General features: G+C 59.2%; 49 protein-coding genes and 2 pseudogenes (2 of these 51 running past the window's edge). 17 read left to right on the top strand and 34 right to left on the bottom strand.

The features are described 5' to 3' along the window. Positions 1-329, bottom strand: partial view of an LLM class flavin-dependent oxidoreductase gene (locus tag AO068_RS25980; protein WP_004660365.1) — the start only. It extends 673 nt beyond the left edge of the window; only the first 329 of its 1,002 coding nucleotides appear in the window; the start codon lies at positions 327-329; its stop codon lies beyond the left edge, outside the window. A gap of 212 nt (positions 330-541) precedes the next feature. On the opposite strand from AO068_RS25980, the gene AO068_RS25975 reads away from it, so the two are divergent. Further along, positions 542-973, top strand: coding sequence for an OsmC family protein (locus AO068_RS25975; RefSeq protein WP_058402459.1), 432 nt, complete (start codon positions 542-544; stop codon positions 971-973). 118 nt (positions 974-1,091) lie between these two features. Further along, on the top strand, positions 1,092-1,325 hold the full coding sequence (locus AO068_RS25970) for a DUF1161 domain-containing protein (protein ID WP_011167298.1): 234 nt from the start codon (positions 1,092-1,094) through the stop codon (positions 1,323-1,325). Here the strand turns inward: AO068_RS25970 and AO068_RS25965 are convergent, their stop codons facing one another. From AO068_RS25965 to AO068_RS25960, 3 genes and pseudogenes are all read right to left on the bottom strand, one after another. Then, complete coding sequence (locus AO068_RS25965) at positions 1,326-1,760, bottom strand: PA0061/PA0062 family lipoprotein (protein ID WP_080394973.1); 435 nt, start codon at positions 1,758-1,760, stop codon at positions 1,326-1,328. A 17-nt stretch (positions 1,761-1,777) separates the two neighbouring features. After that, positions 1,778-2,446, bottom strand: a pseudogene (locus AO068_RS29545) (hypothetical protein). 330 nt (positions 2,447-2,776) lie between these two features. Then, positions 2,777-4,513: pseudogene (locus AO068_RS25960) on the bottom strand (OPT family oligopeptide transporter). Between the two features lie 515 nt (positions 4,514-5,028). On the opposite strand from AO068_RS25960, the gene AO068_RS28710 reads away from it, so the two are divergent. Then, positions 5,029-5,709, top strand: a complete 681-nt coding sequence (locus AO068_RS28710) for a hypothetical protein (RefSeq protein WP_058428129.1) — start codon at positions 5,029-5,031, stop codon at positions 5,707-5,709. Between the two features lie 801 nt (positions 5,710-6,510). On the opposite strand, the gene AO068_RS25955 is transcribed toward AO068_RS28710, so the two are convergent. Beyond that, positions 6,511-6,948, bottom strand: coding sequence for a DUF3592 domain-containing protein (locus tag AO068_RS25955; protein WP_058409848.1), 438 nt, complete (start codon positions 6,946-6,948; stop codon positions 6,511-6,513). A 178-nt stretch (positions 6,949-7,126) separates the two neighbouring features. On the opposite strand from AO068_RS25955, the gene AO068_RS25950 reads away from it, so the two are divergent. Then, a complete protein-coding gene (locus tag AO068_RS25950) occupies positions 7,127-8,182 on the top strand; it encodes an aminopeptidase (protein ID WP_058409847.1) in 1,056 nt (351 codons plus the stop codon). Positions 8,183-8,320: 138 nt separating this feature from the next. Here AO068_RS25950 and AO068_RS25945 read toward each other — a convergent pair whose 3' ends face one another. After that, on the bottom strand, positions 8,321-8,866 hold the full coding sequence (locus AO068_RS25945; protein WP_058402455.1) for a gamma carbonic anhydrase family protein: 546 nt from the start codon (positions 8,864-8,866) through the stop codon (positions 8,321-8,323). 112 nt (positions 8,867-8,978) lie between these two features. Between AO068_RS25945 and prlC the strand changes: the two genes are divergently transcribed. After that, the gene (gene prlC, locus AO068_RS25940; protein ID WP_058409846.1) at positions 8,979-11,030 is read left to right on the top strand and encodes an oligopeptidase A; all 2,052 of its coding nucleotides are present in this window, start codon (positions 8,979-8,981) and stop codon (positions 11,028-11,030) included. Further along, positions 11,027-11,314 (top strand): YheV family putative zinc ribbon protein, encoded by a 288-nt coding sequence (locus AO068_RS25935; protein WP_005743922.1) that lies wholly within the window; start codon positions 11,027-11,029, stop codon positions 11,312-11,314. The genes prlC and AO068_RS25935 overlap by 4 nt, the downstream gene beginning before the upstream one ends. A gap of 78 nt (positions 11,315-11,392) precedes the next feature. Here the strand turns inward: AO068_RS25935 and AO068_RS25930 are convergent, their stop codons facing one another. The 6 genes from AO068_RS25930 to abc-f form a co-directional block, all read right to left on the bottom strand. Further along, positions 11,393-11,707, bottom strand: a complete 315-nt coding sequence (locus AO068_RS25930; protein ID WP_054994648.1) for a hypothetical protein — start codon at positions 11,705-11,707, stop codon at positions 11,393-11,395. 95 nt (positions 11,708-11,802) lie between these two features. Next, positions 11,803-12,033, bottom strand: a complete 231-nt coding sequence (locus AO068_RS25925) for a hypothetical protein (RefSeq protein WP_005743920.1) — start codon at positions 12,031-12,033, stop codon at positions 11,803-11,805. A gap of 213 nt (positions 12,034-12,246) precedes the next feature. Next, entirely contained in the window at positions 12,247-14,145 is a 1,899-nt protein-coding gene (locus AO068_RS25920; RefSeq protein WP_058409845.1) for a cytochrome c/FTR1 family iron permease, read from the bottom strand. A gap of 161 nt (positions 14,146-14,306) precedes the next feature. Then, positions 14,307-14,939, bottom strand: a complete 633-nt coding sequence (locus AO068_RS25915; protein WP_058409844.1) for a LysE family transporter — start codon at positions 14,937-14,939, stop codon at positions 14,307-14,309. A gap of 67 nt (positions 14,940-15,006) precedes the next feature. Beyond that, entirely contained in the window at positions 15,007-15,600 is a 594-nt protein-coding gene (locus AO068_RS25910) for a mechanosensitive ion channel family protein (RefSeq protein ID WP_058409843.1), read from the bottom strand. Positions 15,601-15,616: 16 nt separating this feature from the next. Beyond that, the gene (gene abc-f / locus AO068_RS25905; protein ID WP_058409856.1) at positions 15,617-17,527 is read right to left on the bottom strand and encodes a ribosomal protection-like ABC-F family protein; all 1,911 of its coding nucleotides are present in this window, start codon (positions 17,525-17,527) and stop codon (positions 15,617-15,619) included. Positions 17,528-17,573: 46 nt separating this feature from the next. On the opposite strand from abc-f, the gene AO068_RS25900 reads away from it, so the two are divergent. Further along, positions 17,574-18,050: a TIGR02444 family protein gene (locus AO068_RS25900; protein WP_058409842.1), complete on the top strand. Its 477-nt coding sequence runs from the start codon at positions 17,574-17,576 to the stop codon at positions 18,048-18,050. On the opposite strand, the gene AO068_RS25895 is transcribed toward AO068_RS25900, so the two are convergent. Continuing rightward, complete coding sequence (locus AO068_RS25895; protein ID WP_058409841.1) at positions 18,047-19,072, bottom strand: AlgP family protein; 1,026 nt, start codon at positions 19,070-19,072, stop codon at positions 18,047-18,049. The two genes, AO068_RS25900 and AO068_RS25895, sit on opposite strands and share 4 nt — an antisense overlap. 216 nt (positions 19,073-19,288) lie before the next feature. Here AO068_RS25895 and AO068_RS25890 point away from each other — a divergent pair, with 216 nt between their 5' ends. After that, positions 19,289-19,969, top strand: coding sequence for an FKBP-type peptidyl-prolyl cis-trans isomerase (locus tag AO068_RS25890; protein WP_002551367.1), 681 nt, complete (start codon positions 19,289-19,291; stop codon positions 19,967-19,969). A gap of 81 nt (positions 19,970-20,050) precedes the next feature. Here AO068_RS25890 and AO068_RS25885 read toward each other — a convergent pair whose 3' ends face one another. From AO068_RS25885 to AO068_RS25850, 8 genes are all read right to left on the bottom strand, one after another. Next, positions 20,051-20,524 (bottom strand): Rsd/AlgQ family anti-sigma factor, encoded by a 474-nt coding sequence (locus AO068_RS25885; protein WP_057405717.1) that lies wholly within the window; start codon positions 20,522-20,524, stop codon positions 20,051-20,053. 174 nt (positions 20,525-20,698) lie between these two features. Further along, positions 20,699-21,226 carry a disulfide bond formation protein B gene (locus AO068_RS25880; protein WP_005732781.1) on the bottom strand — a complete coding sequence of 176 codons (528 nt, stop codon included), beginning with the start codon at positions 21,224-21,226 and terminating at the stop codon, positions 20,699-20,701. A gap of 215 nt (positions 21,227-21,441) precedes the next feature. Continuing rightward, complete coding sequence (locus AO068_RS25875; protein WP_058409840.1) at positions 21,442-22,686, bottom strand: heme biosynthesis protein HemY; 1,245 nt, start codon at positions 22,684-22,686, stop codon at positions 21,442-21,444. After that, entirely contained in the window at positions 22,683-23,804 is a 1,122-nt protein-coding gene (locus AO068_RS25870) for a uroporphyrinogen-III C-methyltransferase (protein WP_058409839.1), read from the bottom strand. Before AO068_RS25870 ends, AO068_RS25875 begins: the two co-directional genes overlap by 4 nt. A 53-nt stretch (positions 23,805-23,857) precedes the next feature. Beyond that, on the bottom strand, positions 23,858-24,631 hold the full coding sequence (locus tag AO068_RS25865) for a uroporphyrinogen-III synthase (RefSeq protein ID WP_058402446.1): 774 nt from the start codon (positions 24,629-24,631) through the stop codon (positions 23,858-23,860). Beyond that, the gene (hemC, locus tag AO068_RS25860; protein WP_058402445.1) at positions 24,628-25,569 is read right to left on the bottom strand and encodes a hydroxymethylbilane synthase; all 942 of its coding nucleotides are present in this window, start codon (positions 25,567-25,569) and stop codon (positions 24,628-24,630) included. Before hemC ends, AO068_RS25865 begins: the two co-directional genes overlap by 4 nt. Positions 25,570-25,794: 225 nt before the next feature. After that, entirely contained in the window at positions 25,795-26,541 is a 747-nt protein-coding gene (locus AO068_RS25855; protein WP_002551374.1) for a LytR/AlgR family response regulator transcription factor, read from the bottom strand. Beyond that, a complete protein-coding gene (locus tag AO068_RS25850) occupies positions 26,538-27,620 on the bottom strand; it encodes a sensor histidine kinase (protein WP_044321083.1) in 1,083 nt (360 codons plus the stop codon). Before AO068_RS25850 ends, AO068_RS25855 begins: the two co-directional genes overlap by 4 nt. A gap of 133 nt (positions 27,621-27,753) precedes the next feature. On the opposite strand from AO068_RS25850, the gene argH reads away from it, so the two are divergent. Together argH and AO068_RS25840 are read left to right on the top strand one after the other, a co-directional pair. Continuing rightward, positions 27,754-29,148, top strand: a complete 1,395-nt coding sequence (gene argH / locus AO068_RS25845) for an argininosuccinate lyase (RefSeq protein WP_058409838.1) — start codon at positions 27,754-27,756, stop codon at positions 29,146-29,148. A 389-nt stretch (positions 29,149-29,537) separates the two neighbouring features. Then, a complete protein-coding gene (locus AO068_RS25840) occupies positions 29,538-30,779 on the top strand; it encodes a nucleoside recognition domain-containing protein (RefSeq protein WP_058409837.1) in 1,242 nt (413 codons plus the stop codon). Between the two features lie 4 nt (positions 30,780-30,783). On the opposite strand, the gene AO068_RS25835 is transcribed toward AO068_RS25840, so the two are convergent. From AO068_RS25835 to AO068_RS25815, 5 genes are all read right to left on the bottom strand, one after another. Next, positions 30,784-31,977, bottom strand: coding sequence for a DUF5924 family protein (locus AO068_RS25835; protein ID WP_058409836.1), 1,194 nt, complete (start codon positions 31,975-31,977; stop codon positions 30,784-30,786). A gap of 96 nt (positions 31,978-32,073) precedes the next feature. Beyond that, positions 32,074-33,450, bottom strand: a complete 1,377-nt coding sequence (locus tag AO068_RS25830) for a M16 family metallopeptidase (protein ID WP_058409835.1) — start codon at positions 33,448-33,450, stop codon at positions 32,074-32,076. A gap of 69 nt (positions 33,451-33,519) precedes the next feature. Then, positions 33,520-35,160: a Na/Pi cotransporter family protein gene (locus AO068_RS25825; protein WP_058409834.1), complete on the bottom strand. Its 1,641-nt coding sequence runs from the start codon at positions 35,158-35,160 to the stop codon at positions 33,520-33,522. 736 nt (positions 35,161-35,896) lie between these two features. Next, entirely contained in the window at positions 35,897-37,873 is a 1,977-nt protein-coding gene (locus AO068_RS25820) for a methyl-accepting chemotaxis protein (protein WP_058409833.1), read from the bottom strand. 184 nt (positions 37,874-38,057) lie between these two features. Then, positions 38,058-38,978: a LysR substrate-binding domain-containing protein gene (locus AO068_RS25815; protein WP_002551384.1), complete on the bottom strand. Its 921-nt coding sequence runs from the start codon at positions 38,976-38,978 to the stop codon at positions 38,058-38,060. 155 nt (positions 38,979-39,133) lie between these two features. Between AO068_RS25815 and AO068_RS25810 the strand changes: the two genes are divergently transcribed. Beyond that, positions 39,134-40,513: a NorM family multidrug efflux MATE transporter gene (locus tag AO068_RS25810; RefSeq protein WP_058409832.1), complete on the top strand. Its 1,380-nt coding sequence runs from the start codon at positions 39,134-39,136 to the stop codon at positions 40,511-40,513. Between the two features lie 12 nt (positions 40,514-40,525). On the opposite strand, the gene AO068_RS25805 is transcribed toward AO068_RS25810, so the two are convergent. Beyond that, on the bottom strand, positions 40,526-42,190 hold the full coding sequence (locus AO068_RS25805; RefSeq protein WP_058409831.1) for a putative bifunctional diguanylate cyclase/phosphodiesterase: 1,665 nt from the start codon (positions 42,188-42,190) through the stop codon (positions 40,526-40,528). 205 nt (positions 42,191-42,395) lie between these two features. On the opposite strand from AO068_RS25805, the gene rep reads away from it, so the two are divergent. Next, entirely contained in the window at positions 42,396-44,405 is a 2,010-nt protein-coding gene (rep, locus tag AO068_RS25800) for a DNA helicase Rep (RefSeq protein WP_004660029.1), read from the top strand. A 53-nt stretch (positions 44,406-44,458) separates the two neighbouring features. Beyond that, positions 44,459-45,028, top strand: coding sequence for a xanthine phosphoribosyltransferase (locus AO068_RS25795; RefSeq protein WP_058409830.1), 570 nt, complete (start codon positions 44,459-44,461; stop codon positions 45,026-45,028). 360 nt (positions 45,029-45,388) lie between these two features. Here the strand turns inward: AO068_RS25795 and AO068_RS25790 are convergent, their stop codons facing one another. Next, positions 45,389-46,711, bottom strand: coding sequence for a sigma-54 interaction domain-containing protein (locus AO068_RS25790; protein WP_058409829.1), 1,323 nt, complete (start codon positions 46,709-46,711; stop codon positions 45,389-45,391). Between the two features lie 265 nt (positions 46,712-46,976). On the opposite strand from AO068_RS25790, the gene AO068_RS25785 reads away from it, so the two are divergent. The 3 genes from AO068_RS25785 to AO068_RS25775 are packed head-to-tail and all read left to right on the top strand — an operon-like array spanning position 46,977 to position 49,947. Beyond that, entirely contained in the window at positions 46,977-47,861 is an 885-nt protein-coding gene (locus tag AO068_RS25785; RefSeq protein WP_058409828.1) for an MBL fold metallo-hydrolase, read from the top strand. Between the two features lie 27 nt (positions 47,862-47,888). Continuing rightward, positions 47,889-49,142: an NAD(P)/FAD-dependent oxidoreductase gene (locus AO068_RS25780; protein ID WP_058409827.1), complete on the top strand. Its 1,254-nt coding sequence runs from the start codon at positions 47,889-47,891 to the stop codon at positions 49,140-49,142. Continuing rightward, complete coding sequence (locus AO068_RS25775; protein ID WP_005732796.1) at positions 49,135-49,947, top strand: sulfite exporter TauE/SafE family protein; 813 nt, start codon at positions 49,135-49,137, stop codon at positions 49,945-49,947. Before AO068_RS25780 ends, AO068_RS25775 begins: the two co-directional genes overlap by 8 nt. A gap of 415 nt (positions 49,948-50,362) precedes the next feature. On the opposite strand, the gene AO068_RS25770 is transcribed toward AO068_RS25775, so the two are convergent. From AO068_RS25770 to dibA, 6 genes are all read right to left on the bottom strand, one after another. After that, on the bottom strand, positions 50,363-51,343 hold the full coding sequence (locus AO068_RS25770; RefSeq protein WP_002551393.1) for a sulfate/molybdate ABC transporter ATP-binding protein: 981 nt from the start codon (positions 51,341-51,343) through the stop codon (positions 50,363-50,365). A gap of 2 nt (positions 51,344-51,345) precedes the next feature. Beyond that, entirely contained in the window at positions 51,346-52,218 is an 873-nt protein-coding gene (cysW, locus tag AO068_RS25765) for a sulfate ABC transporter permease subunit CysW (RefSeq protein ID WP_057403402.1), read from the bottom strand. Between the two features lie 13 nt (positions 52,219-52,231). Next, entirely contained in the window at positions 52,232-53,053 is an 822-nt protein-coding gene (gene cysT, locus AO068_RS25760; RefSeq protein WP_002551395.1) for a sulfate ABC transporter permease subunit CysT, read from the bottom strand. Positions 53,054-53,147: 94 nt separating this feature from the next. Next, positions 53,148-54,158, bottom strand: coding sequence for a sulfate ABC transporter substrate-binding protein (locus AO068_RS25755; RefSeq protein ID WP_002551396.1), 1,011 nt, complete (start codon positions 54,156-54,158; stop codon positions 53,148-53,150). 150 nt (positions 54,159-54,308) lie between these two features. Then, a complete protein-coding gene (gene oscA / locus AO068_RS25750) occupies positions 54,309-54,491 on the bottom strand; it encodes a sulfur starvation response protein OscA (RefSeq protein ID WP_002551397.1) in 183 nt (60 codons plus the stop codon). A gap of 196 nt (positions 54,492-54,687) precedes the next feature. After that, on the bottom strand, positions 54,688-56,616 hold the full coding sequence (gene dibA, locus AO068_RS25745) for a phosphodiesterase DibA (protein ID WP_058409826.1): 1,929 nt from the start codon (positions 56,614-56,616) through the stop codon (positions 54,688-54,690). A 155-nt stretch (positions 56,617-56,771) separates the two neighbouring features. Here dibA and desA point away from each other — a divergent pair, with 155 nt between their 5' ends. Beyond that, positions 56,772-57,461, top strand: partial view of a delta-9 fatty acid desaturase DesA gene (gene desA / locus AO068_RS25740; protein WP_058409825.1) — the 5' portion only. It continues 495 nt past the right edge of the window; the window shows 690 of its 1,185 coding nt (coding positions 1-690); the start codon lies at positions 56,772-56,774; its stop codon lies beyond the right edge, outside the window.

Genomic DNA, 57,461 nt, shown 5'->3' with positions numbered 1-57,461 from the left:
CCCAGATCAATCCGACCGGGATACAGGCTGGCCAGCGTGCCGAACTGCTCGGCAACCACCAGTGGTGCATGGTTGGGCAGCATGATTCCGCCAGCCCCGACACGAATGGTCGACGTGCCGCCTGCCAGGTAGGCGAGCAGCACCGAGGTCGCTGAACTGGCGATGCCGTCCATGTTGTGGTGCTCGGCCACCCAGAAGCGGTTGTAACCCAGCTTTTCAACATGCTGGGCAAGGTTGAGCGAGTTGCGCAGGGAATCGGCGGGCCCTTTGTCGTGGCGCACCGGCACCAGATCAAGGGTGGAAATTTTTACATCTGCCAGACGTTTCATAGGCCGGGGTAGCTCCTCAAATTGTGATGGGCTGGCTGCTAGAGCTGCCCACGATGAAACAGCAGTGCGGGCGCAAGTCTGGCTTTTCAATGGCAGGTGGATAAAAACCTACTTAAACGCTTGGTCTTTCCGACGGTTGAACTTTCCAGAGTCGTCCATCCTCAGAACCTTGTAACAGCATCGATCCAAATTCATTCCAAGAAGGAGCCACCATGAGCATCGTCAAGAAAGCATCCGCCCACTGGGAAGGTGATCTGAAAAGCGGTATCGGCAGCATTTCCACGGAAACCGGCGTGTTGCGTGAAGCGCCTTACGGCTTCAACGCTCGTTTTGAAGGCGGTAAAGGCACCAACCCCGAAGAATTGATCGGCGCGGCCCACGCAGGCTGCTTCTCGATGGCATTGTCCATGATTCTCGGAGAAGCGGGCCTTAAGGCTGAAAGCATTGATACCGACGCCAAGGTTTCTCTGGATCAGGTCGATGGCGGCTTCTCGATTACTGCCGTGCACCTGACCCTCAAGGCCAAGGTACCAGGCGCTACACAGCAGCAGTTCGACGAACTGACTAACAAGGCCAAAGAAGGCTGCCCGGTTTCCAAGGTATTGAACGCCAAGATCACTCTGGACGCTACGTTGTTGAGCTGATTCACAGCGAGCTTTGCGGGAGCGCCTTGTGCGCTCCTTCATCTCCTGTATAAAGCTGGCTTGCTTCATCGGTCATGCGTTCATTGGCGCATGGTTTGATTTTGATCAGGAGTCGAGCATGAAACGTTTTATTCTGGCAGTGACCTGTACCTTGCTGGCGACCAGCGCCTTGGCGGCACCGAAATCCTGTGAAGAACTCAAGGATGAAATCGAAGCCAAGATCCAGGCCAACAACGTCACGTCCTACACGCTGGAAATTGTTAGCAACGAAGAGGCTTCCGATCCCAGCATGATCGTCGGCAGCTGCGACAACGGTACGAAAAAAATCATCTACCAGCTCAACGGTCGCTGATCAGATGCAGTGCACCCCGCCCTCTTCTTCCTCCTCGGCCACCACCTTGCGCTCTGCATCGTAAAGCCAGGCATCGACACTGTTCGCCAGTGAGCGTACCTCCAGCACATAACGCTGCCCGGCAGCGAAGTGGTCGTAACGAACACTGACGTAACACGTGATCTCGGTGTACTCGTCGCCGATCATCCCCATGCCGCCCGACCGGTACTCATAGTCATAACGCACTTGTAACTCATGGCTGCCCGGCGTCACCTGAAAATAGCGCCCGTCGTAGGTGTTCTTACCATCCAGCTTGTCCGCCATGATCAGTTGGCCGGTGGTAGTGCGCATGTCGACCCACGCCATGTCCGGGTTGACCGCAGGCAAGGGACCTGCGCATCCGGCGAGGATGGATAGAGTAAATGCGATTGGCGGTATCAGAAGACGGAATGGCACGGAGGTTGTACCTCTGTTTAAAAAGGTTTAGTGGCAACCGTTGACATGACCTGCTGTTGGCCATTCATCCAGTCTGCAGAAACTGCGCAGCGTGTTTCGGTCAAGCGTTGGATAACGGCAAAATCGCTTCTCAGGTTTCGTGAAAAGATTGGTTCATGATGAGCAATTCGATTTCGAAGCAATCGGATTTGTTCGAGATCAGCCGCGATCTTTGCTCGGTGGGCAGATACAGTGAAGCACTTTTCGAGGTTTGGAAAAAAGCGGTATAGATAAGGAGTCCAGATACGGCCTTCAAACCGTTTTGTGAACATTTTTTCCCAAAAGACGAATTTCAACTCTGCGATAACGGCGCCGGTTGTGCCACATTTCTGTCCGGCTCTTGCAAGCTCTTGTTTTGGCTAGAAAACCGGGCCTGTAACATTCGGCAAGCTCTGTTCGAAACCAGGGCTCCAAGGCCATCGGGGGCCGTAGACCGAAGCGATTGCGTCTGCAACACCGTTACGAACAATTACCTCGCACAGATGTAAAGGCGTAAGGAACGCTGCAGAGACGAGGGCGTTCCAGGCATATAAAGTAATGGCCTCATCAAGACCTCGGCCCACAGCAAGCGCTGCATTTTCATAGGTTGAAATCCGGGCAGAAGAAATGGACAGTCTGATTGCTTTTGCAACTTCTAGAGTCGACATTGACGACAACTGCGAATTTCCTTATTTCCTTATAGTCAGCTCACTTGCCGAGGGCCTAGCTGGCTTATGCCTCCTCCCACGGACAGATGATACAGCAATACCCAAAGCCCACCCATATGGTGGGCTTTTTGTTGTGTGCGGTAATGAGCGCAGCCCTCACTGAGGAGTGGGATATGCGGTGTCTGAACGAAGCTCTTGCCCGCAGAGCCCCAGTCAATGGCTTGGCCCCATGGTGTGCTCCGAAGTACCTCATAAACTGGAGTTCAGCTTTCGCGAGCTTCTGACGGATCGCGATTGGCGATCAGCCTTGGCTCACCAAAGCGCCACCACTCACCCATTACCAAACATCTGCCACAACGACGCCCCCACTCCAGTAATGCTTTCCCCGGCGATCAGCCCCGCTGCCGCAGTAATCGCGAAGCGCTCGGTAAGGCTCGCCCAGCGACAGCTCACTAGCCACGTGAGCACCGCGCCAAGGGCCATCATCAACGACACCGAAGCCGGCAAGACAAACGCCAGGCCCAGCGCAGCAGCGCTCGGCAAGTAACGGGCGCGACTCGCGGGCAACGTGCTGTCGAGAACCCCCAGCAGCAGGCCCGCCAGGCCTGCGATAAAGATGGCCCAACGGATGCTCGTCGATAACGAGTTCAGCCCGTGGGTCAGGGTTTGCGCCACAGCCTTCCAGGTGGCCACCGCCGGGGCTGGCCACTCTTCGGTGAGCAGCATGCTTTGCGGGTCTGGAATCAGCGCCATATAAGCCAGCACCCCGACGATACTGCCGACGAAAATTCCCAGCGTCTGCGCGACCAACTGCTTGCGTGGCGTGGCCCCGATCGCCTTGCCCACCTTGAAGTCGTTCATCAGATCGGTGCATTGCCCGGCCGAACCGCCAGCCGTATTGGCGCTCATCAGATTGATCGTCACCTGCCCTGGCGCGACGATGCCGAAGCTTAGTTGCGATAACTGCCCGATTGCACCAATAGGCGGAATGCCCGTCGCACCAACCACCCTCGCGGCCACCGCTGCCAGGCAAATGGCCAGAGGAATGGTCAACAGTGCCATCCACAGATTGGTGCCGAACAACAGCGCCTGCAGGCTCACCACCAGAATGATCGACAACAGCAGACCGAGTGCAGGCCCCGCCTTGGGCACGGCCCAGATCTTCCCGCTGTTCGCTTTGGTGGACCTGTGCAATCCGCATAAACGAATTGCGAGCGACGCCAGCGTCGAGCAGACCATCAAACTCACACCCGGCCACAGCAACCACTCCACCAGCGCCGCGAACTGCGGGCCACTGCTGCCGGCCGGTAACGTCACCAGCCCTTGCGCCAATAACCACGGCGCCAGCCCGCCCCACGCCAGCAAGGCACCGAGCAACAGCGTCACCCCCACGCGAATGCCGATGATTGCACCGAACCCCACCAATAACAGCGAAGGGTCTGCGGTAAACGTCAAACGCTCCAGCTGCGCACTCGGCGACCAGCGCGGGAACGCTCATACAAACGTATCGACCCACTTCGCCAAGCCGGACAGCAACGCAGCACTGAGTAACACCTTCAACCACGTCGCCGCGTCCCGGCCGTGGTTTTAGATGTGCAGCAGCGTCTCCAGCGTCGCCATGCCCTCGGGGAACTTCAGCGATGTGTCATTGAGCAACGAAGGCCGCAAATACCACGCAATCCAGATTCCCAGGAAACTCACCGAAAACACCCACGCCATCATCGGAATCGCATCCAGCTGCTGCCCCGTCAACAAGGTATAAGCCGGAATCGGCGCCACCAACCCACCGGAAATAATCGACGCCGCCGCCGACGCTACCGTTTGATTGATATTGCTCTCATGCAACGTCCACGGCGGCTGGTGGGGCGAGCGTTTGGCCAACCTCTGCCAGATGGCGTAACCAATCAGCAGCGCAATGATCGACATGTTGAACGACCAGCCGATCTTCAGGCCTGCGTAGACATTGGAAGGTGTTAGCAGAATGCCCAGAACGATGCCGGTGATGACGGCACGCAGGCTGAGTTCGCGCTGGACCGGGGGGATTTGCGGGGTTGGGGCTGTAGGCATGCGGAGTCCTTTCGGCGGTTGGCGTTGAGGGGCTTATGTAGAAGGGAGTGTTGAGGTATGGGAAGGTTCAGGCTCGACCCCATGCACGTACTACAACGCCGGGCATGCTAAAGCTAAGGCGCGCGATAAATTGACTAGTCAAGTTTACTGAATAAATACCAGTTAATAGTAAAAGATCACAGCTCTACGAGCTAAAAAGTAGAGTGGCAGGCATACTGTTCCCTGGCCAAACTCGTAATAGTGAGAAAAAACCAATTAACTATGGGGCGCTGCCCATGCAGGGTATAGCTCGCTTTAGATAATTTGACCTATAAGCCAAACTAATTGGCGCAGAAAAGACAACTATTGAGTTAGTCGGTTGTTTTAAAGTTTTGGTCAAGAATTATTGAGAATAGATTGTCATCTCAAAGTTGCTTCAGTTTGACTAGATGCATAAAAAATTTAATTCTTGGGGGTTTTATGAGCTATAATGTATCTTGCAATATGTAGTTTTAATATGTATAAGGGCGGTGCGTATGAAAGATACAAGTAAGGCCTCACGAGATAATGAAAAAATTAAAGCAGTGCAAGAGCACTTAAAGGTAATAACTGATGAAATGTTAGCTGAGTTAGCTGAGTCAAATGCTAGCTTGGCTAAAAGTGCGCAGGAAATCATGAATTTCCGGACTTCTATAACTGAAGAGACTGCTAGAGGTTCAGTCCTGATGTCCGCAGCTTTTTTAGATGACCGACTCAAAGATTTATTGAAAGCAAGACTGGTGAATAATAATACAATGACTGTTCCAGTGTTTGACGTTAATGGAGCGCTTGGTACATTTTCTTCAAGAATAAATTTTTCATACTTGTTAGGCCTTATTCCTAGGAATGCGGTAACAGACCTTCACAGTATTCGTGGGATAAGAAATATTTTCGCACACAGCGCCTTGCCACTAAAGTTTGAAGATCCTGCTGTGAATAAGCTATGTAGTAAATTGATTTTTCACGGTGTCAAAGATAGATCTCCTCCGGGCGTTAAGTTCAGGCGATCTGTAATGGCCTTGCTGACGTTTATAATTGTTGCTGCTGAGGAAGCGCAGCATATAGAACCTAAGGAGAACTATGATATCCCTGATAGGACTGATACCTACAAAATTGTATCGGCTGTTTACGAAAGTGTAACAGGGGAGGATTATCCAATCAAAAGCCAACATGAATAATCGTATTCTGTGTTTTTTATCCGCTGCTAAAAATTTATGGCAGCGGTGCATGGCTATATTTATTAAAACATACAGTAGTAGGTGAGTGATTTTTTAGGCGCATTAAGTCTGGTCGGGGAACTCGAGTTTTTGTTATTAAATTCGTATGGTCAACAGTGTTTAGTGAGTTTTCATGAGTGTTAATTCAATTCTGGTTAGTAAGTTTCGGTGGTGCTATCTGGTATGTGGATGCAGTAATTATTTAAATTCTTGGTTTGATGGGGTTGGTGGAGAGCTCACAATTGACATGGGGCTGCTTAAGGTAGCAACTCCTTTTCGGTGATAGTATGGATAGAGTTCAGTTGACGGTCGTCAACTCTCAAGAAATCTCGTGGTCAAGAGGTACTACCGAATGCTTTATAGCTCGTTCAAAATTCGTCAACACAGTATTAACTAGCAGGATTATGAGTCGCAGGCAGATAGCACTGTCATTGTGTCTAGCATACGCTTGAATGGGAAAGTCGCACGGTTTCATCTGTAATCACTGATGATCGTAAGGTATAATTTTACGTGGGGCCGGGGCTATTGAGCAGCATCTTCGCGGATAATTAGAGCTGCAAGTTATTTTTACGAGAAGCCGAAAATTTTTACAACGGATAACTTTAAGCACCTGTCCAGTATTTACAGATGATCTTACCCTACTGCGGCAAGCTCGCGCCCATAATCAAGCTAGCCCCAACCGAGCCATCGAGTGCGTTCAGGATAAACCCGCCTATGCCGGCAGGCTTGTAGCGCCTGCGAATGACAATGGGCATTCGGTCCTTAAAGTAGCCGTGCCATCCGGCGACGGCGAATCCATGCAGCCATGTGGTAACCGCCTCCTGCGGTAAACACGGTCGCGAACAGTCCCGTCAGCAGGCTCGCGCCCCATAGCGCACCCTGGTCTTCAATGATCGCGGTGCTGGAGGGGGCTTCGCCGAGGTAGAGCACTGTCACCGGGTCGCCCACCGAATAGCCGAATATAAAGCCGCCTTCGGGGTAGCTGACCGCTTTGCCCGCAGCATCGGTGAAGTCCACTTGAGGGTGGCTGCCGCCCGCATTCAGGGCACTGACATGCCCTTCGGCACGTTGCGCTCGGGCCAGAAAGTTCGTCCGATCAACGGCCAGCCAAAGAGTAAGGTAGAGCAGGCACAGGCCCAGCGGGATGAAAATCAGCGCGCGGGGCAGATCGCCTCGGCCGGAAGTGGGTGTTTTGGTCATGGCAGGTCCCTTGCGTTGTCCGTAGCGCCGGCCATTACAGTGAACCGGCCGGAGTCTGTCAATTGGATACGGTTAACAAGCAGCCAATGCGCCGTTTCATACCCTCACAACACTTGCACACCCGCACACCCGTCCGGCATAACATCACCGTATCCACACCACCAAAGCCCTGCCCTCCATGCCCATACCCTCTGCCTCACGCCTTCATCACCTGTTCGCGCTAACGGCCATTACGCTGCTCGCTGGTTGCTCCAGCGTTTCCTATTATGGTCAGTTGGCTCAAGGCCAGTGGCAGTTGCTGCAGGCGCGTGAGCCGGTGGAAAAGATTATTGCTGACCCGACTCGGGACGCGGGTTTGCGCGAACACTTGGCTCGGTCACAGCTGGCTCGCCGGTTTGCCAGCGAGCATTTGCACCTTCCGGATAACAAGAGCTATCGCCTGTATGCGGATCTGGGTCGTCCTTATGTGGTGTGGAATGTGTTCGCCACCGACGAGTTTTCGCTGGAGCCTGTCACGCATTGTTTTCCGATTGCCGGGTGTGTCGCGTATCGCGGTTATTACAGCCCTGGCGGGGCGCGTGGTGAGGCGGCGTTGCAGCGGCAGGCGGGTAAGGATGTGTATTTGAGTGGTGTGGAAGCCTATTCGACACTGGGCTGGTTCAATGACCCGATTCTCAGTTCGATGATGGGCTGGGGTGACGAGCGTCTGGCCACGCTGATTTTCCATGAACTGGCGCATCAGCGGTTTTATGTGAAAGACGACACCGAGTTCAATGAGTCCTACGCCAGCTTCGTCGAACAGGAAGGTACGCGGCAGTGGCGTGCGGCACGGGGGTTGCCGCCTGAGAGTGTTTCGCAGTCCGCACGGCGTGACCAGTTTATCCGGTTGGTGCTCGATACTCGGGAGCGGCTCAAGGCGTTGTATCGCCAGCCGCTGTCTGCTGAAGTGATGCGCGCGCGCAAGGCTGAAGAGTTTGAGCGGTTGCGCAGTGACTACCGCAAGTTGCGTGATGAGCAATGGGCGGGCGATAAGCGTTTTGATGCCTGGATCAACAGCCCGATGAACAACGCCAAGCTGCTGCCGTTTGGCCTTTATGATCAGTGGGTGCCAGCGTTTGCGGCGTTGTTCAGGCAGGTGAATGGCGATTGGGTGGCGTTTTTCAATGCTGTGGAGAAGTTGGGAGGGATGCCGGTCGAGGCGCGCAAGGCGGCGCTACAGCGGTTGATGCCTTGATGGATTCTCGTTACTACGCTCCGCGTGGTAATGCCTTTCTGGACGCTCTGCGTCCGATCTTGAGTGAGCGGCGCTGTGCAGATTTGTGACGCAGAGCGGCACGGGATGCATTCCTACTCTGGAGCGTAGGAACGATAGTCAGGCCTGATCAAACCCCTCCGCCAGATGCTGATCCTTGAGCTTCACGTAATTAGTGGCGCTGTACGGAAAAAAGGCGATTTCCTTGTCGGTTAATGCACGCACCTGTTTGACCGGGCGGCCGACGTACAGAAAGCCGCTTTCCAGCACTTTACCGGGCGGTACCAGGCTGCCTGCGCCGATGATGACTTCGTCTTCGACAACCGCGCCGTCCATGATCGTCGTGCCCATGCCGACCAGGATGCGGTTGCCGATTGTGCAGCCATGCAGCATGGCCTTGTGGCCGATGGTCACTTCGTCGCCGATCAGCAGCGGGAAACCGTCCGGGTTGAAGGGGCCTGCGTGGGTGATGTGCAGCACGCTGCCGTCCTGCACGCTGGTGCGGGCACCAATGCGGATGCGGTGCATGTCGCCGCGTACCACCGTCAATGGCCAGACGGAGCTGTCGGCACCGATTTCAACATCGCCGATAACCACCGCTGAATGGTCGACAAAGGCCCGTTCGCCGAGGGCCGGGGTGTGTTCCTGAAACTTGCGAATGGCCACGATAGGCTCCTTCTTTGGCAGTGATAGGCGTGCAGAGCGGGTTTGGTTGCTGCGGTCGGCGTCGATTGTAATTAAGATGGCTGGGTGTTTCTTCCAGCCAAGGTGCAAAACCGTGAGCGCGAACAACCCTCTTCTGCAATCGTACGACCTGCCACCCTTTTCGGCGATTCGTGCCGAACATGTCAAACCTGCTATTGAAAAAATTCTGGCGGACAACCGTGCCGCGATTGCCGACATCCTCGCCAAACAGGGGTCGACACCGACCTGGGCCGGGTTGGTGCTGACGATGGACGAATTGAATGACCGCCTGGGCGCGGCATGGAGCCCGGTCAGCCACCTGAATGCCGTGTGCAACAGCGCCGAGCTGCGCGAGGCATACGAGTCGTGCCTGCCCGCATTGAGCGCCTACTCCACCGAGATGGGCCAGAATCGCGCGCTGTTTCAGGCCTATGAAGCGCTGGCCAACGGCCCTGAAGCCGCCACCTTCGACGTCGGTCAGAAGACCATTCTGGAGCAATCGCTGCGCGACTTCCGCCTGTCCGGCATCGATCTGCCGCCTGAACAGCAGAAGCGTTACGCCGAAGTGCAGAGCAAACTGTCGGAGCTGGGCAGCCAGTTTTCCAACCAATTGCTCGATGCCACTCAGGCCTGGACCAAGCTGGTCGCCGATGAGTCCGCCCTCGCCGGACTGACCGATTCTGCCAAACAGCAGATGGCTGCCGCCGCCAAGGCCAAGGATCTGGAAGGCTACCTGATCACGCTGGAATTCCCGAGCTACTACGCGGTGATGACCTACGCCGAAGACCGCGCACTGCGTGAAGAAGTCTATGCGGCATACTGCACTCGCGCGTCGGATCAAGGCCCGAATGCGGGCAAGAACGACAATACCCCTGTCATGGAGCAGATCCTCGACCTGCGTCAGGAACTGGCCCAACTGCTTGGCTACGCGAACTTCGCCGAGCTGAGCCTGGCAACCAAGATGGCTGAGTCCAGCGATCAGGTGCTGAGCTTCCTGCGTGACCTGGCCAAACGCAGCAAGCCTTTCGCGGCCCAGGACCTGGAGCAGCTCAAGGCCTACGCCGCCGAACAGGGCTGCCCGGATCTGCAAAGCTGGGACAGCGGTTTCTACGGCGAGAAGCTGCGCGAACAGCGCTACAGCGTTTCCCAGGAAATCCTGCGCGCCTACTTCCCCATCGATAAAGTGCTTGGCGGCCTGTTCGCCATTGTCCAGCGTCTGTACGGCATCGAGATTGCCGAGCAGAAAGGCTTCGACACCTGGCACCCGGATGTTCGTCTGTTCGAGATCAAGGAAAACGGCCAGCACGTCGGGCGTTTCTTCTTCGATCTGTATGCGCGCGCCAACAAGCGTGGCGGTGCCTGGATGGACGGCGCTCGTGATCGCCGTCGCACGGCTGAAGGCACGCTGCAAAGCCCGGTGGCCAATCTGGTGTGCAACTTCACGCCTGCGGTCGCGGGCAAGCCTGCGCTGCTGACCCACGATGAAGTCACCACGCTGTTCCACGAATTCGGTCATGGCCTGCATCATCTCCTGACCCGCATCGATCATGCCGGCGTATCCGGTATCAACGGCGTGGCCTGGGACGCAGTCGAGTTGCCGAGCCAGTTCATGGAAAACTGGTGCTGGGAGCCCGAAGGCCTGGCGCTGATCTCCGGTCATTACGAAACCGGCGAGCCATTGCCGCAGGACCTGCTGGAGAAAATGCTCGCCGCCAAGAACTTCCAGTCCGGCCTGATGATGGTGCGTCAGCTGGAGTTCTCGCTGTTCGACTTTGAATTGCACGCCACCCACGGCGATGGCCGCAGCGTACTTGAAGTGCTGGAAGGCGTTCGTGATGAAGTGTCGGTCATGCGTCCGCCTGCCTACAACCGCTTCCCGAACAGCTTCGCGCACATCTTCGCAGGCGGCTATGCAGCCGGTTATTACAGCTACAAGTGGGCCGAAGTGCTGTCTGCCGATGCGTTCTCGAAATTCGAGGAAGACGGTGTGCTCAACGCTGAAACCGGCCGTGCCTTCCGCGAAGCCATTCTGGCCCGTGGCGGTTCACAGGCGCCGATGGTGCTGTTCGTCGACTTCCGCGGACGCGAGCCGTCGATTGACGCACTCTTGCGTCACAGTGGCTTGAGTGAGGACGCGGCAGCATGACCGATACACCGGTAATCATTACCAAGAAACGCTTCATTGCCGGGGCTGTTTGCCCGGCATGCAGCGAGCCTGACAAGCTCATGATGTGGAGCGAAAACGACGTGCCGCACCGCGAGTGCGTGGGTTGCGGCTACAGCGATACGCTCAACGAACAAGGTATTTCGATACCGAAGGAGCTGGGTACGCGGGTCAACAAGGTGGTGGTCAAACCGGCAGACCCGAAGGTGCAGGGTGTGCAGTTTTTTCCGAATCCGAAGTTGAAGAAGCCGGTGGATTTGGGTTGATTGATCCATCGCTAAAAAGGGGCGTATAAAACGCCCCTTTGCGCAAGATAGAGGCTAAGGGTCTTCGCACGCACGGCTTTACTGGCTGGAAATTTTCAGTTTTACAAATGCGTTGACCAGACCCAGAACAAGTTCATTATCTGCCTGGCCAACACCTGCTACTCCGTCGACATCAGCACCGCTTTTAACGGTGTCGTAGGGCTTGCCCAATTCTGGTGTAGTAGCATAAGCCGTATGGGATAGTTCACCTTTTTGAGTAACTAAAATCTTGAGCCCAGGAAGCGTATAGTCGGTGTCTACCGACTTATCAAGGTTCCAGAACTCCACCAAAACCTCAGGAACTCCATCACTTTCAAAATCGTCACTAGAAATTCTGATTTCATAATTAGCCATGTTCTCAATCCTCTTTTATTGATTGAGATGCCAGCACTGCGGACCTTTCCGGCACCTGTAAAAATTAAGGTTTTGCGCCAAGCCTAAGCCGGGCCTTACCAATCCGCCAGCTCAGCCACCTTCTTCCTGAACGCCAACGCCAGAACATGGAGTACTTCCTCATCCCTGCCCAGTTGGCCTCCTATTATTTCGTATCGTCCATGAGGATAAAGTTTTATCAGGGCATGTTCTTGCAGCTCATTGTCCTCATAAAACTCAATGGCTATTACAGGATGGTTATGTCGCTTGGTATCTTCAGCCCACAACCGAATCTCGTACTTGACCATCACCCACCTCGTTCTCAGGTAAATGCGCCAGTACCCGGTAGCCGAGTTGGCGTTTCGCTACACTAGGCCTGACAAGAAAGTGCGTCTACTGGCAGAAGTAACAGGTGGTTGTTTGTACAGGGAGGAACGTATCTAACGGCGGGAGGTAATAATACTTATTAGTCTATTGCGGACACGCAGCAGGCGCCACGTGTCCGTCCAGATATTGAACCCTCAGCCTGCTGCCTGAAGCCTGCGTTTCTCTGCCAGACGACTTCTGCCGTACAGCACCGCAATGGCGGTCAGGGCAATGGCCTGTGCGCTCAGCGAGTACAGGTCAGCATGAATGCCCAGCCAGTCGAACTCGAAGAACGGCACGGGCCTTGTACCGAATATGCCCGCTTCCTGCAGTGCCTTGACGCCATGACCGGCAAACACCACTGACAGCGCGCACAGCAGCGCAGCGTTGATGCCGAAGAACAGCGACAGCGGCAGCTTCGCCGAACCGCGCAGGATGACCCATGCCAGGCCCACGAGCAGCACCAGCGCCGTGGCACCACCCGCCAGCACTGCATCGTGCCCGGCGGGTCCTGCCTGCAACCACAGGGTTTCATAGAACAGGATGACTTCGAACAGCTCGCGATACACCGAGAAGAACGCCAGCACCGCGAAGCCGAAACGACCACCGCCGCCGACCAGACTGCTTTTGACATAGTCCTGCCATGCGGCGGCATGACGACGGTCGTGCATCCACACACCAAGCCAGAGCACCATTACGCTGGCAAACAGCGCGGTGGCACCTTCCAGCAATTCACGCTGTGCGCCGCTGACGTCGATGACATAGGCCGCCAGTGCCCAGGTACCCAGCCCTGCCAGCAGCGCCAGACCCCAGCCGATGTTGACGCTGCGCACCGCAGACTGCTGGCCGGTATTGCGCAGAAACGCCAGAATCGCCGCCAGTACCAGAATCGCTTCCAGTCCTTCACGCAGCAGAATCAACAGGCCCGAAACGTAGCTCAGCGACAGGCTCAGACCATCGCTGCCCAACAGCCCCGCCGATTCCTTGAGCTTGCCTTTGGCCGCTTCCAGCTTTTGGGCAACCTGCGCCAGCGGCAGGCTGTCCTGCAAGGACTGTCGGTAAGCCATCAGGCTTTTTTCAGTGTCCTTGCGCACATTGGCGTCTACGTTATCCAGTGAGCTTTCGACCAGTTCGAAACCTTCCAGATACGCTGCCACCGACAAGTCATAGGCCTGCTCGCGATCACCGCTCTTGTAGGCAGCCAGGCTTTTGTCCAGCGTTACACTGGTGTAATCCAGCAGTTGCGCCGGGCCGCGCTGCACCTGTGGCGGCTGCGCACGCTGGGCACGGAAGGTTGCGCTGGCATCCGGACCTTCGGCTGTCTGAACTTCGGCAGGTGTCTGACGAGCCAGGTCGGCGATGTTGAAGGTCTTGGCCGGGTTGGCAACCGGTTGCGCACTGAAACCGGCGATATAGGTCGCGATGTCCCAGCGTTGGCGGTCGTCCAGTTGATCGGCAAATGCGGGCATGTCGGTCCCGGCGATGCCCAGCCCGGTCGCGTTGTAGAGATCATAAAGGCTCAGGCGATCCAGCCGTGCCGAGTCACGCAGGTTCGAGGGAGGCGGCTCCAGACCGATGCCTGCCGGGCCGTCGCCTGCGCCGCTATCGCCATGACAGACCGAGCAATGCTGAGCGTAAAGTGGCGCACCACGGGCCGGGTCCGGAGTAATGGCCGGGGCCTGGCTGACTTCGTAGGCAAGTGCGAGCTTCGCACTCAACTGCCGCGCCTGACGAGCGACCTGTACACCGTCCTGTCGACTCGCCACGGCGTTTTTCAGCTGCGTGACGGCCTGCTCCAGATCAGCGCGCTCTGCGCGTTGCGGCAGGGCCACGACGAGGCTTTGCAGCGCTGCCAGGTTGTCGACCTGCTGCTGATACTCGGCGGTATTCACGACCTTGCCATCCGCCGCCGTGGCCGGGTAGTCGGCACCCAGATAATCCAGCAGATGCAACGCCTGGGCTGCGCCCTCGACAGGATCAGCCAGCGTGACGCCGCTGCACAGCACCAGTAGCGGCATCAGCAGCCAGGCAAGGAAACGAGAACGGAGGGGCATTGCAGAATCTCGACAGGAATGCGATGCGGTGCATTGTTAACGCCGCAAGAGCACTACTCAAGAGTCGAGGTCTGTTTTTGTTACAGAATCTTACGTTCGGCCTTCATATAGCCTTTGAACAGGACGTTTGCCCGTTCAAAGGCTTGAAGAGGTTGGCAGGTTTACGCTGTACCGCGATGCAGTGTGGCCAGAAACCCCGCCGCCCCTACGAACAGGCTGGCAAACGTACGGTTCAAGCGACGCTGCTGGCGAGGCGTCTTGAGCATGCGCAGCACCTTCGACGCCAGCCCGGTGTAGCCCGCCATCACGATCAGATCGACCACAACCATGGTCGCCGCGATGATGACGTACTGGATGAGCAGCGGAGCAGCCGGTTCGATGAATTGCGGCAAAATCGCCAGCATGAAGATCAGGGCTTTGGGGTTGCTGATATTGACCAGAAAACCGCGGATCACCAGCGTCATCGGTTTGCCTACAGGGCGCACGGCAGACTCGTCGCCAAGGTCAGTAGGCAATGCACGCCATTGCTTGATGCCGAGATAGACCAGGTATGCCACGCCGAACCACTTGATCAGCGTGAAGGCCATCTCGGAAGCTGCCAATACCGCGCCAAGCCCGGCAGCAACAATCGCGATTTGCGCCACCAGGGCAATTTGCAGCCCCAAGGCATTCCAGTAGCCGCGCAGAAAACCGTATTGCAGGCCGCAGGACATCGAGGCGATAGCGCCTGCACCGGGGGAAAGGCTGATAATCCAGCAGGCCGCAAAGAAGCCCAGCCACGTTTCAAGCGCCATCACACACCTCAAGCAAAGTCGAATGCCCGATAAATTAGTGGTTAACGCTTTGGAAGGCTAACTATTTTTAATCCTGCTCGTCAGGCTGCTTAGCAACCACCATCTGTGGAAACAGATCACTGCCACGCCAGCGCCGGACCGACTTCTGGAAAAACTGGCTATTGGGCACCTGAACCAGCGCGCCACCGGCTTCCGGGGTCTCGATCAGGGTAGTGAACATCAGATTGATAGCGACCACGCGACCTTTTACCCCGGGCTTGTCCAGCGTATCGACCAGCTCGACCATGTCACCGATGCGGAACGGGCCGATGGTGAAGATCAAAATGGCGCAGAGCAGGTTCGACAGCACGCTCCACATGGCGAAGAACGCCACCGCCGCGACGGCTACAAAGCCGGACAGTGCCGTCCACAGCACCGTGGCCGAAACTCCGAGGCGGCCGAGGACGAGAACAAACGCGCTGCCCATGATCAACCAGCGCAAGCCGCCACGCACCGGCACCAACAGCTCTGGCGGCAATGGATAGCGCTCGCCCAGACCGGTCAGAAAACCGCCCACGATGCGCTGCAATACATAACCGGCCAACAGGATCAGCAGAATCTGCACACCGATCAGCAACGGTTCAAGCCAGTACGCGGATACCGGCAAGCCCAACATGTCCATCACTTCCCCGCCTCACTCACGACAATGCTTCCAGTTCGGCTTGCATGGACTCCAGCAGTTCCAGTGCCTGCATCCAGGCGTCTTCCAGCTCGGACTCACGTACTTTCAACTTTGCCTGCTCGGCCAGCAGGTCGCGCAGTTTGTCCTTATTGGCCGCCTCGTAGTTGGTGCTGTCCGCCAGCGCTTCTTCGACCTTGGCGAGTTTTTCATTCACCAGCCCAAGGTCACGCTCCAGCTTGTCGGCTTCACGCTTGTGCGGTGCCAGTTGCTGACGCAAGGCCGCTGCCTGCTGACGCTGGGCTTTCTTGTCAGTCTTGTCAGCGTTGACTGGGGTGGTGCTGACCGGCGCGTTGCGCAGGCGGTAATCGGCCAGCCAGCGCGTGTAGTCATCCAGATCACCGTCGAACTCCTGTACGCGACCGTCAGCCACCAGCAGGAAGTCATCGGTGGTGCTCTTGAGCAAGTGCCGATCGTGAGACACCACCAGTACCGCGCCACCGAACTCCTGCAAGGCCATGGTCAGCGCCAGGCGCATCTCCAGGTCCAGGTGGTTGGTCGGTTCATCGAGCAGCAACAGGTTGGGCTTTTCCCAGGCGATCAGCGCCAGCGCCAGACGCGCTTTCTCGCCACCGGAGAAATTCAGCACCGGCTCATCCAGACGCGCGCCACGGAAATCGAAGCCGCCGAGGAAGTCGCGCAGTGTCTGTTCACGTTCAGTCGGTGCCAGACGCTGCAAGTGCAGCAATGGCGTGGCTTTGGCATCCAGTGAGTCAAGCTGATGCTGGGCGAAGTAGCCGACGGTGAGGTTTTCACCTCGAACCAGTCGACCGCTCTGCGGCTGAAGCTCGCCAGCCAGATTTTTGATCAACGTCGACTTGCCCGCGCCGTTGGGGCCCAGCAGGCCGATGCGCGCGCCCGGCGTGAGTTGCAGCTTGACCTTCTCGAGGATGGTCTTGTCGCCGTAACCCAGACGCGCGTCTGACAGATCCAGCAACGGGCTGGAGATCTTGTCGGATTCACGGAAAACGAAGTTGAACGGCGAATCGACGTGCGCGGCGGACAGCTCTTCCATGCGCTCCAGTGCCTTGATCCGGCTTTGTGCCTGACGGGCCTTGGTGGCCTGGGCCTTGAAGCGCGCGATGTACTTTTCCATGTGCGCGCGTTGCGCCTGCTGCTTCTCGTAGGCCTGTTGCTGCTGGGCCAGACGTTCAGCACGAGCGCGCTCGAACGCGCTGTAGCCGCCACGATAGAGGGTGATCTTGCGTTGCTCGACGTGAGCGATGTGATCGACCACAGCGTCCAGAAAATCCCGGTCGTGGGAAATCAGCAGCAAGGTGCCGGGGTAGCTTTTGAGCCAGTCTTCAAGCCATAGAATGGCGTCGAGGTCCAAGTGGTTGGTCGGTTCGTCGAGCAGCAACAGGTCGGACGGGCACATCAGCGCCTGCGCGAGGTTCAGGCGCATACGCCAGCCGCCGGAGAAACTGCCGACCTGACGTTCCATCTGTTCGTTGGTGAAACCCAGCCCGGCCAGCAGCTTGCGCGCCCGCGCGTCTGCGGTATAACCGTCGGCGCTGTCGAGCTCCGAATGCAGACGCGCCTGAGCAGCGCCGTCCTGCGCGGCTTCCGCTTCGGCCAGCAGACGCTGAACCTCGCGCAGGCGCTCGTCGCCGTCGAGCACGTAGTCCACGCCCAGGCGCTCAAGGGTGTCGACCTCCTGACGCATATGCGCGATACGCCAGTCGGCGGGCAGCAGGCAGTCACCGGCGTCGGGCGTCAGCTCGCCACGCAGCAAGGCGAACAGGCTGGATTTACCGGCGCCATTGGCACCGATCAGACCGGCTTTATGGCCGGCGTGCAGAGTCAGCTCGGCGTCTTCTAGCAGACGTTGCGGACCACGCTGTAAGGTAAGGCTTTGAAGTCGAATCATAATGGCGGCGGAGTCTACCAGCTTCGTCCTGAACAGGTGGATCACTATGCCTTCAGCGCTCTGGAGTTTCACCCTCGATTTCTATGCCCGTCCGGGTGTAGAGCAGGCTTGTCTGACGCTGCAGGCCAACGGGGCCAACGTGTGCATGGTGCTTTGCGGGGTCTGGCTCGGCACGCGCGACGTGGCGTGCAATGCGCAGCGGGTGGCGCAAATAAAGCAGTTGGCGACACCTTGGCATGACGATGTCGTGCGTCCGCTACGGGATTTGCGTAACCAATGGCGCAATGCGGCGCTTGAAGATGCCTTGCTGGCTACATTACGGATGAAGGTCAAGGCGCTGGAATTGGAGGCCGAACAGAGCCTGATGATAAAGCTTGAGGCACTGACCGGGGACTGGCCGGCGGGTGAGGCGAGGAATGCAGACGAGTGGCTGCTCGAACTTGCCGAAGGGGATGCAGAAAAAAACCGCGATGCGCTGGATGTGCTGCGCATCGCGGTTGATCTTGCCGTCGACCAGACTTAGGAAGCGCTGGTTGGCGTTGCGCCATTGGCAGGTGTTGCCGGTGCAGCAGATGGCGCGGCAGGTGCAGGCGTCGTCGGCTTGGCAGCGGCAGCAGGCGCTGGCGTAGCCGGTTTGGCGGCGGTCGGCTTCGCTGCTGGCTTGGCCGCAGGTTTGGCGACAGGCTTGGCTGCTGCTTTCACAGGCGCCTTGACTGGTGCTTTGGTCGCGGCCTTCGCGGGCGCTTTCACCGGGGCTTTCGCCGCTGGTTTGGCTACCGGAGTTTTTGTTGCTGCTGGTTTGGCAGCGCTGCTTGCCGTCGTTTTGGCGACAGGTGCCTTGGCCGCAGCCGCTTTGGCAGCCGGCCGGGTGGCAGCAGGTTTAGCCGTAACCGGCTTGGCGGCGGCTGTTTTTGCCGCGGCAGGCTTCGCTGCTGCCGCTGCCCGGGTGGCAGGTTTGGCGGCAGCTTTGACCGGGGCCTTGGTTGCCGCAGGTTTGGCTGCAGGCTTGGCGACCGTCGAAGGCTTGGCAGCAGTTTTGGCGGCAGGCTTGGCAGCGGCCGCTTTCACTGCGGTTTTTGCAGGTGCTTTTGCTGTAGCGGCAGTCGCTGCTTTGGCGGCGGCTTTAGGGGCAGCAGGCTTGGCATTGCGAGTGGTCAGGATCTTGCCGACCGCCTCTTTCACGCGACCGATACCCTGGGCCAGCTTCAGGCTCTCCTGGGCATCGCGCTTGAGGTGCAGAATGTAGGTGCGGGTTTCGGTCTGGCGATCCTTGAGGGCATCGAGCAACTCTTCCAGCTCGGAAACGGCGTCTTTGGCCTTGGCCTGTGCCTTGGATTTTCCGGCGGTGGCAGCGTCCTGCAGTTTGATGCGGGAGTTGTGCAGTTTTTCCTGCGCCTTGCCGCGTTGTTTCTCAAGCTTGGCGAGCAGTTTCTCGGCATCAGCCAAGGCTTGGGAACAGGCGTCTTCCAGATGTTCAAGCAAGCTGCCCGATAATTGTTGGAGCAAATGCAACGGAGTATTTACTGGCTTCTTTTTGGCCGACATGACTTACCTCCTGGGTGACGAAATTGCGGCTCATACTAGGCTTCTGCGCGCATCGCCGCTAGCGCATCTTGACAGCATCCAGGGGGCGCTGTTGCATACTGCAAAAAATGATTGCCTGACACGATGCACAGGCATTGTGAAATTCACTTCGCAAGACTCGTCACTACACGCGCTGGCGCTGGCATAATCGCTGCCTTCCCAGGCCGGAGAGCATTAATGTCGCGCTACCTGTTAACGTCGTTGTTCCTCTTGCTACCCCTGGCTCAAGCTGCCGAAGCACCACCTGCGGCGGCCGATGATGGTCATGATCTCGCCTACAGCCTGGGTGCAAGCCTGGGTGAACGCTTGCATCAGGAAGTCCCTGACCTTGATCTCAAGGCACTTGTCGACGGTCTGAAACAGGCTTATCAGGGCAAGCCGCTGGCACTCAAGCAGGAGCGTATCGACCAGGTCCTGCGTGAGCATGACGCCGCAATCGCGCAGGCCGAGACCGCAGGCACAGACGCGCCTACCGAAGCAGCCCTCAAGGCAGAGCGCACGTTCATGGACAGCGAGAAGGCCAAGCCGGGTGTGAAGGTATTGGCGGACGGGATTCTCATGACCGAGCTGACACCTGGCACGGGGCCCAAACCTGATGCCAATGGCAGGGTTGAAGTGCGCTATGTGGGTCGTTTGCCGGACGGCACGATCTTCGATCAGAGCACCCAGCCGCAATGGTTCCGGCTCGACAGCGTGATCAGCGGCTGGACCAGCGCATTGCAGACGATGCCGACCGGCGCTAAATGGCGACTGGTGATTCCTTCGGATCAAGCCTACGGCGCTGAGGGTGCTGGCGACCTGATCGATCCGTTCACTCCGCTGGTATTTGAAATCGAGCTGATTGCCGTTTCACAGTAAGCGGATGTAAATCCGGAATCCAGAAACGCGAAAGGGTGCAAAAGCACCCTTGGCGGTTTTGTAGCCTCTGCATGCGAGCGGTCACACCTGCGCGGCGATCTCTTCCTTGTGGGAGTTGTGCAGCACTTCAATCAGGCAGTCTTCCAGCTCGAAGCGCTCGTGCAGCAGTTGCCCCAGCTGGTTGAATTCCTTGGCCACCACGGTAGCGTCCGAGCAGTCGCCCTTGTCGCAGCGATCATTGAACGTCAACGCAAACTTGGTAATAACGTCCAGGCGCGGGTAGATCGTGTCAGCCAGCTCAAGCCCACGCTCGTCGTTGAACGCGCGGGCTTCATCACCCAGCTGTTCATAGACCTCAAAGTGTCCGGCCGAGACGTAATCGACAAGAACTCCACAGAAGTTCTGCAAGCCTTCAAGGTCGGCTGCCAAAGCCTGGGGCGTGTCGCCCAGCGCATCGTAGGCTTCGACCAGTTCGAGGCGGCTTTGAAGCCAGCGATCAATCAGCTTATTGACTCCGCCCCAGCGTTCCTGAGCATTCTGACAACTTTCCAGCATGGTCTTCTCTCTTCCCTTCAGGGGCATGCAGTCCTGGGCCGGTCCTGGCGGTTAGCCTGTACCTGGCCTGATAGATGCGCCAGGACAGCATATTTCCAGTGACGCGTGCGGGCCAGATTATGCCCGCTCGACAAGGCCTTCAAGGTACGCAGGAGATAAAGTTCATACAAGCGTTTAATACCTGGCCCGATCTTTGGTCGCCAGCCAGTGGCTGAATTCGCTGAAAAGAGGATACAGCGGTAACAGCGCAAGGCCGGTAAATGCCAGCAGACTCCACTCCGGCAGGCTTATACCGAACAGGGTCCAGGTGATTTCTGCGCAAAACATTGCATCGCTTCGCAGCCGGTCAATGCACATGTCCAGTGAGAGCAGGCTTAACAGATGCTCCAGTCTGGTAATGAAAGGTATCAATTGATCTGCCGAGGCGGTTTGCAGCCATACCTGAGCGCCTGCCGTAACAAGCCCTGTCAGCGCGATCAGCAGAAAGCCCAGGCTGTAGCGCCGCATGCCTGTCGGGCCGGGAGCGTGGCAGGCAGCGCACAATGCCAACACACCGCAGGCGATGATTGCCGCGCGTTGTATCAGGCAAAGGACGCAAGGGTCGAGGCCGAAGGTTTGCTGCAGATAAAAGGCGGTGCCAATGATTGATGCACAGGCCAGCGATGCCAAGAAAAACAGGAAGCGTGTGCGAGCCAGATACATGGCAAATCCGTAACAAAGGACGAGGCGATTACGGTAGAGGAAAGGGTGCGGCGCATTCAAGGTGGCGGCGTGCGGATACTTCGCTGTTTATCTGGGAAAACAAACACACTACTACGTGGTTCTTTTACACATCGGCGTAGGAAGATTCTCACGCACTGGTTTCTGCTGTCGCCGAGACAGCATGGAGAGCCCTCTCACGGGGCTCTCCGACAGCTTTATGCTTTGGTCAGCGTAGGCACAGGGCGCGACAGGAAGCGCTCGTCGAGCAGGCCCAGGCCTTCCTGAAACAGCGTATTGCTGCGATCCGTCTCACCCAGTTGGGCCAGCAGACGAGCCAGCTCTGCGCAGGTCTCGGGGTTGCGTTCCAGACGCAGGCTGCTCTCCAGATAATCCCGCGCCTTGCCCCACAGTCGGCCTTGCAGGCAGATACGCCCCAGGCTCAGCAACAGGCTTGGATCGGCAGGATGGTGCTTGAGCCAGCCTTCTGCCGTTTGCAGTTGTTTCAGCGGATCGCTGCCGCGCACCAGGCCATACAGACGCGCCAGATGGCTGTTGTATTCGCGCTTGAGGGCGCTACGCAGCACTTCTTCAGCCTGTGCTTCGGCGCCCAGACGACGCAATTGATCGGCATACGCCAGCACCAGTTGCGGCTCCTGACGCTGTGCGGAGGCGAGTCCTTGCCAGGCGCTTTCCAGCGATGGCAGCCCGGTGGGTGAGCCTTCGATACCATCGCGGTACGCCGCCAGGGTCAGGTTCTCGCCCCAGGCGCGGCGTTCCAGCTCGGCAAGCTCCTTGGCTGGCAGGACCTTGTCCTTGCGCAGCTCCGGCATCAGACGAACAACATCGGACCAGTCGCCACGTTGCTGATACAGACGCTGCAACTGGCGAAGCACCTGAGGGTTATGTGGATGACGCTCTTTCATTGCCAGCAGCGTGGTGAGCGCACCTTCGGTGTCGCCACGATCCTGTTGCAGTTGAGCGTGATTCAGGGCAATTGCCAGTTCGGCTTGTGGCTGACGCTCCAGCGCACGCTCCAGCAAGGCATCGCAGTCTTCGTAACGCCCCTGCTCATTGGCCGCGCGGGCGGCGCCAATGTAGTAAAGCAGTGGATGGGCATCGGCTTCCGCCGCCCGTTGCAGATGACGTTGTGCGCTGGCCCAGCGTCCCTCGGCAAGGTCCATCTGGCCATGCTCGATAGCCAGTTGCACACGGCGACGGCGGTTACGACGCGACCATGGGTTGACCACGCGGCCTGACGTCGTCAGCAGCGTGATGATCAGCCGCAGAAGGGCGATCACCAGCAGAACTGCGACCAGCAGCGCCAGCGTTGCCCACAGGCTCGATTCATAGCGGAAGTTCTGATAGGCGATCAGCACGTAGCCGGAATGCTCGGCGATGGCGACACCAATCAGCGCCGCGGCGGCGATAGCGATGAATAACAGCACATAAAAGCGCTTCATCGGCTGGTCCCCTGTTGCGCCTCGGCTGGCTGGCCCGCGGCATGACGGCGTTCAAGGTAGGCCTGCACCGAGCTAAGGCTCTGCGCCAGATCAGGGGTTTTGACCGATACGGGCTGTTTGGCCAGAGCCTCAAGCCCTTGGCCGAGCACTTTACTCTGTGGGTCGTCCTGATCGAAGTTGGCCTTCAGAACGCTCTGCGCTTCGGTAATGGCCTTGGTGTAGACCTGCGGCTCACCGTTGAGCGCCGCCCATTGCGCTTGCTCCAGCGCCAGACTCAGGGCAAGGCGCACTTGGGAAAGGCTCTGGCCTGCCAATACCGGGCGGATATTCTTGTCGGCGTTGAAATCGATACGGAAGTAGTGGGAAATTTCGTCCCACCACTGCGTCCACCGGCTTTGTTCAGTCTTGTCGGCGGTCAGACCCAGAAGAGACTCGCCCTTGTCTTCGTATTCAGGTGCCAGCTTATTGAGCTGCTCAGCCTGTTCGCGTAGGGCGGCCAGTTGCAGGAACAGTCCGGTGCGGTCTGGCTGCTCAACGCTGCGCAAGGCGGCAAGGCTCTTGGCCAGTTGCTCGCGGGCGGCAAAGGAGCCGGGATCGTCCTGCTCACGCAGAATTTCGTCGGCACCCTGAACCAGCGCCTGAGCACTGTTGATGTCCTGCAGTGCTGAAAGACGCAGGCTGGCCAGACGCAGCAGATGCTCGGCCTCGGCCAGGCGCCAGTCCTTGCGGCTCGCGCCCAGCACGGTTTCGAGTCGCTGGCTGAGACGCTGCTGATCGCCCTGCAATTGCGCGACCAGACGTCTGCTGTCTGCCAACTGATCGGCAGGCGGGAATTGCGCGAGGCGTGCGCTCAGTTGCTGATCATTCTGAGCCAGTACCAGCGTCTGCTCGGCGATGTCTTCAACCTGGCCGCGCTGCTGCTGGTGGCCGGCTTGCAGCATGCGCAGTTGCCAGACCCCCCAGCCTGCGACCGCGACACCCGCGATACCCAGCAGCAAGGCCAGGAATACCAGGCCACTGCTGCGGCTGCCGGTGCGCTCGGCACGTACTGGGTCAGGCTTGGGTGCAGGCGTTTTCAACACCGATTCATCGTCTTTAGGCAAGGCTGTTTCGCTCACGTATCCCATCCTTTGCATTTTGGCGTAATAGCGTAAACGACAATTGTCGATCATTACGCCTTGACGGCAGGCTGAGGTTGATCCCGCAACGCTGCCAGCAATGCCGTGGCGCTGGCGCCACGACAATCAATAACGGTCCGGGCTCCAGCTGCCTGCGCAATGCTGGCAACCCGGGGGCTTGGTACGAACAGTGGCAAATCGGCCAGGTCCGGCCATGAATCACCCGCCAGCTGAAGCAAATGTTCAAAACCCTGCCCACTGCTGACCACCAGCCCGTTCAAGCGTTCCACCGCAACACGTTGCGGCAGGGCGTCGGGGGCATGCTGCGGCAGGTAGCGACGATACAACGGCAGGTAATCAACTCCCACCCCCAACTCGCGCAATTGCTCGGCCAACAGTTCGCGTCCTTCGTCACCGCGCATGATCAGCACACGGCTTCCCGGTACGGCAATCGCCTGTTTCAGGCGCGGCAGCTCAAGCAAGGCTTCGCTGTCATCGCCCTGCTCCGGCCAGCTCGCATCGAGCCCGTAATCAAGCAGTATCTGCCCGGTTGCTGAACCCACACTGAACCAGGGTTGCATGGGTGGCTGTGGCCACACTTCGTCGATCAGCTCGATGGCCAGCCGCGCCGCAGGTTTGCTGACCACGATCACTGCACAATAATTGAGCAGCTCGAAAATGATCGAACGCTGTGCAGGCGTCAAGGGCAATGGCTCTGTCTCGAGCAAAGGCAGGCTGCTGCTGAAGATACCGGCCTCGGCCAGCACGTTCGCCAGCGCTGCCGATTCTTCGGCCGGGCGGGTCAGCAACAGGCGCCAGGTGTTCATTCGTTGTTGGCCTCGCCATACACCGCTTTCAGAATGTCCGCGGCACCCTGCGCCAGCAATGCTTCGGCCACCTGTACACCCAGCGCCTGGGCGGATGTCTGTGGTGCGCGGGCTTCGGCGTGCAGCAATACACTCCCGGACGGGTCGCCCACCAGCCCGCGCAACCAGACGTCATCGCCTTCCAGCACGGCATAACAGGCGATAGGCACCTGGCAACCACCGTTGAGGTGCTTGTTCAGCGAGCGTTCGGCAATCACGCGCACGGCGGTGTCTTCGTGATGCAGAGGGGCAAGCAAGGCATGAATTTCGGCATCAACGCTGCGGCATTCGATACCCACCGCGCCCTGGCCGCCCGCTGGCAGGCTGTCGTCAACGCTGATTGCCGAGGTGATACGATTTTCAAAGCCCAGGCGGATCAGGCCCGCCGCGGCAAGAATGATGGCGTCGTACTCGCCGGCATCGAGCTTGGCCAGGCGCGTATTGACGTTGCCACGCAGGAAGCGGATCTGCAGATCGGGACGACGCGCCAGCAATTGCGCCTGACGGCGCAGGCTGGAGGTGCCGACGATGCTGCCGGCTGGCAGTTCGTCCAGGCTGGCAAAGGTGTTGGACACGAACGCATCGCGTGGGTCTTCACGCTCGCAGATGCAGAACAGGCCCAGGCCTTGTGGAAAATCCATCGGCACGTCTTTCATCGAATGCACGGCGATATCGGCGTTGTCTTCCAGAAGCGCTGTTTCCAGCTCCTTGACGAACAGACCTTTGCCGCCGATTTTCGACAGTGGGGAGTCGAGCAGCTTGTCACCACGACTGACCATGGGCACCAGCGTCACGAGCAGGCCGGGATGAGCCTGTTCGAGACGGGCCTTTACGTATTCTGCCTGCCAGAGTGCCAGCGCACTTTTGCGCGTGGCGATGCGGATTTCGCGAGAGGACATTGAACAATCCGTACTGAGTGAATGCGACGGATAATAACAGCTCAGTCAGGGTGGCTTCAGCGCCGACTGAAAACTTGCGTCAGCCCACTGACTTCGATCACCGAATCGGCCAGTGGCTGAGGGGGCAGGACGGTGCCCCGCAGACAAACCGGAGAACACACAGATCTGAAAACCCGACCAGTTCCGTGACTCGGTTTTGATGCCCAGGCTCCAGAGCGGGGAGCTCTAGAGCTGCTGCATCATCTTGCGTACACCGGCTACATGGCGGCGACTGACGATCAACGCATCGCCATTAAGCCCTCTGAGAAACAGCTGAAAATGCCCCAGCGGCGTGCGCTGCAACCGTTCTATTCGCTCGCGGGCCACCAGTGCATTGCGGTGAATGCGCACGAAACGGTCGCCGAATTCGTCTTCCAGCGCCTTGAGCGGCTCGTCCAGCAGCACTTCGCCACCCTCATGACGCAAGGTCACGTACTTATGATCGGCGATGAAGTAGATAACCTGGTCGAGTGGAATCAGCTCGATACCTTTGCGGGTCCGCGCGCTGATATGGCTGCGCGGGCCCGATCCGCTTTCTGCAGCCGGACGGGTCAACGCCGCCAGTTGCACGCGGTTTGGCCGCTCGGCTTTCCTCAATGCTTCGACGAGGTGCTCGGAGCGCACAGGCTTGACCAGATAGCCGACTGCACTGACCTGGAAAGCTTCCAGGGCGAATTCATCGTGGGCAGTGCAAAACACGACCGCAGGCGGAGCTTCCCGCTCGCACAGGCGCGCTGCAACCTGCAGGCCATCGAGACCCGGCATGCGGATATCGAGCAGCACCACGTCCGGTTTGTGAGTTTCAATCAGCGCCAAGGCTTCTTCACCATTGGAGGCGCTGGGTTCCAGTACTCGATAACCCTCAATCTCATTGACCATGCGGCTCAATCGCTCGCGGGCCAGGGGTTCGTCATCAACGATCAGGACATTCATATAGCTCTGGCTTCCTGCGTGAGTCTCGCACAAGGATAGCGTAGACAGGTGTAGTGACGACCGTCACGGCGCTCCACGCTCAGACTGGCATGCGGGCCAAAAAGTGCCGCAATACGTGCGCCTATATTCGTCAGAGCCTGCTGAGTACCGTTGGAAGTCTGCCGATTGGCAACTTCTTCATAGGGATTACTGACGCTCAATATGAACTCTCCCCCTTCATAGTTCGCTTCGACCGTTACAACGCCCCCCTCGACTCGCGGAGCAATGCCATAAATCAAAGCGTTTTCAAGTAATGGCTGCAAGGTTAGCTGGGGAATCGGCAAGTCATCGGGAATTGCACTCACCCTCCAGTCCAACTGTAGACGCTCGCCAAGACGATATTGCTCAATCGATAAATATCGTTTTGCCAATGCCAGCTCCTCGCCCCACGTTACCAGGCTGCCGGGCTTGGCCAGACTGGCGCGAAACAGGTCTGAAAGGTCGAGTACCGCCTGCTCTGCCTTGACCGGGTTGCTGGCAACCAGGCTGGCAATGCTGTTGAGGGTATTGAACAGAAAGTGCGGGCGGATCCGCGCCTGCAGCGATTCGATCCTGGCGCGCAGCTCGCCTTGTTGCTGCTTGCGCCACTGACTCTGCAGATAGAAATAGCGCAGCATCAGGGCGGACATGATCAACGCGATGGTCGAGTAGCGCAGGTAGCGCTCGACCATCCCGCCGATCGAGATCCGTCCGGTGAGCTGACAGACATCGGTGACGGCTGTGCACAGCAACGTCAGGCCGACCACCAGCAGGCAGCTGAGCATGCCTGCCAGCCCCGGTGTCAGGCGCGCCAGCCAGGGTCGCAAACCACACAGCAGCGCTGCGGAGAGCAGCACGATCCATTGCACGAACAGCGACATCAGCGCCAGACGTACCCAGTCGAAGCCGGTACGCATCGGTTCTACCAGCACCAGAACCAGCACCAGCAGCTCCGCCAGAACGACAAGCACCAGCAATGCCTGCGGCAGGCACAGTTCGGGGAGGAAAAAGTCTTTGCCGGGCACAGGCCGGGCATCGTGTTTCACAGGTTCGATTCGCATGCCTCCAGTCTCTGCCCTGGCCTCGTCAGCGGCAAGCTGTCCGGGGATAAAAATGCATCAACCCTGTTATCATCGCAATCGCCCTTGTGCCAGGTAACGGGCACGCCACTTTCTGTTAGCAACGAGCGAATCCATGAGCACCGACAAGACCAATCAGTCCTGGGGCGGCCGCTTCAGTGAACCCGTCGACGCGTTTGTCGCGCGTTTCACTGCCTCCGTCACCTTCGATCAACGTCTGTATCGCCACGACATCATGGGCTCCATCGCCCACGCCACGATGCTGGCCAAGGTGGGCGTTCTGACCGACGCCGAGCGTGACACCATCGTTGACGGCCTGAACACCATCCAGGCCGAGATCGAGGCCGGCAATTTCGAGTGGCGCGTCGATCTGGAAGACGTGCACATGAACATTGAAGCACGCCTGACCGATCGCATCGGTATCACCGGCAAGAAGCTGCACACTGGCCGTAGCCGCAACGATCAGGTCGCCACCGATATCCGTCTGTGGCTGCGCGACGAAATCGACCTGATCCTGAGCGAAATCACGCGTCTGCAGCAAGGCCTGCTGGGCCAGGCCGAGCGCGAAGCTGAAACCATCATGCCCGGTTTCACCCATTTGCAGACCGCCCAGCCCGTTACATTCGGTCATCATATGCTGGCGTGGTTCGAAATGCTCAGCCGCGACTACGAGCGTCTGGTCGACTGCCGCAAGCGTCTCAACCGCATGCCTCTGGGCAGCGCTGCGCTGGCAGGCACCACCTACCCGATCGACCGCGAACTGACCTGCAAACTGCTGGGCTTCGACGTCGTGGGCGGTAACTCGCTGGACGGCGTATCGGATCGCGACTTCGCTATCGAATTCTGCTCGGCCGCGTCCATCGCGATGATGCACTTGTCGCGCTTCTCCGAAGAGCTGGTGCTCTGGACCAGTGCGCAGTTCCAGTTCATTGATCTGCCGGATCGCTTCTGTACCGGCAGCTCGATCATGCCGCAGAAGAAAAACCCCGATGTGCCTGAGCTGGTACGCGGCAAGAGCGGCCGCGTGTTCGGTGCCCTGATGGGCCTGCTGACCCTGATGAAAGGCCAGCCTCTGGCCTACAACAAGGACAATCAGGAAGACAAGGAACCGCTGTTCGATGCCGCCGACACCCTGCGTGACTCGTTGCGTGCGTTCGCCGACATGATCCCGGCAATCAAACCGAAGCACGCCATCATGCGTGAAGCGGCGCTGCGCGGGTTCTCGACCGCGACCGATCTGGCCGACTATCTGGTCCGTCGTGGTCTGCCGTTCCGTGACTGCCACGAAATCGTCGGCCATGCCGTGAAATATGGTGTGGAAACCGGCAAGGACCTGGCAGAAATGAGCCTGGAAGAACTGCGTCAGTTCAGCAATCAGATCGAGCAGGACGTGTTTGCCGTGCTGACCCTGGAAGGCTCGGTCAACGCCCGTAACCACATCGGCGGCACCGCACCCGAACAGGTCCGCACCGCCGTGGTCCGCGGTCAGGAACTGCTGGCCGGGCGCTGAGTACCCCGCACTCACCCCGGCCCAGCCCCTGATCATCGTTCCCATGCTCCGCGTGGGAATGCCTTTCTGGACGCTCTGCGTCCGATCCTGAAGGTGCGCCGCGGCCCGTGTGTGACGCGGAGCGTCACGAACTGCATGCCAACGCGGAGCATTGGCACGATAGTGTTCTCAAGGTTTTCATCGTTCCCATGCTCCGCGTGGGAATGCCTTTCTGGACGCTCTGCGTCCGATTCTGAAGGTGCGCCGCGGCCCGGATGTGTGACGCGGAGCATTGGCACGATAGTGTTCCTCCGGGCACCTGTCGTTCCTACAACTCTTTCAGCACCTGCCGATTTCCCTCCAGCGCACCCCGCCGCTATCATCGCCGCATCTTGTGAGGGACTTATCCGATGCTCAATGGCCTGTGGCTTGGTTTTTTTGTCGTGGCGACGATTTCCGCGCTGGTGCAGTGGCTGGTGGGCGGCAACGCCGGCATTTTTGCGGCGATGGTCGAAAGTATATTCGCCATGGCCAAACTGTCGGTCGAGGTCATGGTGCTGCTGTTCGGCACACTGACCTTGTGGCTGGGCTTTTTGCGCATCGCCGAGAAGGCCGGCATCGTCGACTGGCTGGCCAAGGTTCTCGGGCCGCTGTTTCTGCGCCTGATGCCGGAAGTGCCGCCCGGCCACCCGGCACTCGGGCTGATCACCCTCAACTTCGCCGCCAACGCGCTGGGTCTCGACAACGCCGCCACGCCTATCGGTCTGAAGGCCATGCGCTCGCTGCAGGAACTCAACCCGAGCAAGACCACCGCCAGTAACGCGCAGATCCTGTTTCTGGTGCTCAACGCCTCCTCGCTGACGCTGCTGCCGGTAACTATCTTCATGTATCGCGCCCAGCAGGGTGCTCCCGACCCTACCCTGGTATTTCTGCCGATTTTGCTGGCCACCAGCGTCTCGACCATCGTCGGCCTGCTGTCGGTCGCGCTCATGCAGCGTCTGCGTCTGTGGGACCCGGTGGTGCTCGCTTACCTGATCCCCGGCGCCCTGCTGCTGGGTACGTTCATGGCCTTTCTCGGCACATTGTCGGCGGCTGCGCTGGCGGGCCTGTCGTCCATTCTGGGTAACCTCACGCTGTTTGGCCTGATCATGATGTTTCTGATCATCGGCTCGCTGCGCAAGGTGCTGGTCTATGAGGCCTTTGTCGAAGGTGCGAAGGAAGGCTTCGACGTCGCCAAAAGCCTGTTGCCTTATCTGGTCGCCATGCTCTGCGCAGTGGGTGTGCTGCGCGCATCCGGCGCGCTGGACTTTGGCCTGGAAGGTATTCGGCATGTGGTGCAGTGGCTGGGGCTGGATACACGCTTCGTCGATGCGTTGCCGACCGCGATGGTCAAACCCTTCTCAGGCAGCGCCGCCCGGGCACTGTTGATCGAAACCATGCAGACCCAAGGCGTCGACAGCTTCGCAGCCTTGGCCGCCGCAACGATTCAGGGCAGCACCGAAACCACGTTCTACGTGCTAGCGGTGTACTTTGGCGCTGTGGGCATTCAGCGCGCTCGCCATGCAGTGGGTTGCGCACTGCTGGCCGAGTTTGCCGGTGTGGTGGCTGCGATCTTCGTCTGCTACTGGTTCTTCGGCGCGACCGCTTCCTGACGGCTCACTGCGCCGGAGCCTGCGGTGCAGATTCAGCAGGTGCCGACTCGGCAGGTGCTGCCTCCTGCTTTTCCTGCTTCGGCTGATCGGCGGGTGCAGACTCAGGTGTGACTTCCTCAGCGGAGTCGCCGCCCGGCTTGAGTTTGATTATCCGGCCTGTAGGTCGTTTCACGGCCGGTTGATCGTTGTCGGTGACGACAAAGCGCAGCACGCCGATCATCTGGCCGTCCTCGGTCAGCACCCTCACCTGCCAACGCCCTGTCACGTCCTCCGGGAAGTTCTGTTTGCGTGTCCAGGCGCGATAGCCTTCCTTGCGGCCGCCGTGGATATCCAGCGCGATGCGGTCCATCTCTTCGCCTTCATGCCACCACACATGGTAGATACGCTCATCCAGACCGCGCGGCGCATTGATGGCGGTGTACGCATACAGGCCGCCGTTGCGCAGCTGTTTGGCGCTGATCAGCGAAATACTGTCGCCCGGTGTGCGGTTCTTGTTATCAAAGTCCGGGCTGACCGCCACTTCGGTCAACCAGAGCGTCGCAGGCGGCACCCAGGAGCGCAGCAACCAGCCCGCCGCGCCGATGGCCAGGATGATGCTGATCACGGCCAGTGCGCTGCGCCAGGTGTTGAGCGGGAAGTTCGACATCAGGCTGGGTGCCGACAGCAGCATCGCCACGCCCAGCGCCAGTTTGTAACTCTCGGCGGTGGTCAGGTGCAGGATGATCGGCAGCGCGGTCAGCAGTGCCGCGAACAGTGTCAGAGTGTGCAACGTCATGAACAGCCAGCGTCTGGGCGCAAGCCACTTGTAGTAGAGAGGGTCGATGATCGAGATCAGCCCGGCGGCGCCGAGCACCGCAGTGAATACCGCCTGACCACTGTTCCAGGTGGTGGTGATGAAAAAGAACGGCAACACGAAAAACAGGCTTTCCTGATGGATCATCTGCGTGCCGTAGCGCAGCAAACCCTGCGGAATCTCGCGGCCCAGCGCCTTGTTGAGCAGCCCGACCATGGTGTTTTCGACCATCAGCCACAGCCAGCTGATCAGCATCACCACGGCAATCCAGGTGGCCAGCCCTGCCTGGCGGTCAACCAGGATAAAACTGGCGATACCTGAAACGAAACCAAACGCCGCAATGAGCCCCGGATAGCGCTGCATCAAGTTGAGCACGGGCGTCACATAGCGGTTCACGTCAAACATTCGGGGGTTCACTCGGTTCTGTTCATACAAAAAACCGCGCAGCGTAACAAGCGCAGCGCGCAGCCAACACCACCAATGCAGTTTGGCGTCAGGATTCTATTTGTTGCGTACACGCCAGCGCCACACGGCCAACAAGGCTATCAGGCCCAGCACCCCGCCAATCAGCCAGTACAGACCGTCATAACTGAACAGAGGTTTTTCAATTCGCATGTAGCCCGGCTGGGCGAGCAGCTGGCGCATGGCCTGGCTGGCTGTCTCCAGCTTCACCGCCTTGATGCGTTTGGCTGGGTCTTCGAAGCGCCCGTTTTCGTAATCATTGAGCGCGCTCCAATAATAGTCGGCCAGTGCACTATTGCCTTGTGTGGCCCACGATTGCCGGTCGATGGCGAGCTGTTGCAAGCGCGCAAATGTAGCGGGCTGCATGCCTTCTTTTTGCAGGCGCTCGACCATACTGCGGATGTCCCGCTCGGCTTCATCGGCATCGTCCCGCTCGACATCGGCGTTCAGGCTCAGAAATCCGACATCGCCGAACACTTCCCGCTCGGCAGAAGGACCGTACGACAAACTGTGTTTCAGACGCAGCTCGGTGTAGAGCGTCCAGTCAAGATAGGCTTTGACCAGCTCCCAGGTTTCGTCGTGCTGGTCGTCGAGCTGTGGCTCGGGGTAGATCAGGTGCAGCTTGACACTCTCGCCTAGTCCGCCGCGCTCAAGCTCGCGTCGCGGCTCGGCTGAACCCGTGCTTTGCGCCAGCGGCGGGTGATCGATCGGGTCGGTGGGTGCCAGTTTGCCGTAAGTGCGCCCCAGATAGGCCGGCAGCAGCTTGTCCAGATCGCCAACCACGATCAGCGTCATGTTATTGGGCGCGTACCAGTTGGCAAATACATCTTCGATATGGCCCAGCTTGATGTCATCCACTTCAGGACGCTCGGCGCATTTGAGGCCCAGCTCCACCGCCAGTTGACTGCTGGCGCTGCGCCCCGAGTCACGCCGGTCGAGCAGGCGCTGCAAATGTGAAAAGTGCCCGCCGTCTTCGCGCTCTACAACGCGTTTGACGCCGTCCAGTCGTGCCTGACTGAGCTCGGTTTTGGTCATGATCTCCAGTAGCAGGTCGAGCACCTTGCGCTGGTTTCGCGCGGGGGCTTCAATCACGAAGGTGGTATCGGCATTGCTGGTGAATGCGTTCCACTCGCCGCCCAGTGCCTGCATGCGCTCTTCCAGACCGCCTTCACCGCTGTCATCAACCCCGCTGAACAGAAGATGTTCCAGCAGATGCGGCAGCTCCTTGTCCTGACAGGGGAAGTCATCGAAACCGATACCTACCACCAGCCGGATGGCGACGTGACCCTTTTCGGAACCGGGCTTGAGAAGGACTTGCAAACCATTGGGCAGCAGATAGCCCTCGACCTGAAGGCGGTCAAGGGCAAACGAAGGGAGTGAACCGAGGAGCAGACAAGCGAACAGCAGGCAACGCATAAAACAGCTTTCCTGGCGGGCCGGTATGTTTAACAGACTTCACCTAGGCCCTTACGTTCATAGTGATCGTCAGGGCTCACTCTCGCTCGACAAGGCCCCGGTGTCGGCCGTTTCCAGTACCACATAAGCGCTGCTGCAAAACAGCGAGTTCAGGCGTTTCATGTCGGCAATCAGTTCCAGGTGCAGCGAACTGGTCTCGATACTCTGCACAACCTTCTGCCGCAGACGGCTGACGTGAGCATGCGCCAGACGGCGTTCCTGGGCTCGAAAACGGCGTTTTTCACGCAGTAATTGACGCGCGCTTTCCTCGTCACCGCTGAGAAACACCGAGAGCCCCAGACGCAGGTTCGACTGCAACTGGATCTGCAGATCGGCGAGTTCTTCCAGGCCGACTTCCGAGAATGAGCGGCGGTGCGAGGTCTTCTGCTGCTGGATCTTGCGCAGCATGCGTTCGATCAGGCCACTGGCCAGTTCCAGATTGATGGTCAGCTCGATGATCTCGGCCCAGCGCCGGTTATCGTGCTCGCCGAGGTCCTCACGCGGCATCTGCGCCAGGTATAGCTTGATCGCGCTGTAGAGCGCTTCCACGTCATCGTTGAGGCGGCGCACTTCCTGAGTAACCGCTGTTTGCGTGCCGCGCAGCACCGCCAGCATCGAGCCCAGCATGCTCTCGATCAAATCGCCCATGCGCAGGGTTTCTCGCACTGCGTTGGCCAGTGCCAGGCTGGGCGTCGACAGTGCGGTCAGGTCCAGATGGCGAGGTTTGGCCAGGCCACCGACCTCGTTCTGCTGCGGCAGCAAGGCCGCGCACAACCGCGCCATCGGGCCAACGGTAGGCAGCATGATCAGGCAGCGCAACGTGTTGTAGATCAGGTGAAAGCCAATCACCAACTCCTGCGGACGAAAGCCCAGCGTGTCGATCCAGGCAACCAGCGGGTCGAGCACCGGAATGATCAGCAACAGGCCGAACAGTTTGTACAGCAGACTGCCCAAGGCGACTTGCCGACCAGCGACGTTCTGCATGCTGGTGCTGAGAAACGCCAGCAGACCGCTGCCGATATTGGCACCGATCACCAGGCCGATCGCCACTGGCAGACCAATGACTTCCGTGCCCGCCAAGGTGGCCGTCAGCAGAACTGCCGCGAGGCTGGAATAGGAGATCAGCGCAAACATGGCACCGACCAGCGCATCCAGCAGAAGGTCGCCGGTCAACGAGGCAAACAGCACCTTGACCCCGGCCGCCTGGGTGATCGGTGCAGCCGCTGCGACGATCAATTGCAGCGCCAGCACGATCAGGCCCAGGCCGATACCGACCCGCCCCAACTGACCGGCACGGGTCTGCTTGCGCGACAGAAAGAACACCACTCCAAGGAAAATCAGCAACGGCGACAGCCACGACAGATCGAACGTCAGCACGCGGGACATCAATGCCGTGCCGACATCGGCGCCGAGCATGATCACCAGCGCCGGTGTCAGCGTCATCAGCCCCTGGCCGACAAATGAGGTCACCAGCATGGCAGTGGCGTTGCTGCTCTGCACCATGGCTGTCACCAGAATGCCGGCGATGAACGCCAGTGGTCGCTTGGACATGTTCTGGCTGAGTAAACGACGAAGTTGTGCACCGTAAACACGAAGGATGCCAGTGCGCACGATATGCGTGCCCCAGATCAGCAGGGCGACGGCAGATAGCAAATCGAGCAGGGTCAGCATGCTGAAAGCCCCCTGAGGTTTGCCCGTTCAGGCGATGAATTGAAAGATGTGCATGTAGCGAGCGGGGAAAGGGTGTAACGCTCTACTAAGCTTTTAGTCGGCTATTAGCCTTGGCGCCAGCATCGCACAGGGTGGGATTCATTGAAATAAAAGTGTCATAAATCCGCACCGCAAATGCAAGATCGAACGCGGGAGCGTCGCACGATGGCTGAAGAGCTTCGGCACGACAGTTGGATTATCGTTCCGCACGCTCCAGCATGGGAATGCCGTTCGTGACGCTCTGCGTCACAAGTCTGCGCCGCACCGCAAATGCAAGACCGGACGCGGAGCGTCGCACGATGGCTGAAGAACTTCGGCACGACAGTTGAGATTATCGTTCCGCACGCTCCAGCGTGGGAATGCCTTTCGTGACGCTCTGCGTCACAAGTCTGCGCCGCACCGCAAACGCAAGACCGGACGCGGAGCGTCCAGAACGGCATGCGACGCGGAGCATCGCACGATGGCTGAAGAGCTTCGGCACGACAGTTGGGATTATCGTTCCGCACGCTCCAGCGTGGGAATGCCGTTCGTGACGCTCTGCGTCATGGATTTACGCCACACCGCTTATTCAGGAGAGGACGCAGAGCGTCCAGAACGGCATACCCACGCGGAGCATGGGTACGATGGTGTTCTTGAGAGCACTTATCGCCCTCCGACGCGGAGCATGGGTACGATAGTGTCAGGCTTCCAGCAGCCATCAACGGAACCGGTCAACCTCGTTACGCAGTTCTGTCGCCAACCCATTCAGCTCCTGAGCGGTGACCGCCAGGTTGGACATCACCTGGCGCTGTTCGCTGTTGGCCATGGCGATGCTTTGCAGGTTGCTGCTGAGCATGGTGGCGGTGCTGCTTTGTTCCTGGGTTGCGGTGGTAATGGCGGCGAACTGGTGACCGGCCGAGCGGCTTTGTTCGTCGATCTGGGCCAGTGCCGAGGCCACTTTGGCGTTAAGCGACAGGCCTTCCTGCATCAGGGTGTTGCCCTGTTGCATGGTGCTGATGGCGTTACCGGTTTCCTGCTGAATGCTGGCGATCATGCCGGAGATTTCGTCCGTCGCTTCACGGGTACGAGAAGCCAGGCTGCGCACTTCATCAGCCACCACGGCAAAGCCGCGGCCTTGTTCACCGGCACGTGCGGCCTCGATGGCGGCGTTGAGTGCCAGCAGGTTGGTCTGGTCGGCAATCGAGGTAATCACCCCGACAATGCTGCCGATCTCCTGCGAGCGCTGGCCCAGTGTGTCGATGACCGTTGCCGTACTGCTCAGCGAGGTTGCGATCTGTTGCAGCGATGAAGACGCCTCGTCCATCGAGGTACGACCAATGCGCGTCTGCTGCGCATTTTCCTGCGCCAGACGTTCGGTATTGCTCATGTTGTCAGCGATGTTCATCGACGTGGCGCTGAACTCCTCGACGGCACCGGCCATGCTGGTGATCTCGCCGGACTGTTGCTCCATGCCCTCGAACGCGCCACCGGACAGGCCGGACAATGCGTGAGCGCGGGTGCTGACTTCCTGCGCTGCAGTACGGATATGCGCGACCATCGACGACAGCGCTTCGCTCATCTTGTTGAAGCTGCCCGACAGCTGCCCGATCTCGTCGTTGCTGGTCACATTCAGGCGGACGCTCAGGTCACCTGCACCCAATGCATCGGCCTGGCGTACCAGTTCGGACAGTGGACGCAGTTTGCTGCGCAGCAGCCAGATCGCGCTGATCACCGCGATCAGCATGGCCAGCACACTGCCGATGGCCAGCTGGGTGCCGACGTTCCAGGTCACTTCACTGATTTCGTCACGCGGCATGCTGGCGATGACGGTCCAGGGGCCACCGGCAAACGGCTGGCCAACGCTGTAGTAGTCGTCATCGCCGTCATCCCAGAACTGCGCCTTGCCCGGTTTGCTGGCAAGGTCGGCAACGGACTTCGCGGCGCCATCCAGGGATTTGACGCCTGCCGGTGGTACCAGCCAGGTGCCCTTGTCGTCGAGCAGTGCCAGCGAGCCGGTAGAGCCGATACGGAAGCTCTTGAGGTTATCGAACTGGGTTTTCTGTGCATCGGTGTAATCGAAGCCTACAAACAACGCCGCAATGATCTTGCCGCTGCTGTCGCGAACCGGGCTGTACTGAGTCATGTAATAGCGATCAAACAACACCGCTTTGCCCACATAGCTCTGACCGGCGATCAAACGCTCGTAGGCTGCGCCCTTGCGATCCAGCACGGTACCGATGGCGCGCGTGCCATCCTGTTTGCTCAGAGAGGTGCTGATACGGACGAAGTCGTCGCCGCTGCGCACGAAAATCGTCGCCACGCCCGCGGTCATCGAGCGGAATTCATCAACCTCGGCAAAATCGTTGTTCAGTGCGGTATCACGCAGAAACAGGCCTGGCGTGGAGGTGCCCGCTACCGTGACCGGTTTGTCGGGTTGCAGGCTCAGGCCACCGGCAAAGCGCTTTTCGAACAGACCACTGAGGCGCTGAGTGCTATCACGCAGGGTGCTGTGGAATGTGCTCAACTGGTCGGCGAGCAATCTGGCTTCGCTCGACATGTGCTCTTCGCGAATGACCAGGTTGGACGCGTCCAGAGACCTTAACGCGAACAGGGTGCTGCCGCTGATAACCACAGCCAGGATCACGGCCAGAGCAATACCGAGTTGCGAGGCAATTCGGGTACGGGGCTTGGACATAGAGACTCCATGCCGAATGATTGGAGTTGCCTGATCCGTGGCTTACCATTCAGCGAACAAATTAATGAGTGTTTTAAGCTGCCTGAACATGCAGTCGTTAAGCAGTGCTTCGGCCACCAGAGTCGTTACTTGAGTAACGGTCGCGACATTAACCAATGATGGCAGTTCAATACTAAACTAATTTTTAATGCAGTACTTCAACTAACGGCAACTCCATAGCGTTGACTTCCGTCTGCAGAAAATCGCTGAGGCGACGCAACCGCTCTGCGCCGGGCCTTGTGCGCGGCCAGACCAGATAATAATTTTCTCCGCTGAATACCGCGGTGCGCCACGGCAGGCTCAGACGGGCCTGCGCCACGTCTTCGGCGACCATAAGTAAGTCGCCCATCGATACGCCGTAACCGCGTGCCGCTGCAATCATTCCCAGCTCAAGCGTATCGAACACCTGCCCGCCTTTGAGCGACACCTGATCGGCCAGCCCCATGCGGTTCAGCCAGGTGCGCCAGTCACGCCGGTCAGGGGTGGGATGCAGCAACTCGGCCTTGGCCAGCCGCTTCACGTCCCATGGCGGGTCCTTCAACAACGTAGGTGCCCCCACCGGAATCAACAGCTCCGGGAACAGCAAGGTGGCTTCCCAGTCCGAGGGGAAATGCCCGTGACTGAGTAAAATCGCGCAGTCGAAAGGCTCCAGAGTAAAGTCCACGGCATCGATATCCATCCAGGCGCTGGTCAGCTGCACCTCGTTGCCTACTTGCAGATGACGGAAGCGACTGAGCCGCGCCAGCAACCAGCGCATGGTCAGCGTCGATGGCGCTTTCATGCGCAGAATGCCTTCGTCGGTCTGCAAGGTGCTGCAGGCTCGCTCAAGCGCCAGAAACCCATCACGCACGCCGGGCAACAGCGCACGCGCTGATTCGGTCAGTTGCAAGTTGCGCCCGTTGCGCTGAAACAAACGACAGGCAAAGTGCTCTTCCAGCGTGCGGATGTGACGGCTTACTGCACTTTGAGTAATCGAAAGCTCCTCGGCCGCTCGTGTGAACGAGGTATGCCGCGCCGCAGCTTCGAACGCCCTTAGTGCATAAAGAGGGGGGAGACTGCGAGGCATATGGCGCTTCCTGCTGGCGATGAGTGGCTACTTTACTGCAAATCGCTTCAGATGAGTTTTACTCATGCAGCGCATCAGGTTTATCGTTTTGTGCTTGCGCGTCCAACCGCCCAGAATAGGCCCTCATCCGAACTCCGCCGTAGAGCACCGCCCACATGCAGCCCGCACTTAAAGAACTCTGGATCATCCTGCGCCTTGCCGGGCCGCTGATTGCATCGCAGATGGCGCACATGCTGATGGTGTTCACCGACACGGTGATGATGGGCAAGATCGGCCCGGAGGCGCTGGCAGGCGGTGGCCTGGGTGCGGCCACGTACAGCTTTGTTTCATTCTTTTGCGTGGGCGTGATGGCTGCGGTCGGCACGCTGGTCGCGATTCGCCATGGCGCTGGTGATACCGAAGGTGCGACGCGCCTGACCCAAGCCGGTCTGTGGCTGGCGTGGGGCATGGCGCTGGTTGCCGCGCTGCTGCTGTGGAACCTCGAGCCCATCCTGTTGCAGTTCGGTCAGGCCGAAGCCAACGTGCATATGGCTGCCCAGTTTCTGATCACCCTGCCCTTTGCCTTGCCTGGCTTGCTCAGCTTCATGGCATTGCGCGGCTTCACCAGCGCACTCGGGCGTGCGGGGCCGGTGATGACCATTAGTCTGGCCGGTGCGGCCGCAAACTTCGTGCTCAATTACGCGATGATTCATCAATGGCTCGGGCTGCCGAATCTGGGGCTGATGGGCATCGGGCTGGTGACCGCGATTGTGACCAACTGCATGGCCCTGGCGCTGGCACTGCATATCAAGCGCCATCCGGCCTACGCGGCGTACCCGATCAGCAAGGGGCTTTCGAAGCTGTCGCGCAGCCATCTGAAAGAACTCTGGCGTCTCGGCCTGCCGATTGGCGGGACCTATGCGGTGGAAGTCGGCCTGTTCACCTTCGCAGCGTTCTGCATGGGGGCAATGGGCAGTACGCAAATGGCCGCGCACCAGATCGCCCTGCAGACAGTGTCCATGGCGTTCATGGTTCCGGTGGGGATGTCCTATGCGGTCACCATGCGTATCGGCCAGCATTATGGCGCGGGCAACCTGGTGATGGTGCGCATGGCCGGTCGTCTGGGCATCGGTTTTGGCGGCTGTGTGATGCTGATGTTCGGGCTGCTGTTCTGGCTGGCACCGAATCGGGTCATCGGTCTGTTTCTGGATATCAACGACCCGGCGTTTGCCGAGATTGTCGTGCTGGCCGCAAAACTGCTGGCCATTGCGGCCCTGTTCGAGTTCTTCGACGGTACTCAGACGATTGCGATGGGGGCGATTCGCGGGCTCAAGGATGCGCGCACCACGTTCCTGATCGGTCTGGGCTGTTACTGGCTGATTGCCGCGCCTGCCGCCTGGTTGCTCGGCTTTTCTACCGATGCCGGTGCTTCAGGCGTCTGGTGGGGGCTGGCGCTGGGTCTGTTCTGCTCGGCCGTGGCGCTGACCTATGCGTTTGAATGGAAGACGGCTCGCCTGTTGCGTCGGGAGGCAGCCGGGTTGGCGGTGCCGGCCTGATCCGGCGCGCCGTCATCCGGAGTTTGATGCACCCGTATTGGCGGCTTCCGAGCGCAGGTAAGCCACCAGATCCGCTATCGGCAGCGGCCTGCTGATCAGATAACCCTGCACCTGGTCGCAGCCGAAATCGCGCAGCAACTCCAGTTGCCCGGCGGTTTCGACGCCCTCGGCGACCACTTCCAGGTTCAGGTTGTGGGCCAGCTTGATCATGGCGTTGACCAGCTTGCGGTTCTCTTCGCGTAGCTCCATCTGCCCGACAAAGCCCATGTCGATCTTGAGCAGCGCGATGGGCAGGCTGTTGAGGTGCATGAACGATGAATAGCCCGTACCGAAATCATCCAGCGAGAAGCGCACACCCAGCCGCCGCATTGCGTCCATGGTCTGCAGGACCTGATCGCTGCGGCGCATGACGGCAGTTTCGGTCAGTTCGAACTCCAGCCAGTGCGCGTCGACGCTGAGCTCCTCAATCAGGCGACTCAGTGTCGGCAACAACTGGCTGTCCTGAAATTGGCGGAACGACAGGTTGATCGCCATATGCAGCGGCGCAAATCCTTGCTCGCGCAGGGCCTGCATGTCACGCAGGGCGCGGAAGATGACCCAGTAGCCGAGCGGCACGATCAGGCCGCTTTGCTCGGCCAATGGCACGAATTCACTGGGCGGCAGCAGCCCGCGCGCCTGGTGGCGCCAGCGTACCAGCGCTTCCAGGCCGACAACGCGCCCGGTCTCCAGGCACAGCCGTGGCTGATAATGCAGCTCCAGTTCATTGCGGCGCAGGGCTCGTCGCAGCTCGCCTTCCAGATCGGCCAGGCTGCGGGCGTTGCGGTTGATGCGCTCGTCGAACAGATGAAAGGTGCAGCCCTGCATGCTCTTGGCCTGGCGCATGGCGATGTGGGCGTGCCACATCAGCGGGTCTGCTTCGGGCCGGGCTTGTGAATGGGCAATGCCCAGGCTGCAACCCAGCAGCAGGCTTTCGCCATCGACCCAGTAGGGTTCGGACAGCACGTCAGTAATTCGCTCGGCCAGTTGCATGGCGCGTGCAGGTGTTGTGCGGGTGTCAATCAACAGGGCGAATTCGTCGCCGCCCAGGCGTGCAAGCTGATCGCCCGCAGCGAGCTGGTTTTTCAGACGTGCCACGACTTGCAGAATCAGTCGGTCACCGGCCTGATGCCCCAGCGAGTCATTGGCGCGGCGGAAATTGTCCAGGTCCAGATGCCCCAGCGCCAGGCTGCCACCCTCGGCCAGACGCTCCGTCAACAGTGCCTGAAAACCCTGACGATTGGCGATGCCGGTCAACGGGTCCTGACCGACCAGACGCCGCAGGCTGTCTTCCAGACGACTGCGCTCGTGGACATAGCGCAGGCAGCGGCGCAGCGCATCGCCGGTCAATGCATCGCGCACCAGCCAGTCACTGACGCCACTCGGTCCGACCAGCGGTTCCTTTTCGAGCAGCACCACGGTGGGTAGCAGGCAGGTTCCAGTTCTGGGCTGCAGGTCGGGCGTTGTCAGCAGCACGGTGCTGCGCTCGTTAGCGTACCCGGCGCTGAAAGCGTCCCAGTTCTCGCCATGCAGAAGTATTACGTTGCTGCCCGGCGCAGTGAGGCAATCACGCAGCAGCGCGTACCAGAAAGGCTCGTGCGCCAATAACAGCAATCGCAAGGGTTCGACAGGTGTAGGCAATCTAACTTCCTAAGTGCAAAGGAAAAACCGGTGGCCGCACTCCCGCTGGAGCGTGACAAATACACGTATCGTTGCGTCGCGGCGCAAATGTAACAAAAACAGAAGAATTAGATAGCGATCACTGTCTGGCTACGATGACCGCTGCACAAACCCGTGGGCCTGTTAAAATGCCCGACCTTTTTTACAGACGACTCTTCATACCGCCATGTCCCGACTCAATCCCCGGCAGCAGGAAGCCGTGAACTACGTCGGCGGCCCTCTTTTGGTGCTCGCCGGTGCCGGTTCCGGCAAGACCAGTGTGATCACCCGCAAGATTGCGCACCTGATCCAGAACTGCGGCATCCGCGCCCAGTACATTGTCGCCATGACCTTTACCAACAAGGCCGCGCGCGAGATGAAGGAGCGCGTCGGTACGCTGCTCCGAGGCGGCGAAGGACGCGGCCTGACGGTCTCGACCTTCCACAACCTGGGTCTGAACATCATCCGCAAGGAACACACGCGGCTGGGCTACAAACCGGGCTTCTCGATCTTCGACGAGACCGACGTCAAGGCCCTGATGACCGACATCATGCAGAAAGAGTATTCGGGCGACGACGGTGTCGACGAAATCAAGAACATGATCGGCTCGTGGAAAAACGACCTCATCCTGCCTGCCGACGCGCTGGAAAACGCCCGCAACCCCAAGGAACAGACCGCCGCCATCGTCTACACCCACTACCAGCGCACGCTCAAGGCGTATAACGCGGTGGACTTCGATGATCTAATTCTGCTGCCGGTCAAGCTGTTCCAGGAACACGCCGACATTCTGGAGAAATGGCAGAACAAGGTGCGCTACCTGCTGGTGGATGAATATCAGGACACCAACGCCAGCCAGTACCTGCTGGTTAAACTGCTGATCGGTTCGCGCCACCAGTTCACCGTGGTGGGCGACGACGACCAGTCGATCTACGCCTGGCGTGGTGCGCGGCCGGAAAACCTGATGCTGCTCAAGGACGACTACCCGTCGTTGAAAGTGGTCATGCTGGAGCAGAACTACCGTTCCACCAGCCGTATTCTGCGTTGCGCCAACGTGCTGATCTCCAACAACCCGCACGCCTTCGAAAAACAACTGTGGTCCGAGATGGGCCACGGCGACGAAATCCGTGTCATCCGTTGCCGTAACGAAGATGCTGAAGCCGAGCGCGTGGCGATGGAAATCCTCACCCTGCACCTGCGCACCGACCGGCCCTACAGCGACTTCGCCATCCTGTATCGCGGCAACTACCAGGCCAAGCTGATCGAACTCAAATTGCAGCACCACCAAGTGCCGTATCGACTCTCCGGCGGCAACAGCTTCTTCGGTCGCCAGGAAGTGAAAGACCTGATGGCGTATTTCCGTTTGCTGGTGAACCCGGACGACGACAACGCCTTCCTGCGGGTCATCAACGTGCCGCGTCGAGAAATCGGCTCGACCACGCTGGAAAAACTCGGTAACTACGCCACCGAACGCAAGGTGTCGATGTACGCCGCCACCGAAGAAATCGGCCTGGGCGAGCACCTGGACAGCCGTTACACCGACCGTTTGCAGCGCTTCAAGCGCTGGATGGACGGCGTGCGCCAGCAATGCGCGCAGAACGACCCCATTGCCGCGCTACGCAGCATGGTCATGGACATCGACTACGAGAACTGGCTGCGGCAGAACAGCTCCAGCGAAAAGGCCGCTGATTACCGGATGAGTAACGTCTGGTTCCTGATCGAGGCGTTGAAAAACACGCTGGAAAAGGACGAAGAAGGCGGTATGACCATCGAGGAAGCCATCGGCAAGCTGGTCCTGCGCGACATGCTTGAACGTCAGCAGGAAGAGGAAGATGGTGCCGAAGGCGTGCAGATGATGACCTTGCACGCCTCCAAGGGTCTGGAGTTTCCTTACGTGTTCATCATGGGTATGGAAGAAGAGATCCTGCCGCACCGCTCCAGCATCGAAGCCGACACCATCGAAGAAGAACGCCGTCTTGCCTATGTCGGCATTACGCGCGCGCGGCAGACTCTGGCCTTCACGTTCGCCGCCAAGCGCAAGCAGTACGGTGAAATCATCGACTGCGCGCCAAGCCGCTTTCTGGATGAGCTGCCCCCGGATGACCTGGCCTGGGAAGGCAATGACGACACTCCGACGGAAGTCAAAGCGGTTCGCGGCAATACCGCGCTTGCCGATATTCGCGCCATGCTGAAACGCTAGTCGACAAACGAAATTGATCATTTATTGCGCAATGGCGCAGTCTAGGAATTGAAGTGGAAGCACTGCACAAGAAGATTCGCGAAGAAGGCATCGTATTGTCCGACCAGGTGCTGAAAGTCGATGCGTTTCTCAACCATCAGATCGATCCGGCATTGATGAAGGAAATTGGTGACGAGTTCGCCCGTCTGTTCGCCAACGCTGGCGTGACCAAAATCGTGACCATCGAAGCTTCCGGCATTGCGCCGGCCGTCATGGCGGGTCTGAACATGGGCGTGCCGGTGATTTTCGCCCGCAAGCACCAGTCCCTGACCCTGACTGAAAACCTGCTGTCGGCGTCCGTGTACTCGTTCACCAAACAGGTGGAAAGCACGGTGGCGATCTCGCCGCGTCATCTGAGCAGCGACGACCACGTGCTGATCATCGATGACTTCCTCGCCAACGGCAAAGCCTCGCAGGCGCTGATCTCGATCATCAAACAGGCCGGTGCGACTGTGGCCGGGCTGGGGATCGTGATCGAGAAGTCCTTCCAGGGCGGCCGTGCCGAACTGGATGCACAGGGCTATAGAGTGGAGTCGCTGGCGCGGGTTGAATCCCTGGCCGGTGGGGTTGTGACGTTCAAGTAACGCGCTCAAGGGAGGACGCGGAGCGTCCGGAAAGGCATGCGACGCGGAGCGCCGCACGATAGTTGCGGTTATCGTTCTCACGCTCCAGCGTAGGAATGCAGGTATCGACGCTCTGCGTCGCCAAGAGGACGCAGAGCGTCCAGAAAGGCATGCGACGCGGAGCGCCGCACGATAGTTGCGATTATCGTTCCCACGCTCCAGCGTGGTAATGCAGTTCTCGACGCTCTGCGTCGCCAAGAGGACGCGGAGCGTCCAGAAAGGCATGCGACGCGGAGCGCCGTACGATAGTTACGATTATCGTTCCGCACGCTCCAGCGTGGGAATGCAGTTCTCGACGCTCTGCGTCGCCGTGTCTGTGCTTCAGCGCGGAATACCGAGGGCACGCAAGCGTCGATACAGGGTGCGTTCGCTCAGCCCCAGTTCTCTGGCCAGTTCGCTGCGCGAGCCGTTGAACACTCGCAGTGCATGGGCGAGTTTCTCCAGGCCGTCGTCCTGCTGGCGGTAAGTCACGCCACCCGCTTCTTCGCCCTGACCGCGCACTTCAGCGGGTAAATCCTGCACGCGAATAACGCCGTCATCGGTAAACAGGCGGGCGCGTTCGAGTATGTTGCGCAGCTCGCGAATGTTGCCGGGGTAGCTGTACACACTCAGCAGGTTCATGGCCGCGGGGTCGACACGCGGAGCAGCACCCGGCGCGATGCGTTGCAGCAGGCTGTCGATCAGCAGCGGCAGGTCTTCACTGCGTTCGCGCAGTGCCGGCAGACGGATCGGGAAAGCGCTGATGCGGTAAAACAAATCCTGGCGAAAACTGCCATCGGCGACCATCTCCTTGAGCGGTTTGTGGGTGGCCACCACCAGCCGAAAATCCGAGTGCACCGTTCGCAGGCTGCCCACCGGGCGAAAGCTGCCTGATTCGATCAGCCGCAACAGCTTGACCTGCATGGCCAGCGGCACCTCGCCGATTTCATCAAGGAACAACGTGCCGCCATGAGCGGCTTCGGCCAGACCGGTCTTGCGCTGTAACGCCCCGGTGAATGCGCCCTTTTCATAGCCGAACAGCTCGCTCTCCAGCAGGGTTTCGGTAAGCCCGGTGCAATCGACCACCACCAGCGGCCCGGCGGATCTTGCGCTGCTGGCGTGCAGTGCGCGAGCGAACAATTCCTTGCCGGTACCCGACTCACCCTGCAGCAGCACCGGTATCTGTGCGGGCGCAGCGCGTTGCAAGGCACCCAGAACTTCCTTGAACGCCGCTGAACGACCGACCAGCCCATGCTGCTGCGGCTGGACCGACGCCACGGCCACCGAACTCAGTCGCTCGACATAGGCGATGACTTCACCCCCGTCATCGAGAATCGGCCGCAGTTCCACATCCACATGCTCAGGGCCGCGAGGCGTATGGTGAATATGCAGCAAACGCTCCGGAAGCCGCGTTTCGTGGGCCTTGCGCATCGGGCAATGCTCACCGGCCTGATCGCACGGCACCGCGAACTGATGTGACACCCGATAACACTTCTCGCCCACATGTGGCGTGCCTTCAACGCCGAACTGGCGCTGATAGGCGGTGTTGGCCGCGATGATGTTGTAGTTGGTGTCCAGAACGATGGTCGGTCGCAGGTCATGTTCGAGGTATGACACCAGCGACTGCATGCGACTGCCGGGAAAATCGGTGGCGATGAGGTTCATGCTTGCTCCTGTGGATTGGTGGCAGCTTAACCCATCTCGCTGCCAGCTTATGCCACCGTCTGCCAATCGACTGCCAGAATGTGGCAGTCAGCGTCTTGGCAGCCATCATGCGGGTTTCCGCAGAATCCCTCAAAGCACTGTATTTACTATGCTCAACAGGTTTTCCGGCCGTTGGCATGGTTATTGAGAAGTCATAGCAACGACTGCCAACCGTCCGGCCTGACCAAACGGGCCTCGAGGCGATTTACAGCCATGGGAATTGCACATGATCATCGGTGAAAAACTTTATGTCGAAGCCCTCTTCGACAGCCATACCTGGACCATCAGCTACCTGGTGATGGACCTGGACAGCAAGCAGTGCGCGCTGATCGACAGCGTGCTCGATTACGACCCCAAGTCGGGCCGCACCCGGACCGAGTCTGCCGACCGGATGATCGGCCGGGTACAGGCGCTGGGGGCTTCGGTGCAGTGGATTTTCGAAACCCATGTGCACGCGGATCACCTCTCGGCCGCGCCGTATCTGAAACAGCAGCTTGGCGGGCAAATCGTCATCGGCAGCCACATCACCGCCGTGCAGGAAACCTTTGGCGCGCTGTTCAACGCGCCGTCTGACTTTGCCCGCAATGGCAGCCAGTTCGATGTGCTGCTGGAAGATAACGCCTCGTTTGCCCTTGGAACACTTCAGGTCAAGGCCATGCATACGCCCGGGCATACACCGGCGTGCATGAGTTACCTGGTGCAGGTCGACGACAAAACCATCGCGTTTGTCGGCGACACGTTGTTCATGCCCGATTACGGCACCGCTCGTTGCGACTTTCCCGGAGCCGATGCGCGCACGCTGTACCGCTCCATTCACAAGTTGCTGGCGTTGCCGCCTGACACCCTGCTGTTCATGTGCCACGACTACCTGCCCAACGGTCGTGAGCTGAAATACATGACCACCGTCGCCGAACAGCGCGCCAGCAACATCCATGTTCATGACGGCGTAGATGAAGACGCGTTCGTCAGCATGCGTGAAGCCCGTGACGTGACGCTGGATATGCCCGTACTGATGCTGTCTTCGGTGCAGGTCAACATGCGCTGCGGGCACTTTCCCGAGCCGGAAGACAACGGCGTCGTCTACCTGAAGATCCCGCTCAATGCCTTTTGACTGCTGCCCGCCTTGGGAAACCCTGTGATGAATGCTTCGACAACTAGCTGTCAGATCCTGATCGTCGGTGGCGGTGCTGCCGGTATCGCCACCGCCGCAAGCCTGCTCGCCCGTGATGCTGCCCTGCAGATCACCCTGGTCGACCCTGCTGATACCCACTATTACCAGCCGGGCTGGACCATGGTCGGCGCGGGCATCTTCACGCCGCAGTCGACGGCACGCAGCATGGCGTCGCTGATTCCCAAAGGCGTGCAGTGGATCAAGGCTGCGGTGGCGACCTTCGAGCCGCAGCACAGTACCCTGACGCTCGCCGACGGGCGTACGCTTGGCTATCAGCAACTGGTGGTCTGCCCCGGCCTGAAGCTGGACTGGGCGGCCATCGACGGGTTGGTCGAGACGCTGGGTGCCAACGGCGTGACCTCCAACTATCGCTATGACCTGGCACCCTATACATGGAAGCTGGTGCAGGGCTTGAAGCAAGGGCGCGCGCTGTTTACTCAGCCGCCCATGCCGATCAAATGCGCCGGTGCGCCACAGAAGGCCATGTACCTGTCTTGTGACCACTGGCTGAAAACCGGCCGTCTGGCGCAGATCAATACGCAGTTCTTCAACGCCGGTGGCGTGCTGTTTGGTGTGGCGGACTATGTACCGGCGCTGATGAAGTACATCGAGCGGTACGCCATCGACCTCAAGTTCAGCCATCGGTTGGTGGCCGTCGACGGGCCGGGCAAGCGTGCTACGTTTGTTTGCACGCAGGCCGATGGCAGCAGCGAAACCGTCGAGCACAGCTTTGAAATGCTGCACGTGGTGCCACCGCAGATTGCCCCCGACTTCATTCGCAGCAGCCCGCTGGCCGATGCCGCAGGCTGGGTGGACGTGGACCCTGCCACGCTCCGGCACCGACAGTTCGCCAATGTTCATGGTCTCGGCGATGCCACCAATACCAGCAACGCCAAAACCGCCGCAGCCGCCCGCAAGCAGGCACCGGTGGTGGCCAATAATGTGCTGGTCGCGCTGGGTCGTCTGAGTGAGTCTGCCGCCTATGACGGTTATGGCTCATGCCCGCTGACCGTCGAGAAAGGCCGGATCGTACTGGCTGAATTCACCTATGGCGGCAAGGTTGCGCCGAGCTTCCCGCGCTGGCTGCTGGATGGCCGTCAACCGACCCGGCTGGCCTGGTGGCTGAAAGAACGCGTGCTGCCCGTACTTTACTGGCATGGCATGCTCAAGGGACGTGAATGGCTGGCCAAACCGGAAAAGGCTGACGCCAGGCATGGATGAGCATCAACTGCTGGGCGTTGGCCTGGGGGCGATCATTGGCGTGGTACTGGCGCTGACAGGCGCGGGCGGTGGCATTCTCGCGGTCCCGCTGCTGGTTTTTGGTCTTGGCCTGTCGATTGTCGAAGCGGCACCTGTCGGCCTGCTGGCCGTCGGGCTGGCGGCGGGAATCGGCGCGGTGCTGGGGCTGCGTCAGGGTATCGTTCGCTATCGCGCTGCCGGGTACATCGCGTCCATCGGTGTGTTGATGGCACCTCTGGGCCTGTGGCTCGCCCATCGGCTGCCCAATACACCGCTGGCATTGGTCTTTTCGGTCGTGCTGCTGTACGCCTGCACGCGCATGTTCATCAGGGCCAGCCGCGAATTGCGCCACGGCCAACCGCCGCCACGCGCAGAAATGCTGCCCTGCGTGCTCAACCCGCTACAAGGCCGTTTGCGCTGGACCATGCCGTGCCTGCGCGCTTTGACGCTGACCGGCGTGGGTTCAGGGTTATTGTCCGGGCTATTAGGTGTGGGCGGCGGTTTCGTGATCATTCCGGCGTTGACCCGCTACAGCGACCTGGGCATGAAAAGCGTTGTGGCGACGTCACTGGCGGTGATTGCGCTGGTCTCGACGGGCAGCGTCATCACCGCCTCCTTGAGCGGGGTGATGCACTGGACGGTGGGTGCGCCTTTTGCACTAGGCGCAGTCATCGGCTTGATAGCCGGCAGGCAAGTCGCCCGCTACCTCGCCGGCCCACGCCTGCAACAGCTGTTCGCCGTATGCGGCATTGTTGCCGCATTCATGCTCGCGTTGTCAGTGCGCTAACCGCCCGAGGACGCAGAGCGTCCAGAAAGGCATTCCCACGCGGAGCATGGGAACGATGAAATCTCGAGATCACTATCGTGCCAATGCTCCGCGTTGGCATGCAGTTCGTGACGCTCCGCGTCACATGCTCGCGCTGACGCCGCGCACTCAAGATCGGACGCAGAGCGTCCAGAAAGGCATTCCCACGCGGAGCATGGGAACGATGAAAATCTTGAGATCACTATCGTGCCAATGCTCCGCGTTGACATGCAGTTCGTGACGCTCCGCGTCACATGCTCGTGCTGACGCCGCGCACTCAAGATCGGACGCAGAGCGTCCAGAAAGGCATTCCCACGCGGAGCATGGGAACGATGAAAGTCTCGAGATCACTATCGTCCCAATGCGGAGCATGGGAACGATAGTCGGGGGGGTGGGCTTAAAGCTTTTGCCAGACCTTCGGTTTGAAGAACAGTGTCTCGCCCTTGGCCAGGCCTACCAGGCTGTCGTGGTCTTTCACCACTTCGGCCTCGATCAGTTCGCTCTGCCCTTCCACTTTCAGCGTGACCCGCGTTGTCGCGCCCAGTGGGCGGATGTCGCGGACTTCGGCGGCGTGGTGGTCTTCGATTTCCTGACGCGACAACGACACTTCATGCGGACGGAACAACAGGTGCCCTTCCTCGCCCAGGCTCAGGCGGTTGGAGTCACCCAGGAAGTGGTAGACGAAGTCGTTGGACGGGTTCTCGTAGACCTCACCCGGCGAGCCGATCTGTTCGATCACGCCCTTGTTCATCACCACGATGCGATCAGCCACTTCCATGGCCTCTTCCTGATCGTGGGTCACAAACACCGAGGTCAGGTTGATGTCTTCGTGCAGGCGCGCCAGCCAGCGACGCAGTTCCTTGCGCACCTTGGCGTCCAGTGCACCAAACGGCTCGTCCAGCAACAGCACTTTGGGCTCGACCGCCAGAGCTCGGGCCAGAGCGATACGCTGACGCTGACCACCGGACAACTGCTCCGGATAACGATCGGCCAGCCAGTCCAGTTGCACCATGTTCAGCAGTTCGTGGACCTTTTCCGCGATGCGCGTTTCGTTCGGGCGCTCGCGCTTGGGCTTCATGCGCAGGCCGAACGCGACGTTGTCGAACACCGTCATGTGGCGGAACAGCGCGTAATGCTGAAACACGAACCCGACGTTGCGATCACGCACGTCATGGCCGGACACATCTTCGCCGTGGAACACAATGCTGCCGTCATCCGGGGTTTCCAAGCCGGCAATAATGCGCAGCAGGGTGGTCTTGCCGCAGCCTGAAGGGCCGAGCAAAGCCACCAGCTCGCCACTCTGGATGTCCAGACTGATGTTGTTCAGGGCCTTGAAGGCGTTGAAGTTCTTGCTGACGTTACGGACTTCGATCGACATGATTATTCCTCCGCCGCGTTATGGCGCAGACGGTTAATGCGGGATTCGCTCCACTGCTTGAGCAGCAGGATGAACAGCGCCAGGATCAGCAACAGGCTCGCCACGGCAAAGGCTGCAACGTGGTTGTACTCGTTGTAGAGAATTTCGACGTGCAACGGCAGGGTATTGGTGACGCCGCGAATGTGCCCGGAAACCACCGACACCGCGCCAAACTCACCCATCGCCCGTGCCGTACACAGCACCACGCCGTAGATCAGGCCCCATTTGATGTTCGGCACCGTGACGTGCCAGAACATCTGCCAGCCATTGGCGCCCAGCAGCCGTGCGGCCTCTTCTTCCTGAGTGCCCTGCTCCTGCATCAGCGGGATCAGCTCACGCGCAACGAACGGCACGGTGACAAAGATGGTCGCCAGCACGATACCCGGCAGGGCGAAGACGATCTGGATGTCGTGATCCTGCAACCACGGCCCGAACAGCCCCTGCGCACCGAACATCAGCACGTAAACCAGACCGGCGATGACCGGCGACACCGAGAACGGCAGGTCGATCAGCGTGACCAGAATGCTCTTGCCGCGGAACGAATATTTGCTCACGCACCATGCGGCGCTGACGCCGAATACCAGATTGAGCGGCACCGAGATCAGGACCGCAATGACCGTCAGCTTCAGCGCTGACAAGGCATCCGGTTCAAGGATTGCGGTAAAGAACGCGCCCAGACCGTTTTTCAGCCCCTGAGACACCACGATGAACAGCGGCAGGCCCAGAAACAGCACGAACACCAGCCAGCACAGGCCGATCAGAATACGTCGCGACAGCGCGCTGCCACGACGGGCGGCGTTGGCAGAGGCGGCGGCTGAAACAGATGAATAAGACATGTTCTGCGCCTCCTCAGGATGGGGTTTCAATGCGCCGCTGCAGCAGGTTGATCAGCAGCAGCAGAATGAAGGACACCACCAGCATCATCACGCCGATAGCGGTTGCGCCGGTGTAGTCGTACTGGTCGAGCTTGACCATGATCAGCAGCGGCAGGATCTCGGTTTTCATCGGCATGTTGCCGGCGATGAAAATCACCGAACCGTACTCGCCCACGCCACGGGCAAACGCCAGAGCGAAGCCGGTCAGCCAGGCGGGCAACAAGGCCGGAACGAGGATGTGGCGGAACACCTGCAGAGGACGCGCGCCCAGGCAGGCAGCGGCTTCTTCGACTTCCTTGGGGATGTCGGCCAGCACAGGCTGCACGGTGCGCACCACGAACGGCAGGGTGACGAAGGTCAGCGCCAGGGTGATACCCAGCGGGGTGTAGGCGATCTTGAAACCCAGATCAGCCGCGAACTGGCCGACCCAGCCATTGGGCGCGTACAGCGCTGTCAGGGCGATACCGGCCACAGCAGTCGGCAGGGCGAACGGCAGATCGATCATGGCATCGATGATCTTGCGACCGGGGAAGGTGTAACGCACCAGCACCCAGGCCAGCAGCGTACCGATCACGCCATTGATCAGGGCCGCATAGAAAGCGGTGCCGAAACTCAGCTTGAGCGCCGCGATCACGCGTGGTGCCGTGATGATGGTCCAGAACTGATCCCAGGTCAGCTGCGCGGCATGCACGAACATGGCGGCCAGCGGTATTAGCACAATCAGACTGAGGTACACCAAGGTGTAGCCCAGCGTCAGCCCGAAGCCGGGTATGACGGGGGAGATACGACGCGACATAAAAGTCCCTGGTTTCACTTGCACGAAGCCCGGAGGTTAATCCGGGCTGCTTGACCCAACCTGCGATGCCACTCGCGCGGCATCCTGATTCGGTTTATTGCGCTTGGTAAATCTGGTCGAACACGCCGCCGTCATTGAAAAACTTCGGCTGCGCAGTTTTCCAGCCACCAAAGTCTTTGTCGATAGTCACCAGATCGAGTTTCGGGAATTGCTTTTCGTACTTGGCGGCCACTTCGGCATCACGTGGACGATAGAAGTTTTTCGCCGCAATTTCCTGACCTTCCTTGCTGTACAGGTGCTTCAGGTATTCAGTCGCGATTTCAGTGTTGCCTTTCTTCTCGGCGTTTTTGTCGACTACGGCTACCGGAGGTTCGGCGAGAATCGACAGCGACGGCACGACGATGTCGAACTTGTCTTTGCCGCCGTCTTCTTTCAGCGCCAGGAACGCTTCGTTTTCCCACGCCAGCAGCACGTCACCCTGACCGTTGTTGACGAAGGTGATGGTCGAACCGCGGGCACCGGTATCCAGAATCGGCACGTGCTTGAACAGCGTCTGCACGTATTCCTTGGCCTTGGCTTCGTCACCGCCGCCCGCCTTCAGGCCGTAAGCCCAGGCAGCCAGGAAGTTCCAGCGCGCACCGCCGGAGGTTTTCGGGTTCGGTGTGATCACCGAGACGTCTTTCTTGATCAGGTCACCCCAGTCCTTGATGCCTTTGGGGTTGCCCTTGCGCACCAGAAACACGATGGTCGAGGTGTAAGGCGTGCTCGCATCCGGCAGACGGGTCTGCCAGTTTTCGGGCAGGGTCTTGCCCAGCTTGGCGATTTCGTCGATGTCACCGGCCAGTGCCAGGGTCACCACGTCTGCACGCAGACCGTCGATCACGCCACGGGCCTGCTTGCCCGAACCACCGTGGGACTGCTTGATCTCGACCTTGTCGTCTGGATGGGATTTTTTCCAGAAGTTGACGAATTCTGCGTTGTAATCCTGATACAGCTCGCGGGTCGGATCGTAAGACACGTTGAGCAGTTCGTAATCCTTGGCAACAGCCGAACCTGCGAAAACAGCACTGGCGAGAGCGGCCAGAGCAAAACGGCGAATGGACATAGATGAAGCTCCTGGAAATGCGGTGTGTTGGCTTTTTTAATTTCTTCTTGGCGCGTCAGAACGGCATCCGCACGGGCGCGCTGCTTTTTTCAGGGGAGGTATCAGGAGTCAGGATGAAGCCCTCCGGTTGACCAGTCGGGTAATGCCGCTTCAGCTCTGCTTGGCGGCGGGGTTCTGCAAACGAAACTTTTCCTTGCGCTCGATCTGAACCACTTGCGCGTTGTGCACAGTGATTTCGACGGCGCCAAAACGCAGGTCACGCAACGCACTCTGAATCTCACGCAGAATTGCTGCTTCGTCCTGACCGTCAACACTACGTAGAGATGCGCTCATTGTCTTATTCCTTGAAAGATGAGAAGCCGGCCGTCGCGACTGGGGGCGATGGCGTATGGCGGTGAGGCAATAATAGTGAGGTGCGGATATTCTTAAAAAGACTATTTAAGAATGCAGATATAACCAAAAGAAATTTAGCGGTTAGTGATTTCGCCAGGATGCGTTGCACACCCTGGCAAGCCTAGCTCTGGCGGCTTCAGCCGGGCTGCTCGAAGACCGGTGCATGCGTCCAGTCGATAGCCTGCGCGACCATTGGCCGGGCAAACCAGTAGCCCTGGCCCAACTGGCAACCGTTGCCCAGCAGAAACGCAGCCTGATTCGCATGCTCGATGCCTTCAGCCAGCACCCGCATGCCCAGGCTTCCCGCCAGCGCGATGACCGCTCTGACAATCGCGATGTCGTCATCGTCGCCCGGCAGTCCGGCCACAAAACCCTGGTCGATCTTCAGCTTCTGAACCGGCATGCGCTTGAGCCGCAGCAGCGAAGAATAACCCGTACCGAAGTCATCGATGGCCAGGCTCAGGCCCAGTTCGCGCAGGCGATGCAATTGTTCGATCGCCTGTTCGGGGTCTTCCATGACCGCGCTTTCAGTCACTTCCAGCTCCAGAAAGGCAGGCTCAAGCCCGGTCTCATGCAGTGCCTGTGCTACCCGACGGTCGAGGTCGCCATGATTGAACAGGCGGCTGGAGACGTTTACTGCGACGAACTCGACCGGCAAGCCTTCCGCCAGCCAGGCCTTCATCTGCAGACAGGCGGTTTTCAAGACCCAGGCATCGATATCGGCGATCAGCCCGCTTTGCTCGGCAATCGGAATGAATTCTCCCGGCGAAACCATCCCGCGCTCGGGGTGCTGCCAGCGCACCAGCGCCTCGACACCGCGAATACGGCGGGTGACAAGGTCATGAACCGGCTGATAGAAGACCCGCAGTTGTTCCAGTTCGACGGCCTGACGCAGCTCGTAGGCCAGTTGCACGCGCTGCTGGGCATGAGCAGTCAATTCCTCGGTGTACAACGCATAACACTCACGACCGTCGCCCTTGGCCTTGAACAGCGCCGAGTCTGCATTGCGCAACAGTTGCTCGGCGGTCAGCGCATCGCCGGGGAACAGGCTGATGCCAATGCTGGCAGTCACAAACAGTTGATGCGCGGCAATCGCGAACGGTGCCTTGAGCGCATCGATCACCTGCTGTGCGAGCGCGGCAGCCTGAACCATCTGCGAGCAATTCTTGATCAACAGGGCGAACTCGTCGCCACCCGGACGCGCCAGGGTCATTTCGTTGCCGGACACGCTCTTGAGCCGCTCGGCGACGGCCCTGAGCACATCGTCGCCCACGTTGTGGCCCAGGCTGTCATTGATGTTTTTGAAGTGGTCCAGGTCGATCAGCAACAGTGCGCAGCCGCGTTTGCTGGCGCGCGCCGAAGTCAGCGCCTGGCTGATGCGATCAGTCAGCAGCAGGCGATTGGGCAAATCGGTCAGCCCATCGAAGTGAATCAACTGGGCCAGCTCCTGCTCGGAGCGCTTGATGGCCGTGATGTCGGAGAACACCGCTACAAAGTGCCTGGGTTGGCCGTCGTTGCCCATAACACTGCGAATGGTCTGCCATTGCGGGTAGATCTCGCCGCTTTTGCGCCGATTCCAGATCTCGCCGCTCCACTGGCCCTCGCTGATGATCGAGTGATACATCTGTTTGTAGAACTCCGGGCCGTGTCGGCCGGACTTGAACTTGCTGGGGTTGAGGCCCAGCACTTCTTCGGCCTGATAGCCGGTGATATCGACGAACGCGCGGTTGACGTGAACGATGCGGCCCTGCGCATCGCTGACCAGCACCCCTTCGCGGGTGCTGTCGAACACCGCTTCCGCCAGCCGCAGCCGGTCGTAATCGGTTTGCTGGCGCTGAAAAAGCGCATCGCCGCCGATAAGGCTCCTTAATCTGTAACGTGCGATGAAGATCATGACCGCGCTGAGCAACACCCAGCTGTAACCGGTCATCAGTTGCCAGAACGCCAATCGAGCGGGTTCTTCGATGAAAAAGGGCAGCAACAGGTCGCACGTCACAAACCACAAAATGGACAGCAGCCCATACAGGACGGCCGTTCGCAGCGCGCCAAGGGAGTAATCTGACATCGGAAACGAAGAACCTCAGATAAAGCCGGAATTATAAAGCAAGAAACATCCTGCGACTCTTATCTGAAAGGGTGACTGGTTTTCTGTGGGATGTCAGTGATAATGCACGCGTAACTTTTTTCTTCATGAGTATCTTTACGAGGGCCAAACAGCCTATGTGGTACAACGGTTTGCTCGACCTTTCTGTCTGGCAGGTAATAGCAGTCACGCTGGCGATGACCCATGTGACTATTGTCGGCGTCACGGTCTATCTGCACCGCTACTCAGCCCACCGCTCGCTTGAGCTCAATGCGGGGCTGAAACACTTCTTCCGTTTCTGGCTGTGGCTGACCACTGCCCAGAACACCCGCGAGTGGACAGCCATCCACCGCAAACACCACGCAAAATGCGAAACCGTCGACGACCCGCACAGCCCGGTCGTCAAAGGCCTGTCCACCGTGCTGCGCAAAGGCGCCGAGCTGTACCGCGAAGAAGCGCAGAACCAGGACACCCTGCGTATCTACGGCAAGAACTGCCCGGAAGACTGGATCGAGCGCAACCTGTATTCGCGCTACAAGCTGCTGGGTATCGCCCTGATGGCGGTCATCGACGTGGCGCTGTTCGGTGCGCTCGGTATCACCGTGTGGGCCGTGCAGATGATGTGGATTCCCTTCTGGGCTGCTGGCGTAGTCAACGGTCTGGGCCATGCCATCGGCTATCGCAACTTCGAATGCCGTGACGCGGCCACCAATCTGGTGCCCTGGGGCATCGTGATCGGCGGCGAAGAGCTGCACAACAACCACCACACCTACCCCAACTCGGCCAAGCTGTCGGTCAAGCCCTGGGAATTCGACATGGGCTGGGCG

The organism is Pseudomonas sp. ICMP 3272, assembly GCF_001466905.1.
In the GTDB taxonomy this organism is placed as follows: domain Bacteria; phylum Pseudomonadota; class Gammaproteobacteria; order Pseudomonadales; family Pseudomonadaceae; genus Aquipseudomonas; species Aquipseudomonas amygdali.
This window is presented reverse-complemented; position numbering and strand designations above follow the sequence as displayed.

Excerpts from the sequence above, each read along its gene's own strand:
- AO068_RS25775 (WP_005732796.1), top strand. The coding sequence starts at position 49,135 with ATGGATGAGCATCAACTGCTGGGCGTTGGCCTGGGGGCGATCATTGGC.
- AO068_RS25915 (WP_058409844.1), bottom strand. The coding sequence starts at position 14,939 with ATGGCGCTTGAAACGTGGCTGGGCTTCTTTGCGGCCTGCTGGATTATC.
- AO068_RS25840 (WP_058409837.1), top strand. The coding sequence starts at position 29,538 with ATGCTCAATGGCCTGTGGCTTGGTTTTTTTGTCGTGGCGACGATTTCC.
- dibA (WP_058409826.1), bottom strand. The coding sequence starts at position 56,616 with ATGTCAGATTACTCCCTTGGCGCGCTGCGAACGGCCGTCCTGTATGGG.
- hemC (WP_058402445.1), bottom strand. The coding sequence starts at position 25,569 with ATGTCCTCTCGCGAAATCCGCATCGCCACGCGCAAAAGTGCGCTGGCA.
- AO068_RS25755 (WP_002551396.1), bottom strand. The coding sequence starts at position 54,158 with ATGTCCATTCGCCGTTTTGCTCTGGCCGCTCTCGCCAGTGCTGTTTTC.
- AO068_RS25810 (WP_058409832.1), top strand. The coding sequence starts at position 39,134 with ATGCAGCCCGCACTTAAAGAACTCTGGATCATCCTGCGCCTTGCCGGG.
- AO068_RS25835 (WP_058409836.1), bottom strand. The coding sequence starts at position 31,977 with ATGTTTGACGTGAACCGCTATGTGACGCCCGTGCTCAACTTGATGCAG.
- rep (WP_004660029.1), top strand. The coding sequence starts at position 42,396 with ATGTCCCGACTCAATCCCCGGCAGCAGGAAGCCGTGAACTACGTCGGC.
- AO068_RS25770 (WP_002551393.1), bottom strand. The coding sequence starts at position 51,343 with ATGTCGATCGAAGTCCGTAACGTCAGCAAGAACTTCAACGCCTTCAAG.
- AO068_RS25780 (WP_058409827.1), top strand. The coding sequence starts at position 47,889 with ATGAATGCTTCGACAACTAGCTGTCAGATCCTGATCGTCGGTGGCGGT.
- AO068_RS25920 (WP_058409845.1), bottom strand. The coding sequence starts at position 14,145 with ATGCCCCTCCGTTCTCGTTTCCTTGCCTGGCTGCTGATGCCGCTACTG.
- abc-f (WP_058409856.1), bottom strand. The coding sequence starts at position 17,527 with ATGATTCGACTTCAAAGCCTTACCTTACAGCGTGGTCCGCAACGTCTG.
- AO068_RS25865 (WP_058402446.1), bottom strand. The coding sequence starts at position 24,631 with ATGAACACCTGGCGCCTGTTGCTGACCCGCCCGGCCGAAGAATCGGCA.
- AO068_RS25815 (WP_002551384.1), bottom strand. The coding sequence starts at position 38,978 with ATGCCTCGCAGTCTCCCCCCTCTTTATGCACTAAGGGCGTTCGAAGCT.
- AO068_RS25900 (WP_058409842.1), top strand. The coding sequence starts at position 17,574 with ATGCCTTCAGCGCTCTGGAGTTTCACCCTCGATTTCTATGCCCGTCCG.
- AO068_RS25930 (WP_054994648.1), bottom strand. The coding sequence starts at position 11,707 with ATGGCTAATTATGAAATCAGAATTTCTAGTGACGATTTTGAAAGTGAT.
- cysT (WP_002551395.1), bottom strand. The coding sequence starts at position 53,053 with ATGTCGCGTCGTATCTCCCCCGTCATACCCGGCTTCGGGCTGACGCTG.
- AO068_RS25885 (WP_057405717.1), bottom strand. The coding sequence starts at position 20,524 with ATGCTGGAAAGTTGTCAGAATGCTCAGGAACGCTGGGGCGGAGTCAAT.
- AO068_RS25895 (WP_058409841.1), bottom strand. The coding sequence starts at position 19,072 with ATGTCGGCCAAAAAGAAGCCAGTAAATACTCCGTTGCATTTGCTCCAA.
- AO068_RS25880 (WP_005732781.1), bottom strand. The coding sequence starts at position 21,226 with ATGTATCTGGCTCGCACACGCTTCCTGTTTTTCTTGGCATCGCTGGCC.
- AO068_RS25830 (WP_058409835.1), bottom strand. The coding sequence starts at position 33,450 with ATGCGTTGCCTGCTGTTCGCTTGTCTGCTCCTCGGTTCACTCCCTTCG.
- AO068_RS25825 (WP_058409834.1), bottom strand. The coding sequence starts at position 35,160 with ATGCTGACCCTGCTCGATTTGCTATCTGCCGTCGCCCTGCTGATCTGG.
- AO068_RS25910 (WP_058409843.1), bottom strand. The coding sequence starts at position 15,600 with ATGGACATGTTGGGCTTGCCGGTATCCGCGTACTGGCTTGAACCGTTG.
- cysW (WP_057403402.1), bottom strand. The coding sequence starts at position 52,218 with ATGTCTTATTCATCTGTTTCAGCCGCCGCCTCTGCCAACGCCGCCCGT.
- AO068_RS25975 (WP_058402459.1), top strand. The coding sequence starts at position 542 with ATGAGCATCGTCAAGAAAGCATCCGCCCACTGGGAAGGTGATCTGAAA.
- AO068_RS25820 (WP_058409833.1), bottom strand. The coding sequence starts at position 37,873 with ATGTCCAAGCCCCGTACCCGAATTGCCTCGCAACTCGGTATTGCTCTG.
- AO068_RS25970 (WP_011167298.1), top strand. The coding sequence starts at position 1,092 with ATGAAACGTTTTATTCTGGCAGTGACCTGTACCTTGCTGGCGACCAGC.
- AO068_RS25925 (WP_005743920.1), bottom strand. The coding sequence starts at position 12,033 with ATGGTCAAGTACGAGATTCGGTTGTGGGCTGAAGATACCAAGCGACAT.
- AO068_RS25855 (WP_002551374.1), bottom strand. The coding sequence starts at position 26,541 with ATGAATGTCCTGATCGTTGATGACGAACCCCTGGCCCGCGAGCGATTG.
- oscA (WP_002551397.1), bottom strand. The coding sequence starts at position 54,491 with ATGAGCGCATCTCTACGTAGTGTTGACGGTCAGGACGAAGCAGCAATT.
- AO068_RS25875 (WP_058409840.1), bottom strand. The coding sequence starts at position 22,686 with ATGAAGCGCTTTTATGTGCTGTTATTCATCGCTATCGCCGCCGCGGCG.
- AO068_RS25950 (WP_058409847.1), top strand. The coding sequence starts at position 7,127 with ATGCCCATACCCTCTGCCTCACGCCTTCATCACCTGTTCGCGCTAACG.
- AO068_RS25955 (WP_058409848.1), bottom strand. The coding sequence starts at position 6,948 with ATGACCAAAACACCCACTTCCGGCCGAGGCGATCTGCCCCGCGCGCTG.
- AO068_RS28710 (WP_058428129.1), top strand. The coding sequence starts at position 5,029 with ATGAAAGATACAAGTAAGGCCTCACGAGATAATGAAAAAATTAAAGCA.
- AO068_RS25785 (WP_058409828.1), top strand. The coding sequence starts at position 46,977 with ATGATCATCGGTGAAAAACTTTATGTCGAAGCCCTCTTCGACAGCCAT.
- AO068_RS25935 (WP_005743922.1), top strand. The coding sequence starts at position 11,027 with ATGACCGATACACCGGTAATCATTACCAAGAAACGCTTCATTGCCGGG.
- AO068_RS25790 (WP_058409829.1), bottom strand. The coding sequence starts at position 46,711 with ATGAACCTCATCGCCACCGATTTTCCCGGCAGTCGCATGCAGTCGCTG.
- AO068_RS25890 (WP_002551367.1), top strand. The coding sequence starts at position 19,289 with ATGTCGCGCTACCTGTTAACGTCGTTGTTCCTCTTGCTACCCCTGGCT.
- AO068_RS25850 (WP_044321083.1), bottom strand. The coding sequence starts at position 27,620 with ATGCGAATCGAACCTGTGAAACACGATGCCCGGCCTGTGCCCGGCAAA.
- argH (WP_058409838.1), top strand. The coding sequence starts at position 27,754 with ATGAGCACCGACAAGACCAATCAGTCCTGGGGCGGCCGCTTCAGTGAA.